Origin of the sequence: uncultured Roseovarius sp. (assembly GCF_947259555.1) — a bacterium.
In the GTDB taxonomy this organism is placed as follows: domain Bacteria; phylum Pseudomonadota; class Alphaproteobacteria; order Rhodobacterales; family Rhodobacteraceae; genus Roseovarius.
On record NZ_CAMYMD010000063.1, the window covers coordinates 1 to 42,696 of the forward strand.

The window sequence follows — 42,696 nt, forward strand, 5'->3', positions numbered from 1 at the left end:
CGACGCCGACCGCCACCGGGTTTGCCCTGCGCGGCCCCGCCGCCAAAGCCACCGCCGCCGCCACCGCGACGACGCGGGCCGCCACGGCCCTGCGGTTTTTTCTCCTTGGGATCGGGCAGCACTTCCCACGGACGGCCCGAGGCCACCGGGATGGTGGTGCCCAGCACCTTCTGGATATCCTTCAGCTCGCCCATCTCGTCCGGCGCGCAAAAGGCAATCGCCGCCCCGTCCTTGCCCGCCCGCGCGGTGCGCCCGATGCGGTGGACATAGTTGTCGGGCACGTTCGGCAACTCGAAATTGTAGACGTGCTTCACATCGGGAATATCAAGGCCGCGCGCCGCCACATCGGTGGCCACCAGCACCTTGACCTGACCGTCGCGGAACGCCTTCAAGGCCCGTTCGCGCTGGCCCTGGCTCTTGTTGCCATGGATCGCGGCGACCGAGAATCCGGCCTGTTCCAGCCGCTTGGCCAGCTTGTCAGAGCCATGCTTGGTGCGGCCGAAAACCAGCGCCAGCTCGCCCTTGTGCTTGCCCAGAAGCTCGATCAGCAGATCGGGTTTCGACGCCTTGGCGATGAAATGCACCTCTTGGGTGACCTTGTCGGCGGCCTTGCCCGGGGGGCTGACCTGCACCCGCTTGGGGTGGGTCAGATAGCTGCCTGCAATCTCTTCCATCTGCTTGGGCATGGTCGCCGAAAACAGCATCGTCTGACGCTCGGACGCAAGCAGCCCGGCGATCCGGCGCAGCGCATGGATAAAGCCCAGATCGAGCATCTGATCGGCCTCGTCGAGCACCAGAAAGTGCGCCGTATCAAGCCGCACGGCACGCCGGTCGATCAGGTCGAGCAACCGGCCCGGCGTCGCCACCAGAATATCCGTGCCCTGATCCAGCCGCTTGATCTGCGGATTGATCGAGGCCCCGCCGACCACGAGGTTGATCTTGATCGGGCTGTCCTTGACCAGCGGCAAGAGTGCGTCGCGGATCTGCCCGGCCAATTCGCGGGTGGGGGCCAGGATCAGGCTGCGGATCGTCTTGGGCGCGGGTTTGCCCGGCGCCTCCATCAGCGCGGTAATGAGCGGCAGGCCAAAGGCCATGGTCTTGCCGGTGCCGGTCTGCGCGAGGCCCAGCACATCATGGCCGTTCATCGCATACGGGATGGCATGGGTCTGGATCGGGGTGGGTTCGGTGATGCCGGTCGCGGCCAGCTTGCGGGTGAGCGATTGGGGCAGGCCCATTTCGTCAAAGAGGTTCAAATCGTATCCTTTCGGGGGCCAGGACATCTGCCCAAAGCCCGGTGCAGACGGCATAGATCGCCGCCCGGTCGTCGTGGTTGCACCTGACGGGCCAAGACAAAGGGCCGATTGCCCCCGCCTTCCGACAGGTGTTTGGCCCCACGCGTGATTTTGGGAACAGGTCCGCGACATTTCATAAGAATGGCCCGTTTCAGGGCCGTGCTGCTCACGCGGCAGGAAACGTCGGTTGCGATGGATATGGCGGTGTGGGCCGTGGAAGTCAAGCGCGCAGGCCGAAGCGGCGCGAATCGGCGACAGTTTTTGGCTCGGAGTTGCCTTTCGGGTGCCGTTCCCTGCGCGACAGGCGGTTCACCTCAAGGGCAGTTCGAGGCGAAGATCAGCCATGCATGCTCTCGCGCCGCTTTTATCCGTTGCCAAAGATCCGCCCGCCTGACGGCCTACCGCGCCCACAACCTTGGCTCTGCCATCTCCAGTGAATTCCCTGCCGGATCGCGGAAATAGATCGAGCGCGCGCCGGTTGGCCAGCGAAAATCCGCCTCGATTTCCACCCCGGCCGCGTCCAGCCGAGCGCACCAGTCGTCGAGTGCCGTGCCCGCCACCGCGAAGCAGAAATGCCCCGGCCCCTGTGCGCCGTGGGGCGGCACCGGCAGCTCCGGGTTGCCCGGCGGCTTGCATGTCTCGTCGGGGTTGAAGATCAAGAGCACGCCGTCGCCGACGCGAAAGAACACGTGCCGGTCCGCCACCCGCACGATCCGTTCGAGCCCCAGCACATCCTCGTAGAACCGCTCCGCCGCATCCAGATCATCGGCGTAGAGCGCGGCTTCGAGGATGGCGGCGGCCGGGGCGGCGTCGGGCAGGGCGTTGTCTATCATGGCCAGAGTTTACCGCAGCCGCGCCCCCGACGAAACCGGTCGGGGGCCGCCATGCTACTTTACCTTCCGCCAGGTTCCGCCGTCGCGGCAGATGAACATGACGCATCCGCTTACGCTCAGCCGGTCGCCCTCCAGCACCAGCTTGGAATTGTAGGTCTTGTCGCGATCCGGTGAATAGACCTTGCCCTCGTATTCGCCGTTCCCCACGGGCACGGTCTCGGAAATGATGTTGCGCCCGATATTGTCGCTCGCCATTTCCTGACCATTGGCGTCAAAGGATTTCACCAGCTCACCGCAGAGCGCATTGCCGCAGGGCTTGACCTCAATCAGCCCGGAATTTCCGTTGTCATCCTTGGCGGTCTGCCACGTTCCCAAAAGCGGCTCTGCCATCGCCATGCCGCTGCATAGGCTCAGCGCCGTAGTTATCGTCATAAGTTTACGCATCTTGTGTCCTCCCTGAGATATGCTGCGGAGCCTGAGCCATCCCGCTATGCCAAATCAAGTCTGACGTCGGGTCGCGTTGCATTTCGCGCGGGCGCATGCCAAAGGGCACGCGTCACAGCCTGCACGGAGTCCGGCCCATGATCCTTTACCCCGCCATCGACCTCAAGGACGGCCGTGCCGTGCGCCTGCTGCGCGGCGACATGGGGGCTGCCACCGTGTTCAACGACGACCCGGCGGCGCAGGCAATGGAATTCGTCGAGGCGGGCTGCGACTGGCTGCATCTGGTCGATCTCAACGGCGCCTTTGCCGGTGCGCCGGTCAATGCCGCCCCGGTCGAGGCCATCCTGAAACGCTGCAAGGTGCCCGCACAGCTGGGCGGCGGCATCCGCGACATGGCGACCATCGAGGCGTGGCTCTCCAAGGGGCTGGCGCGGGTGATCCTGGGCACCGTGGCGGTGGAGAACCCGGCGCTGGTGCGCGAGGCCGCGCGCGCCTTTCCCGGTCAGGTGGCGGTGGGCATCGACGCGCGCAATGGCCTCGTGGCGACCAAGGGCTGGGCCGAGGAGACGGATGTGGATGCCACGGACCTCGCGAAATCGTTTGAGGACGCAGGCGTGGCCGCGATCATCTATACCGACATCAACCGCGACGGCGCGATGCAGGGGCCGAATGTCGAGGCCACGGCGGCGCTCGCCCGCGCCGTCTCAATCCCCGTCATCGCCTCGGGCGGGGTGTCGTCGCTGGGCGACCTGATCGCGCTGCGCGATTGCGGCGCATCGCTGAACGGTGCGATTTCGGGCCGCGCGCTCTATGACGGCGCGCTTGACCTCAAGGCAGCGCTTGCCGCGCTGCGCGACTGACGCCCGCCAAGATCCCTGTGTCATGCCCCGGCCTGACCGGGGCATCTCTCGCCAGACATGGGTCTGCAACGAGATTGCCCGGTCAGGCCGGGCAATGGCGGCGTGTATCGTGGCCGCGCCTCACTGCCCCGCCGCTTTACCCGTCAGCTTGCCGAGCGCGCCACTCATCATCTTGAGGTACTCTGCATCGTCCGAAATCGAGAGATCGTCGAACATTTCCTTGGGGTCCTCATAGGCGAGCCACGTCTGGCCCGCGCCATCCTGATAGACCAGCACTTTCATCGGCAGGAACAGCCCCGCCACCGGGTCGTCCTGCATCGCCTGCGTGCCGATCTTGGGGTTGCCGAAGATCAGCACCTGCGTCGGGGCCAGATCCATATCCACCGAAGCCGCACCTGCGGCATGATCGACGCGGGCAAAGACATTGGCCCCGGCGCCCGTCACGGCCGCCTCAAGCCGGTCCATGGTGGTGGCCACATCGCCGGAGGACTTGACCTTGACGATATCGTCATTGCTGGCCAAGGCAGGCAAGCCGGCCAATGTGATCGCCGCTGCGGCAAGAAAACGCTTCATGGTAAACTCCCTCGATTCATAAACAGATAATGCCCGCATCCTCTGGCATCTTGGCCGGAATGCCCATAAACAACGCCGTGAAATTCCTGTAACAGCGACAATATGCTCAAGACCCGTATCATTCCCTGTCTCGATGTCGCCGATGGCCGCGTGGTCAAGGGCGTGAATTTCGTCGATCTGCGCGACGCGGGCGATCCGGTCGATGCCGCACGCGCCTATGATGCGGCGGGGGCGGATGAGCTGTGTTTTCTCGACATTCACGCCACGCACGAGAACAGGGGCACCATGTTCGACGTGGTGCGCCGCACCGCCGAGCAATGCTTTGTCCCGCTGACCGTGGGCGGCGGCGTGCGCACGCCAGAAGATGTGCGCGCGCTGCTGCTGGCAGGGGCGGACAAGGTCAGCTTCAACTCCGCCGCCGTGGCCGACCCGGATGTTGTGGCCCGCGCCGCCGACCGGTTCGGCAGCCAGTGCGTCGTGGTGGCGATCGACGCCAAGACCGTCAGCTCCGGTAAGTGGGAGATTTTCACCCATGGCGGGCGCAAGCCCACCGGCATCGACGCGGTGGAGTTCGCGCGGCTTGTGGCCGCGAAAGGCGCGGGCGAGATCCTGCTTACCTCGATGGACCGCGACGGCACCAAGGCGGGGTTCAACATCCCGCTCACCCGCGCCATCGCCGATGCGGTGGATGTTCCGGTGATCGCGAGCGGTGGCGTCGGCACACTCGACCACCTTGTCGAGGGTGTGACCGAGGGCCATGCCTCGGCGGTGCTTGCCGCCTCGATCTTTCATTTCGGCACCTACACCATTGCCGAGGCCAAGGCGCATATGGCCGCCGCGGGCATTCCGATGCGGGTGGCGGCATGACGCTAGACGATCTCGCCCGCATCATCGCCGCCCGCGCGAGCGCCGATCCCGACAGCAGCTGGACGGCAAAATTGCTCGCCAAGGGCCCCGAGAAATGCGCCGAGAAATTCGGCGAAGAGGCCGTCGAGGCAATCATCGAGGCAGTGAAGGGCGACCGCGCGCGCCTGACCTCCGAGGCGGCGGATGTGTTCTTTCACCTGCTGGTCATGCTGCAATCGCGCGGTGTCGCGCTAGATGACGTGATGGCCGAACTGGCGCGCCGACAGGGCACCTCAGGCCTCTCTGAAAAAGCCTCTCGTTCGAAAGACTAGGACATGATCCGCCATATCGTTTTTTTCTCTGCCGCCGATCCGGCTGATATCGAGCGCATCCGCGAGGGTCTGATGATGCTCGCTGAAATCCCCCATTCGAGCCATTTCGAAGTAGGGCGCAACCTGCAAAGCGATTCGATCTCGCAAGAGCGGGTCGATCTGGTGGTGTATGGCGAGTTTGCCGATGAAGACGCGCTTGCGGCCTACAAGGCGCATCCGATCTATACGGACTGCATAGCGCGCGTGAGACCCCTGCGCGAGTTACGCATTGCCGCGGATTTTGCCAGCGCCTGACCGATTGTCGGCAGGGCGCCTGGTGCTGCCGCTTTTGCTAAGATGGCTCGTTTTGCGCAGCGATAGCCGGAACCCGCGTTAACGCGGACGACAAGCTCTCAAAGTCTGGACAAAAGGCTTTAGCGGGCAATCACGATATCGGCACACAAACCGCCCAACCGGCTGCTCTCGGCCAAGCGCAGCGTTCCGCCATGCGCGCGCGCCACATCGAACACGATCGACAGGCCCAACCCCACGCCGGTACCGCGGTTCTGATTGCGTGCCGGCTCCAGCCGGGTGAAGGGACGCACCGCGTCCTCTCTGCTGTCCTCGGGAATGCCCGGACCGTCATCCTCGACCCGGATACGTAGCGATTTCTCGCTCAGCGTGACCGAAACCTCGGCGCGCGTGCCGTAACGCACAGCATTGTTGATCAGGTTCTCGACGGCCCGCCGGATATTGTCAGGCCGTAAAACGATCCGGCCTGCGCCCTCCGCTTCGACCAGGCTCACGGACACCTGCGCGCGCTGCGAATCCTCGACAATCCGGCGTACAAGCGAGATCGGGTCCACAAGCTCGGCATCCCCCTCCTGCGCGTCGCGCACAAAGGCCAGAAAGACATCGAGCAGGCGCTCCATGTCAGCCACGTCACGGCGCATCGGGTCCGCCTCTTCATCGTCTAGCATCGCGAGGCTCAGTCGCAGGCGCGTGAGTGGCGTGCGCAGATCGTGACTGACGCCCGACAGCATCAGTGTGCGCTGTTCGATCTGCCGCTCAATTCGCGCGCGCATATCGAGAAAAGCATTGCCCGCTGCGCGCACCTCGACGGCACCAGCCGGCTTGTAGGGCATGTGCCGCCCACGCCCAAACGCCTCGGCCGCCTGGGCCAGACGGGTGATCGGTCGCAATTGCTTGCGCAGATACAAATAGGAGATGATCGTCATCAATGCGCCAAAGACGACCATGTTGACAAGCAGTTGGTGCGGTTGGCGCGCCGAAACCCTGCGGCGGTCGAACACCATCTCTATCCACTCATCCTGCGTTTGAAAGAACAAGCGGACGAGGTTGTCATTCGAGAGATCGACCCGTGCAAGGTTCGGGAAGGTGGCCTTGAACTCGCGTGTCACGACAATACCGGAAAAATCGTACCAAAGCCGCGAATCCTCCTCCGGCACGGCCGCCGGTGAAACAGCCCTCTGGGCAATTTTCAGAATCGAGTCGACGCCGGCATCCGTGGCGGCCGGCCCGCCATCTCCCCGCATCGCGAGAATGGCGCGGACCTCGCGGCTAACCGTCTCGGTCATCTGTTGCGTGACGCCTTCGTAATGGCGTTGGATGAACACCACAGAAACCACCAGCAACAGCGTGATGACCGGCGTCAGCAGGATGAGCACCGCGCGGCCATAGAGGCTCCGGGGGATATAGGGTTTGAGCCAGCGAAACGACATGGTTAAACCTAACGTCGGGCAGGTCGGGAAGGAAGAGCCATGCAACTGGATCAGGGAGAAATGCCGCCCGTCGGCGTGGCCGAGGATATGGGCGATGGTCTGCGCCGTATTCTTGCCCCCAACCCGTCCCCCATGACATTCTGGGGGACCAACAGCTATATTCTCGGCGACCGGCAGTTGGCCGTCATCGACCCCGGCCCGGATGACGCCGCGCATCTCGAGGCCATCCTGCGTGCGGTCAAGCCGGGGCAGGGCATCAGCCACATCTTCGTCACCCATGCACATCTCGATCATTCGCCTCTTGCGGCCCGCCTGGCAGAACGGACAGGCGCACCAGTGCTGGCATTTGGCGATGCCTATGCCGGTCGCAGCCCGGTCATGGCCGCACTATCCGGGACGGGCCTGATCGGTGGTGGCGAAGGCGTGGATCACGACTTTGTCCCCGACCGTGCGTTGTCCGACGGCGAAACGATCGAGGGCGAGACTTGGCGTGTCACCGCCTATTGGACGCCCGGCCATTTTGGCAATCACATGTGTTTCGCGGTCGGGGACACGGTGCTCACAGGCGATCTTGTGATGGGATGGGCCAGCTCGCTGGTCTCGCCGCCCGATGGCGACCTGTCACAATTCATGACCTCCTGCGCGCGGTTGCAAACTCTCGGCGCGACACGCTTTCTGCCCGGCCATGGAGCGCCGATCACCACGCCGGCCGATCGCCTCGATTGGTTGATCTCCCATCGGCGGAAACGCGAACAGGCGATTCTGGACATACTTCGTCAAGGCCCGCAAACCGCCACGCAGATCGCAGACCGCCTCTACACCGACACACCTGCCTCTCTCCTGCCAGCAGCCAGCCGAAATGTTCTGGCCCATCTCATTGACCTGGAAGAAAAATCCCGTGCCACTCCACAAGGCCGCCTGTCGACGGATGCCGTGTTCACATTGAATTGCAGAAACGGACGCGAGCGATGATTTTTTTGTCACAAAGGCTCTGGACCTCACCAAATCCGATTGCTATACGGCCCAAGTGTTCCGGCGTAGCTCAGCGGTAGAGCAGTTGACTGTTAATCAATTGGTCGTAGGTTCGATCCCTACCGCCGGAGCCAAAAATCCACAAGAAAGTAGATACTTAGCTTTAACTCCACTAAGCGGCCATGGTGGATTTTGGCTTGGGATAAATATCTGGGGCAACAGCTCCCAGCGGGAAGTGTGTTGCCAAGGCGCAACGGAATCAGCCGGCCCCATTGCTCAGCCCCGTGCGGGCGGCGATACCGATAGGCGGAGTTCAGGCTTTCTTGCGTAGCGCGAAGGCGATCTGGCTGGCTGGCCTATGGCGCGGCGCTCAATGAAGGGCGGGCGCTGTTTCCAAGCAAAGCGCCAAAACGCCGATCACAGACAGGCATTGGCCGCGTTGACTAATCAGCGCGAGAAGGCCGGAGGGCCACCCAAACGTGGGCTCTGGGCGCGTTTGGTCGGGTAGCGTTTAAGGCAGTTTCAATTTATGAGGTTGCGCTGTGCAAGGAGGCTATTCTAAAAGTAGATTTAGTTACGGAGGGTTGAAAGATATGATTAAATTTATGGGGATAGCCGTCTTATCATTTGCCATGCTGGGCGCTTCGATAGCTTCAGCTCAAAACTTAACCGGCCCGCAGAAAAACGCCGTTAGGTCTGCAAAGAATTATCTGAGTTTTTCAGGATTTTCTCGAACTGGTCTTATCGCTCAGCTATCCTCTCCATACGGTGATGGCTATAATGTTGCCGACGCTACAGCAGCTGTAAATAGCCTGTCAGTTGAGTGGAATGCTCAGGCGGTCCGATCCGCAAAACAATATTTGGAAATGATGGGATTTTCGTGCAATGGGCTCATCGAACAGCTTTCATCGGATGCCGGTGACAAATACACGAGAAGTCAGGCTACCTATGGAGCGCGGTAAGCCGGTGCCTGTTGAACCTTGGCGAGACCGATCCGCGACAAGGCCAGCTGGCAATCAAGAGATTTAGTACCTTCAGAGTGCTTTAGCGCGTCAGCACTCGCTGAATGGATGAAAAGATGACCACTAAATCGATTATATTTGTTTGCGTAGGGATAGTGATGGCTGCGGTCATATTTGCGTATTTTTCTCTTACAGTATTTCTGATTCAGCCTATCGGCGCATTACCAGAGGGCGGAACTCTTGTAACAGCACGCGTCGGAAAAACCAGAGTCGTGGACAGCGCCGATGCTATCTGTGAACGAGAAATGGGAGGGGTCAGCCTGCTTTGCCGCAGTATGATGATGGGAAAATTTTTTGGATGAAACGAATGTCTACTTCCGTCTTTCGTACAGTGAGACTTTGTATTTATGGTCAACTGGCGGCAGAGAGTATGGAGGATAAGGAAAGATTAAATGGAAGTTCTTATAATAGCAGTACTAATTGGACTGATCCCTGCTGCCATCGCTCAGGGAAAAGGCAAGTCCTTCATGCTTTGGTGGATATACGGCGCAGCCTTATTCATTGTGGCTCTCCCGCATGCGCTTATTATTCGGGCTGATGATCGTGTAATTGAAAGCAAACAGCTTAGTTCTGGGATGAAGAAGTGCCCGAGTTGTGCGGAAATGATCAAGCAAGATGCAAAAGTTTGCAAGCATTGCAGAAGAGACGTTTGACTTGAGCGCAAATTGAAAACGGCCTACTTCTTGAGGGGCAGGCCGTCATTCCGTTCACGGTCATCGGCTTCCCAGCCTGTACCTCTTAACCATGCTACATGAAAATTCCGTTCTGCAAGTATCCTCGACTCGGGCGATTTGGTCAGTACTGCCGCGCCCCTTCGGCTTCCAGCCGGGCGCGCTTGCGCTGCATCTCTATCAGAAGCCGGTTGACCTGCGCCTGTGCGGCCTCGTGAGGCGTCTTGCCTTCGTCCAGCGTGAGGTCGGAAACCGCGCCGCTCAGCCGCCCTTCACCTCCGGTCCGAACACCGACCAGCCGGTGCGCGCCGTCAGCCGTTCCATCGCCTCGGTTCCCAGCTTGGAATTGCCGTAGTGATTGAGCCCCGGCGACCACACCGCTACCGATGCCACCCCCGGCACGATCGAGAGGATCCCTCCACCCACGCCGCTCTTGCCCGGCAGGCCCACGCGAAAGGCATAATCGCCCGACCCGTCATAGTGCCCGCAGGTCATCATCAGCGCGTTGATCCGCCGGATCCGGGCCTGTGACACGAGGCGCGGCACGCCTGGGCCACCGACCAGAAAACGCCCGGCATCGGCCAGTTGCGCGCAACTCATCTCTACCGCGCATTGGTGGAAATAGGTGCCGAGCGTCATCTCGGGCGAATTGCTCAGGTTGCCATGCGACCGCAGGTAATGCGCCAGCGCCAGATTGCGGTGGCCGGTCGCCGTCTCCGATGCGGCGACCCGGTCATTGATATGGATCGCCTCATCCCCCGCCGCCGCCCGGATGAACCGCAACAGCGCGCCAAGCGCCTCGCGCGGGCTCGCCCCTTCGAGCACGGCATCGGTGGTGACGATCGCGCCTGCGTTGATGAACGGGTTGCGCGGACGGCCCTTTTCCAACTCCAGGAGCAGCATCGAATCGAACGCCTGCCCCGACGGCTCGCGCCCGACGCGGTTCCAGAGCCGGTCGCCCAGCCGGCCAAGGGCCAGCGCCAGCATGAAGAGCTTGGATACCGACTGGATCGAAAAGGCCACGCCGGCATCGCCCGCTGTCAGGGTCGGCTGTCCGGGCCGGGCGACAGCGATGGCAAACTGATCCGGATCGATACAGGCCAGTTCGGGGATGTAATCGGCCACCTTGCCGCGCTCGGAGGCGTCGCGCGCCTCGGCCGCGATCCCGTCGAGGATGGCCTGCAACGGGTCGGCGGCCATTCAGGGGGTCCAGGTCAGGAAATTGGCGATCAGGCGCAGCCCGGTGGCCTGGCTCTTCTCTGGGTGGAATTGCGTGCCGACGAGGGTGTCGCGCCCGACAACGGCGGTGACCGGCGCGCCATAGTCGGCATGCGCCAGCAGATGCGCCGGATCCTCCACCCGGAAATGGTAGGAATGCACGAAATAGGCATGATCGCCGGTCTCGATCCCGTCGAAAATGGCGTGCGGCTGGTCGATCACCAGATCGTTCCAGCCCATATGCGGCACCTTCAATGCCGGATCGGCGGGCGCGATATGCTCGACCGTGCCGCCGATCCAGTCAAATCCGGGCGTCTCCTCGTATTCCATCCCGCGCGTCGCCAGCATCTGCATCCCAATGCAGATGCCCATGAACGGACGCCCGCCGCCGATCACCGCCGCCTCGATGGCCTCAAAGACGCCGCGATGATCGTAAAGCTCGGTGCGGCAGGCCGGAAACGCCCCGTCGCCGGGCAGCACGATGCGATCCGCGCGCCGGATCACCTCAGGGTCGGAGGTGACGACCACCTCACCGGCACCGGTCTCGCGCGCCATGCGCTGAAACGCCTTTTCCGCCGAGTGCAGGTTGCCGCTCTCGTAATCGACGATGACGGTGGTCATAATTTACAAGCTGCCCTTGGTCGACGGAATCGCATCCGACTTGCGCGGATCGCTTTCCAGCGCCTCGCGCAAGCTGCGCGCCACCGCCTTGAATGCCGCCTCGGCCATGTGGTGGCTGTTGAGGCCGTGCAGCGCATCGACATGCAGCGTGATGCCGCCATGGGTGCTGAACGCCTGAAAGAACTCGCGCACCAGTTCCGTATCGAACGTGCCGATCTTGGCCGTGGGCAGGTCCATGTTCCACACCAGATAGGGCCGCCCCGACAGATCGAGGGCGGCGCGCACCAGCGCGTCATCCATCGGCAACAGGCACGCGCCATAGCGGCGGATGCCGCGCTTGTCGCCAATGGCGTGGCTCAGCGCCTGCCCAAGCGCGATACCCACATCCTCGACCGTGTGGTGATCGTCGATATGCAGATCGCCCGTGCAGCGCACCGTCATGTCGATCAGCGAATGCCGCGCCAGTTGATCCAGCATGTGATCGAAAAAGCCGACACCGGTCTGGTTGTCATAGCTGCCGCTACCGTCGATGGCGATTTCGACGGTGATCTCGGTCTCTGCGGTCTTTCGCGTGATCGTGGCGTTGCGCATGGGGCCTCCGCTGATGCTTTGGCGCTCTATACTGCGGCTTGATCCACAGGCCAAGAGGGAAGGCCACGACCACCCCGGCGGATCGCCCCATATCTGTCTGGTCTGAGAGAGAAAATGGAGCGGGCGAAGAGATTCGAACTCTCGACCCTTACCTTGGCAAGGTAATGCTCTACCCCTGAGCTACGCCCGCGTCCTTGGGTGAGCCGTGATCTATAAACTCTGGCGCGCGGCTGCAAGAGGAAAATTGCAGATTGCTTGGAAAATTGTTGCCGGCTCCGGATTGCGGACGGGCGGGCCCTGTTGACGCAATTGTGTTTCCCGATTCTGCCTTTGGCCGCTAGGCTCTGGCTTTGTCGGGGCAGGTGTCAGGCCCGCCCCTTGAACTGGAGGAGTACCTATATGCCAGCCTATCTGATTGCGCAGGTCAAGATTACCGATGATTCCTGGGTGCCGGACTATGCGGCCAGAACCCACGATATCGCCGCCAAACATGGTGGCCGATACCTGTCTCGCAGCGCCAATATCGAGACGCTCGAGGGCGCAGCGCCGGATACCACGCTGATCGCGCTGATCGAGTTTCCGTCGGCGGATGCGGCGCGCGCCTTTGCCGAGGATGCCGAATATGCGCCGCTCGCACAGGCCCGGCAGGCCGGCAGCGAGGGGCATTTCTGGGTGATCGACGATACCGATGTGGCAGGCTCGATCCCGTATCTGCCGAAAGGGTAGGGCAGGGCGATGCTGGCCTGTCGCTGGCGTTGACGTTCAGCCCCAATGCGCGGAATCAAGGTGCCGCAGGCACCGCCGCGCAGCGCCCGACCGCCCCCCGGGCGGGCGCTTTTGCAACGTCATGCGCCCGCGCATTCGCTGCAGTATTTGGCTGCCATAAAGCGCGCCCCGTAAAGGTTGCAGCGCCCACCCACGGTCGGGCACCGCGCGGCTCATCTCGGAAACGTCAAGGTCTGCAACAGACCAACTCCCCCGCAGCCAGCCCATACTGTCCCCCGGCACCCTGGGGAGAGGAGGGCACCGGGAGAGAACGCACAGCCCCGTCTCAGAGGTTGCCGCGTGACATCTCACCCGCGATGTGGTCGGCCTGCCGGATGGCTAGCGCCACGATCGTCAGCGTCGGATTTTCCGCCGCCCCGGTGGTGAATTGCGAGCCGTCCGAGACAAAGAGGTTGGCAATATCATGGGTCTGGCCCCATTTGTTCACCACCCCGTCGCGCGGGTTTTCCGACATCCGGTTGGTCCCGAGGTTATGCGTCGACGGATAGGGCGGCGTCGGCAGCGTGCGCGTGGCCCCCACCGCATCGTAGATCGCGGCCCCCTGCGTGTAGGCGTGGTTGCGCATCGCGATATCGTTGGGGTGGTCGTCGAAATGCACATTCGCCACCGGCAGACCGTACTGGTCCTTGACCGCGTGGTTGAGAGTGACGCGGTTGGTCTCCTGCGGCATGTCCTCGCCCACGATCCACATGCCAGCCATGTTCTCGTAGGAATCGAGCGCGGTGGTGAATTCGCGCCCCCACCCGCCGGGATCGAGAAACGCCGCCATGAAGGGCAGGCCAAGCGCCAGCGTCTCCAACTCATAGCCGCCGACAAACCCGCGTGAGGGATCGTGCCGCGCCTCGTCCTGAATGATGCCCGCCATCGTGGTGCCGCGCCACATCTTCACCGGCTTGTCGAAAATGCCGTAGACCGATCCGGTCATGTGCCGCATGTAGTTGCGCCCGACCTGACCCGAGGAATTGGCAAGCCCGTCGGGGAACATCGTTGAGGCGGAATTGAGCAGTATGCGGGGCGACTCGAAACTGTTGCCCGCGACGCAGACCGCGCGCGCTTTCTGCATCTGCAGATTGCCGTCGGCGTCGAAGTATTCGACCCCCGTCACCGTGCCACTGTCATCGTGCAGGATGCGCGCCACATGCGCCTTTTCGCGCACTTCCAGATTGCCCGTCGCCTCACCGCGCGGAATATCGGTGTAGGCCGCCGACCATTTCGCGCCCCATTTGCAGCCCTGAAAGCAGAACCCGGTCTGCTGGCAGGCCATGCGCCCGTCGTTCTCCTCCGAATTGATCGCCATGCGGCCGGTATGGACCTCGGTGTAGCCCAGCTTTTTCGCCCCGGCCTCGAACACCTTGTAATTGTTGCAGCCGGGCAGACCGGGCATGTCGTTGGTGCGGGTCACGCCCAGCTTTTTCTCGGCCTTGTCGTACCACGGGGCCATTTCCGCGCCGTCGATGGGCCAGTCCAGAAGGTTGGCGCCCTGCACCGGGCCATAATTCGTCGCGGCCTTCCACTCATGGTCCTGAATGCGCAGCGAGGCGCCCGCCCAATGGGTCGTGGTGCCGCCCACGGCCTTGACGATCCAGGCGGGCAGCCCGGAAAAATCCCGTGCCACGCGCCAGTCGCCGCTTGTGGTGCGCGGGTCGAGCCAGGCCAGCTGCCCGAAACTTTCCCATTCGTCGTTGACGTAATCCTCGGGCAGGTAGCGCCCGCCCGCCTCCAGCGCCACCACGGACACGCCGCGTTGCGCCAACTCGTTCGACAGCACGCCGCCGCCCGCGCCGGTGCCGATGACGACGATCACAGAGTCGTCGCTCAGATCAAAAGGTGCAGCCATAGTTGGGTCCTCCTCAGTTGGCTATGGCTCAGAGCCAGGTGATGTCGTCGAAACCGCGATTGATGTAACCGCCCTTGGAATAGGACTCGCCCTCATAGCCAAACAGCGGCCAGACCGCCTTTTGGTTATAAAGGCCGGTCACCAGACCGCCGCGCACCTGCTGAAAGAACGCACTGTCCTCGATGCCGCGCAGGATATCGACGCGGTCGCGCTCCCACCCGACGCTCAGGTAATCGGCATGGCCCTTGCCGCGCGCGGCGGCGTTCAGCATCTCGATGCCCGCCTCGGTCGTGTCGACTGCATCGGGCACGTCATATCCCTTGACCGCAACGACGTAATATTCGTCGCTCAGGTGGTCATGTGGATAGATATCCCGCGCCATCTGCACCAGTGTTGCGAAGGTCTCCGGCTTGAGCGCGTTCATCTCGGTCGCCCAGGCCGCATCGCTGCCAGCCACGAAACTGCTGCCGACGACAAAGCTTGCGCCCGCCGCCATGGATCGCGCGAGCAAGTCGCGCCGTGAGAGCCCCTGTCGGGCTTTGGTCTCGGTCATTGGTTCTCCTCCCATGAAATGAAACGGGCGCGGCTCTCCCCGGCCGCGCCCGTGCTGTCATTTGAAGCGCCCGCCGCGTTGCAGGACCTCGATCTCGTAGCCGTCCGGATCGGCGACGAAAAAGAACGTGCCCACGAGTTTGCCGTCCGGCGCGAATTCGACGATTTTTCGGGGGTTGAGGCCCTCGGCGATGAATCGCGCATGCTCGGCCTCCAGATCCTCGACCAGAACGGCCAGATGGCCATAGCCGTCGCCCAGGTCATAGGGCTCGGTGCGGCCCTTGTTGACGGTCAGTTCCACCTCGAAGGGGCTTTCGGCGTTTGACATGTAGACGAGGGTGAATGTCTCGAAATCCAGCCGGTCGGCCACGTCGAGCCCGAATGCGCGTTTGTAGAAATCAACCGACCGCGCCTCGTCGAGAACGCGAATCATGCTGTGAATGGCTTTGGCCATCATGCCCTCCGGATCGTTGCAGTTGGTCCGGAAAGTTTACCAGCGCGGGCGCGGGGGCGGGTAGTAAGGGGTTACTACAGGGGGTTGGGGGGCTTTTGGCCTGGAGCGGACCTTTGCCGTTATGCCCCTGCGCGGAATCAAGGGCGAAGCCCGCCGCGCATCGCCGGGCCGCCCCCCGGCACGGCGATTTGGCTGCAACCTGCTCAGAGTTCGGATGTTTTTCGGGCTTGGCTGTTATAAAGCGCTACAAAGCTGATGCTGGATCGCCGTACCGCGGCCCGTCGATGCGCGGCTCACGTCAACGGCAGCTCCAGACCATTTCTGCCCTCCCCTCAATTCCGCATCGGCATCCCGTCCTCCCAGCGAAAGCCGATGCCGCCGCCTTTGTCACTCCGCCGCGATCTGACGTTCCTCCGCCTCCAGCGGGGTCTCGCGGTGCACAAGACAGGTGCAGCGCAACAGCGAGGTGAAGTTGGCCGGCTCGCCATGCAACTCCAGCACCTCGGCATGCAGTTTCGAGACGAAACCGGGCGTGCTCAGCCCCTCGCTCTCGGCGATTTCATCCAGAATGCCCCAGAATGATTTCTCCAGCCGGATGCTCGTGCTCTGGCCATTCAGGCGCATCCGGCGGGTTTCCAGCGTGTAACGGTCCGGGTCCTGCCCGGCAAAGAGTTGGCACATGTCTTGGTCCTCCCTCGTCCGGCGGGCGGCCCCCCGCGCGCCGGACCTCAGTACCTGATAGCATCATGGCCGATTTTTTCCACGCGGGGAAGCCTGCCGCGCGCTCAGCCGCGGTGCCGCCGCGTCTGGCAGACCGGACCGAGCATGATCGCCCCTTCCGGTTCAGGCCAGCGCGTGGCCAATGCAGGCCAGCGCCGAGATGGCGATCATGGCGAAGGTGAGGATCATGCCCGCGCGGCGCAACAGCATGATCTGCGGCGTGCGCCCCAGTCCGATGGCGTGTATCACCCGCCCCGCGAGCAGCATGAGCCCCAGCAGGTGCACCACCCAGAGCGGTGCGCCCTGCAATTCCGCAAGCGTCAGCAGGATCAGCGCCATCGGCGCATATTCGGCAAAGTTGCCGTGGACGCGGATGCGCTTGCCAAGCATCTTGTCGTCGCCATCGCCAAGCGTCACCCGGGCGGTGAAGCGTGTGGTGATAACGCGAATGCTGAGGATCACGAACAACAGGCCCAGAAGGCCCGCATAGAGCGGAGTGACGGTAAGCGACATGTAGGGGACCTTTTCTCAGGTGTAGGTTTGCGCCCCGGTGGGGGGCAGGGTGAAATCCTCGCTGTGCACGACCACACCTTCATCAGTCAGCAGCAAGAGGCCATAGGCACCGGGCTCGTCAATCGACAGGTTCGGGTCCTGGAACCCGAGCGCCATCGGCATCTGGTGGCAGGGGCTCTTGAGAATGCAGACGGGAATGCCAAGAGCCGCGCCTTGGATGCTGCGGTGGATATGGCCCGAGACGATCTGCACCACGTTGCCCGCGCGCTTGAGCCGCGCGGTCAGCTCGGCGCGATTCTTCAGCCCGATCCAGTCCATCCCCTTGAAGCCGGTCTCAATGGGCGGATGATGGGTGAAGACAATGACCCGTCGGTCGCCCGCCTCTGCAAGTCTGTCCTCCAGCCAATCGAGCCTTGCGTCACAGAGCCGACCGGAATGGGTGTCCGCAGTCTCCTCATTCAGCGTATCGAGACAGATCAGGCGATAAACGCCGATATCTGTATGATGCTGGATATGGCCCGTCTCCATCCTTTCGGCCTCGGGAAAGGCGGCAAGAAACGGCGCGCGGCGGTCGTGATTGCCAAGCATCAGCGAGACGGGCAGGGGGCAGGTATCGAGAGCGGCGCGCAGGCGGGCATATTCTTGCGGCGCCGCATTATGGGTCAGATCGCCACACAGCACGACCCGTTCCGCATCAGGGTGATTGTCGAGCGCATGGGCCATGCCCTGCATGAACCGTGCGCAGGGGTCGATCCCGATGATCGTCTCGCCCTCGGGGACGATGTGGATGTCGGTGAGGACGATTACTTTCTGCATGGGGTTGCCTGCGACAGGGGACACCTGTTATGCAGCATGGCCGAATTCAAGCCGATGCAAAAGCCCTTATGGTGACCTTTACGCATCCGTCATCCTCTGGCCCGGCCAGAGGATCTCTTCGGGCGGCACGCCCCCCGGGGCCGGCCCGCGGGGGGCAAAGGGGTCATTCCAATTCCACCAGCAGATCCTTGGCGTCGATCTGACTGCCGGGCTGGACGTGTACGGCCTTGACCGTGGCGTCGCGCTCGGCATGCAGTCCGGTTTCCATTTTCATCGCTTCGATGGTCAATAGCAGATCGCCGGTCTTGATCTTCTGCCCGGGTTTGACCGCGACCGTGGCCACGGCGCCGGGCATCGGCGCGCCGATGTGGTTGGCATTGCCCAATTCGGCCTTGGGACGGGCCGCGACCTTGTCCTTGATCCGGCGGTCGGCCACCCGGACGGTGCGCGGCTGACCGTTCAACTCGAAAAACACCCGCGCCTCGCCGTCCTCCTGCGTCTCGCTGACAGCGACCAACCGGATTTCCAGCGTCTTGCCGGGGTCGATCTCGGCAGTGATCTCCTCGCCGGTGTCCATCCCGTAAAAGAAAGTGCGCGTCGGCAGGGTGCGCACCGGGCCATGGACCGCGTGCCGCTCCATGTAATCGGCGAACACCTTTGGGTACATCAGGCTGCCCATCAGGTCCTCGTTGTCGATGCCCTTGCCGAACCGCTCGACCAGCTCGGCGCCGCGCGCATCCAGATCCTCGGGCGGCAACAGCGTGCCGGGGCGCACGGTGATCGGTTTTTCTCCCTTGAGGACCTTCTTGACGATCGGCTTGGGAAACCCGCCGGGCGCCTGCCCGACATAGCCTTTCATCAACGTCACCACGCTCTCGGGAAAGCTGACCTCGGTCTCGGGGTTCAGCACATCCTCGCAGGTCAGCCCCTGACTGACCATCATCAGGGCCAGATCGCCGACGGTCTTGGCAATCGGCGTCACCTTGATCACGTCGCCGAACATCTGGTTCACATCGGCATAGGTGCGCGCGATGTCATGCCAGCGGTCCTCCATCCCCATCGAGCGCGCCTGCGCCTTGAGGTTGGTGAACTGACCGCCGGGCATCTCGTGCAGATAGACTTCCGAGGTGGGCGACTGCATGCCGCTCTCGAAGGCACCGTAGTGGTTGCGTACCGATTCCCAATAGTTCGAGATCTGCCGGATCGCCCCGATATCAAGCCCGGTGTCGCGCGGCGTATGGCGCAGCGCCTCGACGATGGTGCCAAGCGTCGCCTGCGAGGTGTTGCCCGAGAGCGCGTCCATCGCGCAATCGACCGCATCGACCCCGGCCTCGGAGGCGGCAAGGATCGAGGCCCCCGCGATACCGGCCGTGTCGTGGGTGTGGAAATGGATGGGCAGGCCGACCTCTTCCTTCAGCGCCTTGAACAATACGCTCGCGGTGGCCGGCTTCATCAGACCGCCCATATCCTTGATGCACAGGATATGCGTGCCCGCCGCCTTCAGTTCCTTGGCCATGTCGAGATAGTATTTCAGATCGTATTTCGAGCGCGCCGGATCGAGGATGTCGCCGGTATAGCAGATCGCCGCCTCGAGGATCTTGCCGGACTCGAGCACCGCATCCATCGAGACGCGCATGTTCTCGGCCCAGTTCAGCGGATCGAAGACGCGGAACAGATCGACCCCGCTCTCAGCCGCCTGTTTGACAAACGCCGAGACCACGTTGTCGGGGTAATTGGTATAGCCCACCCCGTTCGAGCCACGCAGCAGCATTTGCGTCAGCAGGTTGGGCATTGCCGCACGAATGTCGCGCAGCCGCTGCCACGGGCATTCATCGAGAAACCGGTAGGCCACGTCAAAGGTCGCGCCGCCCCAGCATTCCATCGAGAAGAGGCCGGGCAGGTCATGCGCGTAATTGGGGGCAATGCCGATCATGTCGATCGACCGCATCCGCGTCGCCAACAGCGATTGATGGCTGTCGCGCATGGTGGTGTCGGTGATCAGCAGCGGCTTTTGCGCCGCCATCCAGTCGGCCACGGCCTGCGCGCCGTCCCGATCGAGGATCTGCTTGGCACCGTCCTTGATGTCCGCGTTGATCGGTCGGGGCGCACGCGGCAGCTTGAGGTCGGCAGACGGAGCGGTGCGCCCCTCAACCTCGGGATGCCCGTTCACGGTAATATCGGCGATATAGTTCAGGACCCGCGTGCCCCGGTCCCGGCGCTTCTCGAATTTGAACAGCTCCGGCGTCGTGTCGATGAACTTGGTCGTGTAGGTGTTATCGAGGAACGTCGGATGCTTGAGCAGGTTCTCGACAAAGGCGATGTTGGTGCTCACGCCGCGAATGCGGAACTCGCGCAGCGCGCGGTCCATCCGGGCAATCGCCTGTTCGGGCGTCGGGGCCCACGCGGTGACCTTGGTGAGCAGGCTGTCATAATAGCGCGTGATCACGCCCCCCGCATAGGCGGTGCCGCCATCGAGACGAATACCCATGCCGGTGGCCGAGCGATAGGCGGTGATGCGGCCATAATCGGGGATGAAATTATTGAGCGGGTCCTCGGTGGTGATCCGGGTCTGGAGCGCGTGACCATTGAGCGTGATATCGTATTGCGTGGCCTTGCCGGTGGCCTCCACCAGGCTCTTGCCCTCGGCGATCTTGATCTGCGCCTGCACGATGTCGATGCCGGTGACCTCTTCGGTCACGGTGTGCTCGACCTGGACGCGCGGATTGACCTCGATGAAGTAGAACTTGCCGCTGTCCATATCCATCAGGAATTCGACCGTGCCGGCGCACTCGTAATTCACATGTTTGCAGATCTTGTAGCCAAGCTGGCAGATTTCCTCGCGCTGCGTTTCCGACAGATACGGGGCCGGGGCACGCTCGACCACCTTTTGGTTGCGGCGCTGCACCGAGCAGTCGCGCTCAAAGAGGTGGTACAAATTGCCGTGCTTGTCGCCGAGGATCTGCACCTCGACATGGCGGGCGCGCAGGATCATCTTTTCGAGATAACCCTCGCCATTGCCAAACGCGGCCTCGGCCTCGCGCCGGCCTTCGCGCACCTTGTCCTCCAGCTCGTCCTCATTCTCGATGGGCCGCATGCCGCGCCCGCCACCGCCCCACGACGCCTTGAGCATCAGCGGATATCCGATCTCGCCGGCGTCCTTGCGGATCGCCGTCATGTCGTCGCCCAGCACTTCGGTCGCGGGGATGACCGGCACGCCCGCCTCGACAGCCACGCGCCGTGCGCTCGCCTTGTCGCCAAGCGCGCGCATGGTCTCGGCCTTGGGGCCGATAAAGGTAATGCCCGCCGCGTCGCAGGCATCGACGAATTCGGGGTTTTCGGACAGCAGGCCGTAGCCGGGGTGGATCGCATCCGCGCCCGACAGCTTGGCGACGCGAATGATCTCGTCTATCGACAGATAGGCCTGAACCGGGCCAAGTCCCTCGCCGATGCGATACGCCTCATCCGCCTTGAACCTGTGCAGCCCGAGCTTGTCCTCCTCGGCAAAGACGGCGACCGTGCGCTTGCCCATCTCATTGGCGGCGCGCATGATGCGAATGGCGATCTCGCCCCGATTGGCGATGAGAATTTTATTGAAGTCGGCCATGCCTGTCCCCCGGCTAATCTGGTTAGCCGCAACGGCGCAATCCATGCCGCGTTGCAGCGCTGGTAACTTGTAGGATTTGTGAAAGGTTTGTGCAATCCGGCATTCCGCGGATTCGCCGGGTGGGGGAATTTCCTGTCCCAAAGGGTGGGCGGCCCCACCCGGCAGGGGGTGGGTCGCGGCCTCATTTCTTGGATTTGCCGGATTTCTTCTTTGTCTTCGGCTTGTCCTTGGCCGCCTTGCCGGATTTTTTCTTGGCCGTGCCGTCCGTCTTGCTCTTTGTCTTCTCGGCCTGTTTCGCGGCAGCCTTCTTGTCAGAGCCTTTCTTTTTACCTGGCTCTTTCTTCTCGGCTTTCTTCTTGGCCTTCTTTTTGTCTGCGGTCTCGGCGGGCTTGGCCCCGGGGTCCACGGTCTTTGCGGGGGCTTTGGTGACCGGCGTCACTGCACCACCCTGTGCACCAAGCGCCGCAGCGGCATCGATGAACCCTTGCGCGCGGCCCGGTGAGATGCCGCGCACCTGCATCAGCGCCAATGGCTCGGCTTTGGCAAGCCGCTCGGGGCTGGTGATGCCGTGCGTGGCGAGTGCCTTGGCAAGGGCGGGCCCGATCCCGCGAATATCTGTCAATGAGGACAAGGGTACTATTCCTGTTGCTAAGAGGGAGGGGGCGGCTGGCCCGATCCGGGCCAACCGTCACGGCACCGCTGGTTCAGGCCGCTTTCTTGAGCGCCTTGCGCGCCGATTTCAGCTTGGATTTCTGGCGCTCAACCTTGGTTTCGCGCAGTTTCACTTCTTTTTTGAGGTCTTTGATTTTCGCTTTTTTGGCCATGACTTCGGCTCCTTTTCGGTGATGTCCTGTGCCGCACCGCTCTCGTCGGGGGCACCTTGATGCGACAGGGTAAAGTCTCGGATGAACCGCCGGATCTCGCGCGCCGCACTCGTATCGAGCGTCTCGCATAGATCGACAAAGGCATCGCGATCCGCCTTGTTGATGCGGATGATCAGCTGGCTGTCCTTGCGATCCTGCTTCTTGCGTCGGTCGTCTGGCATCCGTTGCTCTCCATGTCGATCGGCATCATGTCAGAATGCATATACTTTGTATATACATTGTAATACATTTTTCATAGGACTTTGAATTAAATCAGAAAAACATGCGCTCAGCGTGACTTGATCAACCGGCTCGGGGCCTCCGACACCCGGTGCAACCCCAGCTGCCCCATATTCGCCTTCAGGTCTTCGCGCAGGATATCGGCCAGATGCGCCGGGCCCCGGGCCCCGAGCGCCCCAAGCGCCATATGCCACGCCCGCCCCATCATCACGAAATCCGCCCCGAGCGCCACGGCCCGCAGGATATCGAGCCCCCCCTCGATGCCGCCATCCATGATCACCGGCAGCGTGGTCGCCGCGCGCACCTCCGGCAGCGCCTCGATCGTGGCGGGGGCGGCGTCAAACTGTCGTCCCGCGTGGTTCGACACCCAGATCGCATCGACCCCCTCTTGCTCCAGCGCCGCCGCGTCCTCGCCGCGCAGCACGCCCTTGACCACAAGCGGTCCGTCCCAGGCGTCGCGCAGCCAGCGCAGATAGTCCCGGTCAGGCGAGGTGCGCAGCAGATACCCCGCATGCTTGTTCGACGGCAGCCCCTTGGTCTGCCCGGCATACTCGTCGATCAGCCGCATGCGCGGCATGCCCAGCCGTGCCATGCCGCTCGCCCAGGCCGGGCAGCGCGCCACCTGCGCCATCAATCGGGGCGTCAGGCGCGGCGGTTGCGTCAGGCCCGACCGCACCTGCCGTTCACGCCGCGACCCCACCGGCACATCCACCGTCAACACCAGCACCCCGAACCCGGCGTTGCGCGCGCGCGCCAGCATGTCGCGGCGTATCTCAGGGTCGCGCGGCGGATACATCTGAAACCAGCCGCGCCCCTCCAGATGTGGCCCCACATCCTCGGGCGTCTGCGCCGCCACGGTCGACAGCGTATAGGGCACCCCCTTCGCCGTCGCCGCCCGCGCCAGATGCCGCTCCGCATCGGGCCAGATCAGCCCCGACATCCCCACCGGCGCGATCCCGACCGGCAGGGCATAGTCCTCACCCAGCAGGCGCGTGCCGAGGTCCGGCGTGATCTCGCCATGCAGGATCGACGGGCTCAGCCGCACCTGATCCAGCATCGCCCGGTTGCGCGCCTTGGTGGCCTCCACCCCAGTGCCGCTGTCGAGATACTCCCACACGAAACGCGGAATTCGGGCGCGCGCACGGGCGCGCAGGTCACTCAGGGCGGGGTATTGTGCATGCAGGTCCATGGCCCGCATTTGCACGGGTTTTCAGGGGCTTGTCCAGTGGGCCTCCGCGCGCGGAACAATCCCCGAACATCTCTTTATCTCCGACACGCCCCGCGCTATTGTCGCCCGCATGAGCACATTCGACGAATCCGACGCCTTCGAAGGCGCCAGCCTCGCCGCCCGCGCCATGGCCGCGCGGCCCGCGCCCTATCTCGATGACCTGAACCCCGAGCAACGCCGCGCCGCCGAAACGCTCGACGGCCCGGTGCTGATGCTGGCAGGGGCGGGCACCGGCAAGACCAAGGCGCTCACGACACGCATCGTGCATCTGCTCAATACCGGTCGCGCGCACCCCAATGAGATCCTCGCCGTGACCTTCACCAACAAGGCCGCCCGCGAGATGAAGGAGCGCGTCGGCCGCCTGATGGGCGAGCGGGTCGAGGGCATGCCGTGGCTCGGCACCTTTCACTCGATCTGCGTCAAGCTGCTGCGCCGTCACGCCGAACTTGTTGATCTCAAATCGAATTTCACCATCCTCGACACCGATGACCAGCTGCGCCTGCTCAAACAATTGGTGCAGGCCGCGGCCATAGACGACAAACGCTGGCCCGCCCGGATGCTCGCCGGGATCATCGACCAGTGGAAGAACCGCGCCTGGACGCCCGACAACCTGCCCGCCGCCGAGGCCAGTGCCTATGACGGCAAGGGCCCCGCGCTCTACCGCCAGTATCAGACCCGGCTCAGGGAATTGAACGCCGTCGATTTCGGCGACCTGCTGCTGCATGTGGTGACGATCTTTCAGAAACACGATGACGTGCTGGCGCAATATCAGCGCTGGTTCAAATACATCCTCGTGGACGAATATCAGGACACCAACGTCGCACAATATCTCTGGCTGCGCCTGCTCGCGGGCGGACATCGCAACATCTGCTGCGTCGGCGATGACGATCAGTCGATCTATGGCTGGCGCGGCGCTGAGGTGGGCAATATCCTGCGGTTTGAAAAGGATTTTCCCGGCGCCGCCGTGATCCGGCTGGAACAGAATTACCGCTCCACCCCGCATATCCTCGCCGCCGCGTCAGGTGTCATCGCGGGCAACCGCGACCGGCTGGGCAAGGAACTGTGGACGCAGAACGAAGAGGATGGCTACAAAGTTAGACTAATTGGTTATTGGGATGGCGATGAGGAAGCACGGTGTGTTGCGGAAAAGATTGAGTCACTAATTGACGGTAGCGCACAAGAGGCGATCCATCGAACAAACCCACGTTCAAAAACAATTCTGCAAGAGTTCGAACGACTCTCAAAAAAAGGTGTACTTGGCGAAGTCCGTACAACAGACCAACTTTACGAGCGCTTCAGGTCGCAGAATAGCCCGCTAGTCGAGTACAAGACGCGAAGACTAATGTGGGACCTATCGGAAAGGAAAAATCGAAATGAGCCACTTGATCCAGCATTTCGCAAATACAGTCATGAAGAAATAGCCATCCTCGTGCGCGCCTCGCACCAGATGCGCGCCTTCGAGGACCGGTTCCTCACCATCGGCCTGCCCTACCGCGTCATCGGCGGCCCGCGCTTTTACGAGCGGATGGAGATCCGCGACGCGATGGCCTATTTCCGCCTCGTCACCTCGCCTTCTGATGATCTGGCCTTCGAGCGGATCGTCAACACCCCCAAGCGCGGCCTCGGCGACAAGGCGCAGCAGACCATCCAGCGCATCGCCCGCGACAATGGCGTCTCGCTGGTCGATGGTGCGGCGCTGGCGGTCGAGCAGGGCGCGATCAAGGGCAAGGGCGCGGCGGCCCTGCGCGACCTTGTCGTGGGCCTCGCCCGCTGGGGCCGGATGACCGGCGACAACGATCTCACCCATATGGAGCTGGCCGAGATCATCCTCGATGAGAGCGGCTACACCACCATGTGGCAGAACGACAAGACGCCCGAGGCCCCGGGCCGCCTCGAAAACCTCAAGGAACTCGTCAAGGCGCTGGAAGGCTTCGAAAACCTGCAGGGCTTTCTCGAACATGTCAGCCTGATCATGGACAACGAAAGCGAGGAGTCTGAAGAAAAGGTCACCCTGATGACCCTTCACGCCGCCAAGGGGCTGGAGTTTCCCGCCATATTCCTGCCGGGATGGGAGGACGGGCTATTTCCCTCGCAACGCTCGATGGATGAGTCGGGCACGCGCGGGCTGGAGGAGGAACGGCGCCTCGCCTATGTCGGCATCACCCGCGCCGAAGAGGTCTGCACCATCTCCTTCGCCGGCAACCGCCGTGTCTATGGCCAGTGGCAATCGCAACTGCCCTCGCGCTTCATCGACGAGCTGCCCGAGGCGCATGTCGAGGTGCTGACCCCGCCGGGCCTCTACGGCGGCAATTACGGCGCGGCTGCAGGCGGGATTGAGACCCGCGCCGCCGAGGCCAATGTCTACAATTCTCCCGGCTGGCGGCGCCTGCAATCGCGCAGCGGCGAGCGACCGATGAGCCAGCCGCGCGAATCCAGATCACCGGTGATCGACGCGCAGGCGGTGAGCGCCCATATTGTGGGCGAGCGCGTCTTTCACCAGAAATTCGGCTACGGTGCCATTCTGGGCATCGAGGGCGACAAGCTCGAGATCGAGTTTGAAAAGGCAGGTGTCAAAAAGGTCGTCGCACGCTTTATCAGCGGCACGGATGACGTGCCGTTCTGACAGGCCAAAACGGCGGGATTGGGGGTTTTTTTGCCAAGAAGAAACTGTGGCGCGTTTCTTCTTGGTTCAAATACCCGCCTTGTCGGACACGGGGCCTGGCGTGTCAGGCGAGGTGATCGACCACGTGCAAATGCTGCGCAAGCCGGTCCACCTCTCCCAGATACCGCGCAAGCAGCTTAGGGTCATGCGGGGCCGGGGTGACACCTGCCGGAATCTCGCGGTTCAGCACCGATTCGACGGCGAGCGACACCGGAATCGACACCAGCCGCGCCATCGCCGTGCCGCGCGCGTCGCCCCAGGCGTCCATCACATAGGTCTTGTGCCAGACCGGTTCCCCGGCCTGTTCTGCCTTGAGATCGACGCAAAGGACAACACGGTCCGCTTCACCCTCGTCATACGCATGCTCTTGCCAGAACTGATCCGACATCTCCTTGAGACGCGCGTCACCCGCGTCACCCTCCAGCGTCTCGATCTCGGCGAAGATGTCCTTCCACGCCTCCGACCAGCCACCCAGCCGCAGTGTGCCGCGCACGAAATCCTTGATCCGCCAGTCGGGATCGAACCGGTAATCGGCGATGAAGGGGATCGAATCACGGTTGGGGTAGACCTCGAAGGTCTCAGGGCTTGGCAGCGGCGCGTCGTAGCTTGAGAGCGCATCCCAGGGCCGCGCCACATTGAGTTCCGAGAAATCCCGGATCGAGCGTGACGGCGAGCGCAGCGCCTTGAGCACGCCAAGGGGCGACCAGCTGAATTTGTAGCGGAACGGATTAGGCACTTTCGGTACGCCGCCGCAATAGGAGGTGAACGACAGGTCATTGCCCGCATCGCACGCCTCCGACGCGCGATACTCGGCCACCAGGTGATGCGCCATCAGGTGGTCGATGCCGGGGTCAAGGCCGATCTCGTTGACGAAGCTTAGCCCCTTGTCGCGTGCGGCCTCATCAAGCGCCCGCATCTCGGGCGCGATGTAGGAGGACGACACGAAATGTGCATCCTTGGACAGGCACAGCTCCGCCAGCGGCACATGCCAGTCACCGGGCAGCATCGAGACGACGACATCGCCGGGCTGTAGCGCCTCGGCGAGCGCGTCCTTGTCAAAGGCGTTGATCCGGTCGGTCAGGTCGCCCACGGCCGCCTCTGCCTTGTCGGTCGAGCGGTTCCAGACGGCCACGTCATGGCCCGCCTCGATCAGCCGCCGCAGACCGGGAATGGCCGACAGGCCGGTGCCGCACCAATGGATTGTCATGTCTCAGACCTCCTTCATATGTTTCTTGTAAGTATCCTCGGCCCGCGCCCAGACCCCGTGATCGAGCGCGTCGAGCGTCAGCAGGGATGGCAGTAATTGCCCTGCGTAATCCTTTGAGGATTCCACCGGCAGGAGCGAGGGCAGGTTGTCGATGGCCATCACGTCGAGCGGCGGCGCATCATGGACGCGCACCGCAGGCGAGGCCCATGAGGTGGCCGTGTCGTAGACCGGCACCGGGTTGTAATCGCTGTCGGGGTCGCAGGCCACGTCGCCGATCACGGTCAGGCGGCGGGGCTGATCGAGCGCGGATTTCGGCACGAACACCGGCGTGCCGGGGCGTGCGAAGATGCAGTTGAGGAAAATGTCGTGACCGAGGATTTCGGGGAACGGCCCGCCACCCGCAGTCTCGGCCATGTCCCAACGGGTGACGGTCACGCCCATGGCCTCGCACAGATCCGCCGCCCCGGTGCCGACACGGCCAAGCGCGCCAATGACGATGGCCGTGGGGCGGTCCTTGCCCGCAGTATCAAGCTGCGTGCCGAGCATTGTCAGCAGCGCATCGCGCCCCGGATAGGTCTCGACCGGCGGGCAGGTGCCGCCGCCCTGTTGCGCCGCCCATGTCATCAGCGACACCGCCGCCCCCGCATAGCCCGCCCAATAGCCGAAGGCGGCGACGCGGCGGCCATCCTCGTCCACCAGATATTCCAGATCATAGAGCGTCCCACCGCCCTCCTTGAACCGCGCGAGCAGGCGCTTGCCCGCATGCTGCCCCTTGAAGGCATGACCGAACATGATGTGGCGATGCGGCAGGGCCGTGTCGTCCTCGGGCAGTTCCTTGAGGCCAAAGACGATCGCACCCGACGGGGCAGAGGGCCAGGAATTCTCCGCCGCGATCTCGCAGCCCGCCGCAGCATAGCCGTCAATCGGGATGGCGCGGTTGTGGCTGTCCTCCACCGTCACGCGGATGCCTTTGGCGATCAGCTGCGCGGCCCCCGCAGGCGTCAGCCCCACGCGTTCCTCGTTGGGCCGCTGTTCGGCCCGGACCCAGAGATGTGTCATGCGGGTGCCCTCAGATCATGTTGTCGGCGATGACCTGCGCCACCGATGCGCGGCCGCGCATCGCCTCGATGAAGGCAGTGATCTTGGGGTAATCCGCCACGGTCACACCGTCCCCCTCCAGCCAGTTGCAGGCGACAAAGAGATAGGGATCGGCCAGCGAAAATGTCTCGCCCAGCACATACGGCCCTTGCAGCATGTGGTTTTCGACATGGGTTGCGCTTTCGGTCATGGTCTGCACCGACTTCGCCTTCATGTCATCAAACGAGCTTTGCTGATCGGCCCACCTGTGGCTGCGCATCTTGTGGGCGTGGTTCACATGCATGGTCGAGGCGAGATAGCACATCGCCTCGCGCATCTTCGCGGCCTCATAGGGGTCCGAAGGGCGCAGCCCGGCGGCGGGCGCGATATCGGCGATGTAATCAAGGATCGCGCCGGTTTCGGTCAGGATGCCCTGATCGGTAACAAGCGCGGGTACGCGACCCTTGGGGTTGATCGCCTGATACTCCGGCCCGGTCTGCTCTCCGGCGCGGAAATCAAGGCGAACGGGGTCGAAATCAAGCCCTGCCTCGTGCAATGCGATGGCGGTGGCAATGGCGATGGTGCCCTTGGCGTAATAGAGTTTCATGGCGCGTTTCCTGTTGTTCAGATGAAGGTACGGGCATGCGCCCGATCGGGTGTGTCGAGATGCGGCGTGGCGTTGAACGTGCCCAGCATCAGCATGTCGTGGACATGTTCCAGCCGGTGTAATGAGCTGTTCATCACCTGCAGCATGACCTTGGACATGCCGGGAATATCCAGCCCGAGCGTGTGCCGCATCACCATGCCGATCACACCCCCCGAGGTGACGATCAGAATACGCCCGGGATGATGGCAGATATCGTCGATCAATCCGGTGATCCGGGTGGTGAAATGCTCGAACGTCTCGGGCACATCCACAAGGTCGCCGCGCGCCCAATGCTCGATCACCTGCGGCAGGTAGCGGGCGAATTCGGTGGCGTCCGAAGGCGCGGGGATGCCGTGCTGCGCCTCGATGGCCTGCGCAAGCGCGAAATAGCTCAGCTCGTCAAGCCGCGCATCCTGTTCGGTGATCGCGTATCCCATGGCCCGCGCGGTGCCGGTCTGACGATGCAGCGTGCCGGTGATCACATGGTCGAAATGCGGATTGGTGCCGCGCAGATGCGCGCCCAGCCATTCCGCCTGCTGCACGCCCAGAGGCGACAGCCGGTCATACCCCGCCTCGTCGGTGGCATGGCTGTTGGCTTGCCCGTGTCGCACCAGAATGAGTTCCGCCAAAGTCTTGCCTCCCGCATTTCCCGCGCGACGTTAGCGCCGCGCGTCAGCGGGTTAAAGGTGGAGGGGGAAAATAATCGCAGATCCCGGAGCTCGAAGGTCGTGTCAGCAGAGTGCGGCACTCAGCATCTTGGCGCAAAGTATTGGTGAGGTGTCGGGATTGACCTTACCCCAAAGCCTGCTGCATGGTCTAACGGCGCAAGCAGGGAGGCGACGCATGTCCAACGTGGTAAAACTTACGCTTGATGGCAAAGAGGTCGAGGCCGAGGCCGGTCAGACGATCTGGGAAGTGGCGCATGGACGCGGATTGGTGATCCCGCATCTGTGTCACAAGCCGAGCCCCGGGTATCGCCCCGATGGCAATTGCCGTGCCTGCATGGTCGAGGTCGAAGGCGAGCGCACGCTTGTGGCCTCCTGCATCCGCGAGGCGAAAGACGGCATGGTCGTCACCACCAATTCGAACCGCGCGGAAAGCGCGCGCAAGATGGTGGTCGAGATGCTTCTGGCCGATCAGCCCGAGCGTGACACCTCGCACGACGCCTCCAGCCACCTGTGGGACATGGCCGATGCCAATGGCGTGACCCATAGCCGGTTTCCCAAGCTCGATAGCGACCGTGTTCCGCTGCTCGATGACAGCCACGTCGCGATGCGCGTCAATCTCGATGCCTGCATTCAGTGCAACCTGTGCGTCCGCGCCTGCCGCGAGGTTCAGGTCAATGACGTGATCGGCATGGCCGGGCGGGGCCACGATGCCTACCCGGTGTTTGATTTCGACGACCCGATGGGCGAGAGCACCTGCGTGGCCTGCGGCGAATGCGTGCAGGCGTGCCCCACCGGCGCGCTGATGCCCGCCTCGGTGATGGACGACGCGCAGCAGGGCGACAGCGCCGATTATGACGAAGAGGTCCAGAGCATCTGCCCGTTCTGCGGTGTCGGCTGTCAGGTGTCGCTCAAGGTCAAGGAGGGCAAGGTCAAGTATGTCGAGGGGATCAACGGCCCCGCCAACGAAGGCCGGCTTTGCGTCAAGGGGCGCTTTGGCTACGACTATATCCACCATCCGCACCGCCTGACCAAGCCGCTCATCCGCCGCGAGGATGCGCCCGAGAAGGGCCTCAATGTCGATCCCGGCAACTGGCACGAATTCTTCCGCGAGGCAGAGTGGGACGAGGCGCTCGACCTGACAGCGGGCGAGTTGAAGCGGCTCAAGGACGCCCATGGCGGCGCGACCGTCGCGGGCTTTGGCAGCGCCAAATGCACCAATGAAGAGGCGTATCTCTTTCAGAAATTCATCCGTCAGGGCTTTGGCCATAACAACGTGGATCACTGCACGCGGCTCTGCCATGCCTCCTCCGTGGCGGCGCTGATCGAGAATGTCGGCTCGGGGGCTGTGACGGCCACCTTCAACGAGATCGAGAATGCCGATGTGGCGATCATCATCGGCGCCAACCCGATCGAGAATCACCCTGTCGCCGCGACCTATTTCAAGCAGTTCACCAAGCGCGGCGGCAAGCTCATCGTGATGGACCCGCGCGGCGTGGGCATGCGCCGGTTTGCGACCCACATGTTGCAGTTCAAGCCCGGCGCGGATGTCTCGATGCTCAACGCGATCTGCCATGTGATCGTCGAGGAAGGGCTCTACGACCAGCAATATATCGAGGCCTTCACCGAAAACTGGGAGGCCGAAAAAGAGCATCTGGCGCAGTTCCCGCCCGAGAAGATGGAGGCGATCTGCGGCATTCCCGCCGAGACACTGCGCGCCGTGGCGCGCGAGTTCGCCACGGCGAAATCGGGCATGATCTTCTGGGGCATGGGGATTTCCCAGCATATCCACGGCACCGACAATTCGCGCTGCCTGATCTCTCTGGCGCTGATGTGCGGCCATGTCGGCCGCCCCGGCACCGGGCTGCATCCGCTGCGCGGCCAGAACAACGTGCAAGGAGCGTCGGATGCGGGTCTCGTGCCGATGTTCCTGCCGGATTATCAGACCGTGACAGATGACGGCGTGCGCAATGCTTTCACCGAGGTCTGGAAGTCCGACGATTTCTCGAACCAGAAGGGCCTCACCGTGACCGAGATCATGGATGCGGTGCACGAGGACAAGATCAAGGGCATGTATATCCTCGGCGAAAACCCGGCCATGTCCGACCCGGATGTGGAGCACGCCCGCGACGCGCTTGCCAAGCTGGAACATCTGGTGGTGCAGGACATCTTCATCACCGAGACAGCGAACTATGCCGATGTGATCCTGCCTGCCTCGGCCTTTTACGAGAAATCCGGCACCGTCACCAATACCAACCGTCAGGTGCAGATCGGGCGGCGCGCGGTCAGCCCTCCGGGCGAGGCGCGCGAGGATTGGGAAATCACGATGCAGCTGGCCAATCGGATGGGGCTGCAATGGCGCTATGACAGCCCGGCGGACGTGTTTGCCGAGATGAAGGTCAACATGCGGTCGCTCGACAATATCTCGTGGGACCGGCTGGAGCGTGAGAACGCCGTGACCTACCCGTGCAAGACGCCCGACGGGCCGGGCGAGGCGGTGGTCTTTGGCGACGGTTTCCCGCGTCCCGAAGGCCGGGCCAAGTTCACGCCCGCCTCGATCATCCCGCCTGACGACGTGCCGGATGCGAATTACCCCATGATCCTGACGACGGGGCGGCAGTTGGAGCATTGGCATACCGGCTCCATGACCCGCCGCGCGAGCGTACTCGACGCGGTCGAGCCAGAGGCCAACTGCTCGATGCACCCCGCAACCCTGCGCAAGCTTGGGGTTGAGCCGGGGGGCATGGTGCGCCTGACGACGAAACGTGGCTCGATCAGCATCATGGCGCGGGCTGACCGGGCGGTGTCGCCTGACATGGTGTTCCTGCCCTTCGCCTATGTCGAGGCGGCAGCGAACATCCTGACCAATCCGGCGATTGATCCCTATGGCAAGATCCCCGAGTTCAAGTTCTCGGCGGTCAAGGTCGAGGCGGCGACAGTCGCGGCGGAGTGACCGCGCCATTGCGCGCCCCGTGCCGAGTGGCGGGGCGCGTGCGCAGCATTGGCGGAATAGGCAATTGGCCTCTTGGGTATGCGGGCCTATAGTCAGGGGCTGACATGGCACGCAAACCCGACACTCCCCTGCGCCGTGGCTGGACCACGGGCGCCTGCGCCACCGCAGCGACGCGCGCGGCGCTCAGCCTTTTGTGGGGCGAGGGGCAAGTGGCCCGCGTGCGGATACGCCTGCCGCGCGGTGAGGAACCGGAATTTGATATCGCGCATCACGCAAGCGGCGATGGCTGGGCCGAGGCGGGCGTGATCAAGGATGCCGGCGATGATCCGGACGTGACCCACGGTGCAATGATCGTGGCACGGGTTGCGCGGGCTGGTTCGGGGGTCACTTTTCGCGCGGGCGACGGGGTGGGGCGCGTCACCATGCCGGGCCTGCCAATTCCTCCGGGCGAACCTGCGATAAATCCCGTTCCGCGTCAGATGATGGAACTGACCGTGCGCGACATGGCCGAGCGCCTGTCGGAACACCCCGATATCGAGATCACCCTGTCGGTGCCGGGCGGCGCGGCGCTTGCCCAGAAAACATGGAATTCGCGGCTTGGCATCAAGGGCGGTCTGTCGATCCTTGGCACCACCGGCATCGTGCGTCCGTTTTCCTGCGCGGCGTGGATCGCCTCCATTCACCGGGGCATCGACGTGGCCCGAGAGGCGCACCTGCCGCATGTGGCCGGATGCACCGGCGCCACGAGCGAACACGTGGTGCAGCGGCTCTACGGCTTGCCCGATCACGCAATGCTGGATATGGGCGATTTTGCGGGCGGGTTGCTCAAGTACCTTGCCAAGCATCCGCTGCCGCATATCACCATAGGCGGCGGCATCGGCAAGATGGTCAAGCTGGCTCAGGGCGCGCGCGATCTGCACTCGGGGCGCAGTCAGGTAGATTTCGATGCCCTCGCTGAGGTGCTGGCGCTGCCCGACCTGAAATACATGAACACTGCATTGCAAGCGCATGAATTTGCAGGAAATACCATGGCCGACTGGGTGGCCAGAGAGGCCCGTCTCAAGGTCCTGGACATGCTGCCGGACAGCGTGGTTGTGGACACTGTCGTGATCGACCGCGCGGGCACCGTTCTGGCGCGAGCGGGGGCGGAATGACGCTCTTGTTGCTCGCAGGCACGCACGAGGCGCAACAGATCGCCGAACGGCTGGCCGATGCGGGACACGCCGCCATCGCGTCACTCGCCGGCGCTACCCAAAGCCCGCGCCCCATGCGCGTCCCAAGCCGGGTGGGCGGGTTTGGCGGGGATACGGGATTTGCCCGGTTTCTGGATGAGGCGGGCATCACGGCGGTTCTCGATGCCACCCATCCTTTTGCCGCGCGCATGTCAGACCGTGCGGCCCGCCTGAGCGTGGCGCAGGGGGTGCCCTATTGCCAGATCCTGCGCCCCGGCTGGCGCCCGGGGCCATCGGACCGGTGGACGATGATCGCGCGTGCAGAAGAGGCGGCGGCGCATATCCCCACGGGCGCGACCGTCTTTCTTGCAACCGGGCGGCAGGGGCTCATGGGGTTTTCCAACCTCCGGGGGCGACGGCTGATCTGTCGGGTGATTGATCCGCCCGATGCGCCATTTCCGCTCGACAACGGCGAATTTCTGGTCGGTCGGCCGCCGTTTTCGGCAGACGCCGAATACGCGCTTTTCAAACGATTGAATATCGACTGGCTGGTGGTCAAGAATGCCGGTGGGCGGGCGTCGGAGGCCAAGCTCGACGCGGCACGCGGGCTTGGCCTGCCGGTTGCCATGATCGAGCGGCCGCCCCAACCGGATGCGATGCGGGTGACGACGGTCTCAGAGGCGATGGAATGGGTGCGTAGCTTATGACGGGACGGATCATCGAAGAGGAAAGCGATGTCGCCGAGGGCGCGGCGCATCTCGCGGAAATCTGTCCAAGGATGCGCGCGGCGTACAGGCTGACCGGGCCGTTGCCGCTGCGCCGCAATCCCGACGGGTTTTCCCGCCTGCTGAGTGCGATCGTCAGCCAACAGGTCAGCGTGGCCTCGGCCAACGCAATCTGGGGCCGGCTTGAGACGGCGGGCTTTACCCGGCCCGAGGCGGTTCTGAGGGTCAGTGACGAAGAATTGCGCGCCGTTGGTCTGAGCCGTCAGAAGGCACGCTATGCGCGCGCCTTGGCCGAGGCCGATATCGACTATGCCGCGCTCCGGTCGGCGCCGGACGCCGAGGTTGTCGAGACCCTCACGCAAGTGTCCGGTATCGGTGTCTGGACGGCTGAAATCTATGCGATGTTCAGCCTTGGCCGCGCGGATGTCTTTGCTCCGGGCGATCTCGCCTTGCAAGAGGCGACGCGGCTGCTCTACGAGCTTGAGGACCGGCCCAAGGAGCGCGCTTTGCGGCAGATGGCCGAGGCGTGGTCGCCGTGGCGGTCGGTTGCGGCCCGGCTCTTGTGGGCCTATTACCGGGTGGCCAAGGACAGGGAAGGGATCAGATGACACGGGTATTGAAGGCAGGCCGCAAGGAGCCGCAATCGGGCGAGACACGCTCGGCCGTGGTGTTCCTGCACGGGTACGGGGCAAATGGCGCGGATTTGCTGGGCTTGGCCGATCCGCTGGCCGAACATCTGCCCGATACGCTCTTTGTGGCGCCCGACGCGCCCGAGACCATTCCTGGCATGCCGATGGGGCTGCAATGGTTCCCGATTCCCTGGATCGACAATTCCAGCGAAGAAGAGGCCGAGCGCGGCCTTATGGCCGCGTCGCAAGACCTCAACGCCTTTCTGGACGCCCTGATGGTGGATGAAGATCTCTTGCCCGAGCAGGTGGTGCTCTTCGGCTTTTCGCAAGGCACGATGATGGCGCTGCACGTGGCGCCGCGCCGCGAAGATGAGGTGGCGGGCGTCGTGGCGTTTTCCGGGCGCCTGCTGTCGCCCGACCTGCTGGCGGACGAAACACAGAGCCGTCCGCCGGTCCTTCTGGTGCATGGCGACGCGGATGACGTGGTGCCGGTCGCGTCGCTGCCCGAGGCGGCCGAGGCCTTGCAAGGCGCAGGTTGGCAGGATGTCTATGCCCATGTGATGAAGGGCACCGGGCACGGAATAGCTCCCGACGGGCTGTCGGTGGCGCTCGCGTTCATGCGCGACAAGCTCGGCCTCTGACGGGTTTCGCCAAATTGCCCTCGGCCTGCCATAATGCAACCGTGCACGTTCGCTAGCAAACGGCCATGAACGAGATAGCTGACACGCAAACCTTGCCCCGTCGCGCGCTGTGGCTCGGTGCGATCTTTACCGCCGAGATGGGGGCGTTGGTGCTTGGCTATCAGGTGCTCAGCGATCTTGAATGTCGCGCTACGGGCATAGAGGCGGCCTGCCGGGGCTTGCGTTGGCTCGTCTTGTGGCTGGTCTGCGCCACGTCACTTCTGGGCGTCTACCTCTGGGCGCGCCCTGCGGCGCGGGCGGAATTTGCGGGCGCGACAGCCCGCGCGCCGGGGGCGCCGCAATGGGCCATGCTGCATGCGGCAGGGGTGCTGGTGATGCTCGCCCCGCTGATTCTGATCGCGCCCGACCGGTTCAATGAGCTGTTTCGCTCGATTTTTCCGGGCATTGGGTTGGGGGCCGCGCTTGCGGCTGCGGGCGGGGTGCTCTGGCTGATGCGCGCAGAGGCTTGGGGCCGGTGGCTGCGGGGCCGTGGCGCATCGCTCGCCGCAATCTCAGGCTTTGCGGCGGCGCTGCCGGGGCTCGTTGTCCTGGCTGGCCCCTTATGGACGGTGCAGGCCGTGACAGACGTGACCTTTATCGCGGTGTTCCTGCTGCTGCGTCTCTTCGAGGGCGATGTCGTGGTCGACCCGTCGACCTATGTGATCGGCACGCCGGAGTTCCGCGTGATGGTGGCCGATAGCTGCTCGGGCATCGAGGGGCTGGTTCTGATCACTGCATTTCTCGCGCTTTATGCCGTGCTGTTTCGCGACGAGTTGCGGCTCAGGCGGTTCTGGCTGGTGATCTGGCCGCTGGCTCTCTTGACGAGCTGGGTGTTCAACGCGCTGCGGATCACTGCGCTTATCCTGATTGGCGTGCATGTTTCCCCGGATCTGGCGGTGAACGGATTTCACAGTTTTGCCGGGTGGTTGATGTTCACGGCCTTGTCGATCGGGGTTCTGGCATTGGTCAACCTCAGCGGCTACGCGGTGCAGGACACCGCAACGCGCCGGGATCATAGCCCGCCACCTCTGGCCGGGGACGATGTAGCCGGGCGCATTGTCCCCTTCATCGTTTTCGCGCTTTCGGGGATGATCGTGCAGACGTTCTGGGCAGATCCCGCGCTTGGCTACCCGTTGCAGGTCGCAATGATGGCGGCCGCGCTCTGGTGGGCGCGGGCGGCCGTCCTGCGCTATCTGGCATGGCCCTCGGCCATGTCCGTGCTGGCCGGGGCGGCTGTCGGTGTGCTGTGGGTTCTGAGCGCGCCTGCGTCCGCGCCTCCCTCAGAGGCGCTTCTGGCGCTCGGGGGCGGCAGCTTTGTGATTTGGGCCGTCCTGCGTATCCTGGGCACCGTCGCTCTGGTGCCGGTTATCGAGGAAATGCTCTTTCGGGGATATGTGCAGGCGCGGCTGGATCAGGGCACGCCTCTGAGCCGGGTCGCGGCTGTGGTCGTCTCCGCGGGCCTCTTCGCCGTCATTCATGGGCGTTGGATCGAGGCCGGGCTCGCGGGTCTTGTATTTTCACTGCTCTACATGCGAAATGGGCGGCTGGCTGATGCCATTGCCGCCCATGCTGTCGCCAATGCGGTGATCGCAGCCGTCGCCCTTTGGAGGGGAGATTGGGCGCTGATCTGATCCAGCCGGATCAGGAGCGCGCGCGACGGCGTTTGATTTCCCATGCAAGGGCAAGAGCGGCCAGTACAACGGCGATTGCCAAGGTCCCGCTCGCTGCGTCCATTTCGGGAACGGATGATGCTGATGTCGTATCTCCATCCGACGAAGACCCACCGCTCCAACCACCACTCCAAAACCAATTCCACATCGCTAAATCTCCCGAAGCTCATGCCTAACTCAACTCACGGCCTACCTTATGCCCGATTTTCGACATATTTCAAGTTTGACAACCATGAATGGCCAATCTGGAAACGAAACAATCGAATGGATTTCCTTTGTTTCCATGCCGAGGTCCGTCATGCCGTGTTTTTGGGCGCAATACGGTGTGCGGGGCTCAATATTGCCGATCCGCAATGCGAATCACTCGGCCGCACGCAAGGGCGGCCCGTCGCGGCGCGCTTCCAGCATGCGCTTGAGGTCATCCAGACGGGGGGGGACTGTCTCTGTTTCCTCGACATAGCCTGCGGATGGCGCGCTCTCGTCCGGCCAGACGATTTCGACATGCTGCATCCGGCGCGCGGCGCGGGCCAGCGCCCAATCGCGCGCGGCCCGGCTTGAGCGTCCCAGCGAGAGCCGGGCCATCAGCCTTGCCGCCCATATCACATAGGTGCCCGCCCAGACCCTCAGCGCCAGCATCGCAGGCGTAAAGACCAGCGTCAGAACAGTGGCAATACCCAGGCCGAACACCACCGCCGTCGCAAGCTGTTTCCACCAAAGAGCGGTCGGGCTGTCGAATGCATAGCCGCCATTGACGAAATCCAGGCTCAGGCCGAACATCATCGGGGCCAAGCCCGCCATCGTGGTGATGGTCGTCAAGAGCACGGGCCGGATCCGGTCCTGCGCGGTGCGGGTGATCGCGTCAATACGCGGCATGTAGCGGGCATAATCCTGATAGGTGTCGATCAGGACGATATTGTTGTTCACCACGATCCCCGCCAGCGCCACGATGCCGGTGCCGGTCATGATGATGGAAAACGGCTGGTTCATCACCAGCATCCCGATCAGCACGCCGGTGGTCGAGAGCACCACGGCAAGCAGCACCAGGACCGCGTTGTAGACGCTGTTGAACTGCGCCAGCAAGATGATGAACATGAGACCGAGCGCGCCGGCAAAGGCCTTTTGCAGGAACGCGCCCGATTCCTCCTGATCTTCCGCGTCGCCGGTCCATTCATAGGAGATGCCCGCTGGCACGACACCGCTTTCGAGCCATTCGCTGATGCGCTCGATCCGCTCATTGGCGGTGATCGGCACGGTCGTCTCAGTGCCATCCTGCTGAGCGACCGTGCGCGTGAGCCCATCCTCTACCGCCGCCTTGACGTCGAAAAACCGGGTCTGGTCTATACGGTCGATCTGCGCCAGTTGCTTGACCGGTGCGCGGGTGATGAAATTGCTGAGCGGGACCAGCCCGTTTTCCGTACGCACCTTGAGGCTGTCGAGGGTCGAGAGCACCCGGTCTTCTTCGGGCAGCCGCACGCGGATCTCGATTTCCTCGTCGCTGCTGTCCACACGCATGGTATCGAGCAGGATGCCGCGCGTCACCAATTGCACCATCGCCCCCACGGTCGCCACATCCGCACCAAACCGGCCCGCCTTCTCGACATCGACGTCGATCTGCCAATCAATGCCGGGCAGGGGCAACGTGTCCTCGATCTGGCGCAGGCCCCGGGTCTCGTCAAAGCGCGCCCGCGCCTTCGCGGTGAACGCTTGCAGCGCCTCCCAGTCGTCGCCCTTGATGCGCAGATGGACCGGCTTGGCCGAGGCCGGGCCGCGCGCCTGCGCGATGATCTCGATCTTGATGCCGGGCAACTGCTCCAGCTGTGCCGTCAGATCCGCGATCACCGTGTCGCCGTCATAGGCCGGGGCGACTACGTCGCGCCTGACCGCAAAATCCAGGACGGGGATCGTGAACCATGTTTCCTTGGCCTGTGGGCGGTCGTCCCAGGGGATTGTCTCCAGCTGAACCTGGCCGATGGTGTCGCGTGGCGGCTGTGCTCCGCCGGTATTGTTGTCGAGCCCGCCATCCCCCGCAAAGGCAAAGGCCGTCTCGACGCCGGGATGCGCGCGAACGATGTCCTCGACGTTTTTGACCAACCGGTCCTTCTGGTCAATCGACAGGTTGCCACGGCCGCGCACATAGACGATGGCCTGTTCCGGCTCGCTTTCGACAAAGAACTCGGTGCCATTGTTGTTGCTCATGTAGAACATCAGCACCGAGCCGACGAAAACGAAAATCGCGCCAAACGCCACAAGCGGCATCACCGGATTGCCGGTGATCGCGTGGATGAGCCAGCCAAAGGCGGAGCGGCGATAGCCGCCACGCACCTTTTCGCGCCGCGCAGGCAAAACCGCCCGCGAGATGGCGCGCAACAGATTGCCAAACCGGCGCGGGATCGCCAGCAGGCCGAGCAGCGTCATCACCACGCTGGCGACGCCGGCCCCGATCAGCGCAACCACCCCCAGAAGCAGGCCGAACACCGTCGCCAGCACGGGCACGACCGAGCCGAGGATGTCGGCCTCGTCCATGCCGGCGAATTGTGCGGTGACCTCATCAAAGAGCAGCGGTGCCGCCTGACCGGCGAGATAGACGGCGCCGAGCGCCAGTGGAAAAAGCAGAAGATGCCAGAGCCAGAACCCGCCCGCGATCTGGTCCATCCGGTCGTTGAACCAGCGCTCCAGCCGCCCGGTCACGCCGCCCAGAACCGGCAGGTAGACCAGCGCCACCAAGAGCGAGGCCGACAGCACGAAAATCAGCGTAACCGGCAGCATGCCCATGAATTCGCCGGGTATGCCCGGCCAGAACAGCATCGGCAAAAAGGCGCAGAGCGTGGTGGCGGTAGAGCTGACGACGGGCCAGAACATCCGTTTGGCGGCGCCTACATAGGCATGCATCGGGCCTTCGCCCTCGGCGATGCGCTTGTCGGCGTACTCGACCACGACAATGGCCCCGTCAACCAGCATGCCCACGGCGAGAATGAGCCCGAACATCACGATATTCGACACCGCCACACCCATCACAGCCAGAAGCGCGAAACACAGAAGGAACGAGGTCGGGATCGCAAAGCCCACCAGCAGCGATGGGCGAATGCCGAGCGCGGCAAGCGTGACGATCATAACCAGCGCGATAGCGGTGAGAACCGAGCCTTCAAGCTGGCTGACCATCGAGGCCACGGTGCGCGACTGGTCGTTCGAGGTGCCGACATTGACCGCGACCTGCAATTCCTCGGGCCAGCCGGCCTCGGCCTCGGTCACGACCTCGCGCACCAGATCGGCGGTGTCGATGATGTTGAAGCCCTTGCGCTTGACCACCTGAAGCGCGACCGTGGCCTCGCCGTTGAACCGCGCGGTGCCGAGCCGGTCCTCGAAGGTGAGATTGATCCTCGCCAGATCGCCGAGCGTCACGATCCGGTCGCCATTGGTCTTGATCGGCAGGGCGTAGATGTCGCGGGTTTCCTCAAAGGACGACGGGATCTTGACCGCGAATGTGCCCTGCGAGGTGTCGACCTCGCCCGCCGCGATCAGCTGATTGTTGTTTTGCACCACGTTGATCAGCTCAAGCGCGGTGACGTTGTACGCCTCTAGCCGAAGCGGGTCGATCACCACCTCGACCATCTCGTCGCGGTTGCCCGCAATGCCGGCCTCAAGCACGGGTTCGAGCCCTTCGAGCGTGTCCTGCAAATCGTTGGCCAGTCGCGACATGGTGCGCTCGGGCACGGGCCCGGATAGGTTTACGATGATGATCGGAAATTCGCTGAAATTTACCTCGTTGAGGGTGTAGTTTTCGGCACCTTCAGGAAATTCGCCCTCGGCGGTGTCCATTGCGTCGCGCACATCGGCCAGGGTTTTTGTCTTGTTCCAGCCAAATTCGAATTCGAGCGCCACGCCGCCATAATTCTCGGCGGCGGTTCCCGTCATTTTCTTGAGCCCGTCCAGATCACTCAGTTCGGTCTCCATCGGCTTGACCAGCAATTTCTCGCTGTCTTCGGCGGAGATGCCGGGAAACGGGACCGAAATGAACAGAGCGGGCACCTCGATATCGGGCTCGCCCTCCTTGGGCAGGCCGATGTAGGACAGGGTGCCGGCAAGGATCGAGAGCACGATAAAGGCCAGGACCATCCGCGCGCGGGCTGCGGCCCAATCGACGATGCCGGTCATTGGCTCAACTCCTGATAGACAGGTTCGACCGATACGCCATCGGTCACGAATTCCTGACCGATAATGATCACATCCGCCTCGTCGGGCAAGCCGGTCAGCCAGACGCCGGACGGTGTGTCGCGCAACAGGGTGACCGGCACGAATTTCGCCTTGTCCTCGGCGTCCACGATACGCAGGCCCAATGTGCCGTCATCATTGAGGGTCAGTGCGGATTGCGGCAAGAGATGTGCGTTCTTGCCCTCGGCGCCGATGGTGATCTCGGCGGTTTCGCCGTCGCGCAGGCCCAACTCGGGGTTCGGCACCTTGATCTCCACGCGGAAGGTGCGTGTGGTGTCGTCGGCGGCCCGCGAGATAAAGGTGACCTGGCCTTCGACACTGCGCCCCGATGCCATACGCGCCTGTGCGGGTGCGCCCATTTGGACGCGCTCCACCTGCAACTCCGAGACGAAACCCACAAGCGTGATCGGATCGAGTTGCAGCACCGTTGCACACAGAGCGCCGGGTTGCAGCAGGCTGCCGAGTTCGGCGGTGTCGGTCTCCAGCACGCCGGAAAACGGGGCAGAAATAGTCAGACGCTCTATCTCGTTCTCGGCAGCGGCGACGGCGGCGCGCGCGGATTCGATTCCGGCCTTCGCCGCCTCAAGTCCCGACGTGGCCGATTGCACCGCAGCCTGCGCAGAGCTGACAGCCGCGCGGGTAGACGCCACACGGGTTTGCGAGGCAAAGCCGTTCTCAACGAGGTTCTGCGCGGCGTTGTAGTTGATGCGCGCCTCTTCGAGTTGCGCGCGCGCCTCTTCGGCGCGGGCCTCGGCCTCGGGCACGCGCGCGTGCGCCTCGGTCAGCCGCGCG

The 42,696-nt window shown here is 63.3% G+C and carries 41 protein-coding genes and 2 tRNA genes; 17 read left to right on the forward strand and 26 right to left on the reverse strand.

Features of this window, described 5'->3' with window-relative positions:
* The 3 genes from Q0X85_RS10460 to Q0X85_RS10470 form a co-directional block, all read right to left on the reverse strand.
* Positions 1 to 1,235, reverse strand: a 1,235-nt coding sequence (locus Q0X85_RS10460) for a DEAD/DEAH box helicase (RefSeq protein ID WP_297771918.1), incomplete at its 3' end; no start/stop codon positions are given.
* Positions 1,236 to 1,690: 455 nt separating this feature from the next.
* Positions 1,691 to 2,125 carry a VOC family protein gene (locus tag Q0X85_RS10465; protein WP_297771845.1) on the reverse strand — a complete coding sequence of 145 codons (435 nt, stop codon included), beginning with the start codon at positions 2,123 to 2,125 and terminating at the stop codon, positions 1,691 to 1,693.
* A 54-nt stretch (positions 2,126 to 2,179) separates the two neighbouring features.
* Positions 2,180 to 2,569: a DUF2147 domain-containing protein gene (locus Q0X85_RS10470; RefSeq protein ID WP_297771847.1), complete on the reverse strand. Its 390-nt coding sequence runs from the start codon at positions 2,567 to 2,569 to the stop codon at positions 2,180 to 2,182.
* A gap of 137 nt (positions 2,570 to 2,706) precedes the next feature.
* Between Q0X85_RS10470 and hisA the strand changes: the two genes are divergently transcribed.
* On the forward strand, positions 2,707 to 3,429 hold the full coding sequence (hisA, locus tag Q0X85_RS10475) for a 1-(5-phosphoribosyl)-5-[(5-phosphoribosylamino)methylideneamino]imidazole-4-carboxamide isomerase (protein ID WP_297771849.1): 723 nt from the start codon (positions 2,707 to 2,709) through the stop codon (positions 3,427 to 3,429).
* A gap of 120 nt (positions 3,430 to 3,549) precedes the next feature.
* Here hisA and Q0X85_RS10480 read toward each other — a convergent pair whose 3' ends face one another.
* Complete coding sequence (locus Q0X85_RS10480; RefSeq protein ID WP_297771850.1) at positions 3,550 to 4,002, reverse strand: DUF302 domain-containing protein; 453 nt, start codon at positions 4,000 to 4,002, stop codon at positions 3,550 to 3,552.
* 102 nt (positions 4,003 to 4,104) lie between these two features.
* Here Q0X85_RS10480 and hisF point away from each other — a divergent pair, with 102 nt between their 5' ends.
* From hisF to Q0X85_RS10495, 3 genes are read left to right on the forward strand one after another with little or no spacing between them, the layout of a single operon-like run.
* Positions 4,105 to 4,869 (forward strand): imidazole glycerol phosphate synthase subunit HisF, encoded by a 765-nt coding sequence (gene hisF, locus Q0X85_RS10485; RefSeq protein ID WP_297771851.1) that lies wholly within the window; start codon positions 4,105 to 4,107, stop codon positions 4,867 to 4,869.
* The gene (locus Q0X85_RS10490; protein WP_297771853.1) at positions 4,866 to 5,180 is read left to right on the forward strand and encodes a phosphoribosyl-ATP diphosphatase; all 315 of its coding nucleotides are present in this window, start codon (positions 4,866 to 4,868) and stop codon (positions 5,178 to 5,180) included. The genes hisF and Q0X85_RS10490 overlap by 4 nt, the downstream gene beginning before the upstream one ends.
* Before the next feature lie 3 nt (positions 5,181 to 5,183).
* Positions 5,184 to 5,474, forward strand: coding sequence for a Dabb family protein (locus Q0X85_RS10495; protein ID WP_297771855.1), 291 nt, complete (start codon positions 5,184 to 5,186; stop codon positions 5,472 to 5,474).
* Between the two features lie 119 nt (positions 5,475 to 5,593).
* Here the strand turns inward: Q0X85_RS10495 and Q0X85_RS10500 are convergent, their stop codons facing one another.
* The gene (locus Q0X85_RS10500; RefSeq protein WP_297771856.1) at positions 5,594 to 6,901 is read right to left on the reverse strand and encodes an ATP-binding protein; all 1,308 of its coding nucleotides are present in this window, start codon (positions 6,899 to 6,901) and stop codon (positions 5,594 to 5,596) included.
* Positions 6,902 to 6,940: 39 nt separating this feature from the next.
* Here Q0X85_RS10500 and Q0X85_RS10505 point away from each other — a divergent pair, with 39 nt between their 5' ends.
* The 5 genes from Q0X85_RS10505 to Q0X85_RS10525 all read left to right on the forward strand — a co-directional run bounded on the left by Q0X85_RS10505 (position 6,941) and on the right by Q0X85_RS10525 (position 9,548).
* The gene (locus Q0X85_RS10505; RefSeq protein WP_297771858.1) at positions 6,941 to 7,873 is read left to right on the forward strand and encodes an MBL fold metallo-hydrolase; all 933 of its coding nucleotides are present in this window, start codon (positions 6,941 to 6,943) and stop codon (positions 7,871 to 7,873) included.
* 59 nt (positions 7,874 to 7,932) lie between these two features.
* A tRNA-Asn gene (locus Q0X85_RS10510) sits at positions 7,933 to 8,007 on the forward strand.
* Between the two features lie 459 nt (positions 8,008 to 8,466).
* Positions 8,467 to 8,835, forward strand: coding sequence for an Ltp family lipoprotein (locus Q0X85_RS10515; protein ID WP_297771920.1), 369 nt, complete (start codon positions 8,467 to 8,469; stop codon positions 8,833 to 8,835).
* Between the two features lie 116 nt (positions 8,836 to 8,951).
* The gene (locus tag Q0X85_RS10520; protein WP_297771860.1) at positions 8,952 to 9,197 is read left to right on the forward strand and encodes a hypothetical protein; all 246 of its coding nucleotides are present in this window, start codon (positions 8,952 to 8,954) and stop codon (positions 9,195 to 9,197) included.
* Positions 9,198 to 9,287: 90 nt separating this feature from the next.
* Entirely contained in the window at positions 9,288 to 9,548 is a 261-nt protein-coding gene (locus Q0X85_RS10525) for a hypothetical protein (RefSeq protein ID WP_297771862.1), read from the forward strand.
* Between the two features lie 279 nt (positions 9,549 to 9,827).
* On the opposite strand, the gene Q0X85_RS10530 is transcribed toward Q0X85_RS10525, so the two are convergent.
* The 4 genes from Q0X85_RS10530 to Q0X85_RS10545 all read right to left on the reverse strand — a co-directional run bounded on the left by Q0X85_RS10530 (position 9,828) and on the right by Q0X85_RS10545 (position 12,186).
* A complete protein-coding gene (locus tag Q0X85_RS10530) occupies positions 9,828 to 10,766 on the reverse strand; it encodes a glutaminase (protein WP_297771864.1) in 939 nt (312 codons plus the stop codon).
* Positions 10,767 to 11,405, reverse strand: a complete 639-nt coding sequence (hisH, locus tag Q0X85_RS10535; protein ID WP_297771866.1) for an imidazole glycerol phosphate synthase subunit HisH — start codon at positions 11,403 to 11,405, stop codon at positions 10,767 to 10,769. It lies immediately after the preceding gene.
* A gap of 3 nt (positions 11,406 to 11,408) precedes the next feature.
* On the reverse strand, positions 11,409 to 11,996 hold the full coding sequence (gene hisB / locus Q0X85_RS10540) for an imidazoleglycerol-phosphate dehydratase HisB (protein ID WP_297771868.1): 588 nt from the start codon (positions 11,994 to 11,996) through the stop codon (positions 11,409 to 11,411).
* Positions 11,997 to 12,111: 115 nt separating this feature from the next.
* Positions 12,112 to 12,186 (reverse strand) — tRNA-Gly (locus tag Q0X85_RS10545).
* A gap of 209 nt (positions 12,187 to 12,395) precedes the next feature.
* Here Q0X85_RS10545 and Q0X85_RS10550 point away from each other — a divergent pair.
* Positions 12,396 to 12,722, forward strand: a complete 327-nt coding sequence (locus Q0X85_RS10550) for a DUF1330 domain-containing protein (protein WP_297771871.1) — start codon at positions 12,396 to 12,398, stop codon at positions 12,720 to 12,722.
* A gap of 325 nt (positions 12,723 to 13,047) precedes the next feature.
* Here the strand turns inward: Q0X85_RS10550 and Q0X85_RS10555 are convergent, their stop codons facing one another.
* The 10 genes from Q0X85_RS10555 to Q0X85_RS10600 all read right to left on the reverse strand — a co-directional run bounded on the left by Q0X85_RS10555 (position 13,048) and on the right by Q0X85_RS10600 (position 23,579).
* Positions 13,048 to 14,619, reverse strand: coding sequence for a GMC family oxidoreductase (locus Q0X85_RS10555; protein ID WP_297771873.1), 1,572 nt, complete (start codon positions 14,617 to 14,619; stop codon positions 13,048 to 13,050).
* A gap of 28 nt (positions 14,620 to 14,647) precedes the next feature.
* Entirely contained in the window at positions 14,648 to 15,172 is a 525-nt protein-coding gene (locus Q0X85_RS10560; RefSeq protein WP_297771875.1) for a Twin-arginine translocation pathway signal, read from the reverse strand.
* A 57-nt stretch (positions 15,173 to 15,229) separates the two neighbouring features.
* Positions 15,230 to 15,625, reverse strand: coding sequence for a VOC family protein (locus tag Q0X85_RS10565; RefSeq protein WP_297771877.1), 396 nt, complete (start codon positions 15,623 to 15,625; stop codon positions 15,230 to 15,232).
* Between the two features lie 387 nt (positions 15,626 to 16,012).
* Positions 16,013 to 16,306, reverse strand: coding sequence for a ribbon-helix-helix domain-containing protein (locus Q0X85_RS10570; protein WP_297771879.1), 294 nt, complete (start codon positions 16,304 to 16,306; stop codon positions 16,013 to 16,015).
* Positions 16,307 to 16,468: 162 nt separating this feature from the next.
* Positions 16,469 to 16,858 (reverse strand): MAPEG family protein, encoded by a 390-nt coding sequence (locus tag Q0X85_RS10575; protein ID WP_297771881.1) that lies wholly within the window; start codon positions 16,856 to 16,858, stop codon positions 16,469 to 16,471.
* 15 nt (positions 16,859 to 16,873) lie between these two features.
* Positions 16,874 to 17,674, reverse strand: coding sequence for a phosphodiesterase (locus Q0X85_RS10580; RefSeq protein ID WP_297771883.1), 801 nt, complete (start codon positions 17,672 to 17,674; stop codon positions 16,874 to 16,876).
* 163 nt (positions 17,675 to 17,837) lie between these two features.
* A complete protein-coding gene (gene pyc, locus Q0X85_RS10585; RefSeq protein WP_297771885.1) occupies positions 17,838 to 21,278 on the reverse strand; it encodes a pyruvate carboxylase in 3,441 nt (1,146 codons plus the stop codon).
* A gap of 181 nt (positions 21,279 to 21,459) precedes the next feature.
* Positions 21,460 to 21,909 carry a helix-hairpin-helix domain-containing protein gene (locus Q0X85_RS10590; protein WP_297771887.1) on the reverse strand — a complete coding sequence of 150 codons (450 nt, stop codon included), beginning with the start codon at positions 21,907 to 21,909 and terminating at the stop codon, positions 21,460 to 21,462.
* A 150-nt stretch (positions 21,910 to 22,059) separates the two neighbouring features.
* Positions 22,060 to 22,323: a hypothetical protein gene (locus Q0X85_RS10595; RefSeq protein ID WP_297771889.1), complete on the reverse strand. Its 264-nt coding sequence runs from the start codon at positions 22,321 to 22,323 to the stop codon at positions 22,060 to 22,062.
* A 107-nt stretch (positions 22,324 to 22,430) separates the two neighbouring features.
* The gene (locus Q0X85_RS10600) at positions 22,431 to 23,579 is read right to left on the reverse strand and encodes an alpha-hydroxy acid oxidase (RefSeq protein WP_297771891.1); all 1,149 of its coding nucleotides are present in this window, start codon (positions 23,577 to 23,579) and stop codon (positions 22,431 to 22,433) included.
* Positions 23,580 to 23,679: 100 nt separating this feature from the next.
* Between Q0X85_RS10600 and Q0X85_RS10605 the strand changes: the two genes are divergently transcribed.
* Positions 23,680 to 26,232 carry a UvrD-helicase domain-containing protein gene (locus tag Q0X85_RS10605; protein WP_297771892.1) on the forward strand — a complete coding sequence of 851 codons (2,553 nt, stop codon included), beginning with the start codon at positions 23,680 to 23,682 and terminating at the stop codon, positions 26,230 to 26,232.
* 103 nt (positions 26,233 to 26,335) lie between these two features.
* On the opposite strand, the gene Q0X85_RS10610 is transcribed toward Q0X85_RS10605, so the two are convergent.
* The 4 genes from Q0X85_RS10610 to Q0X85_RS10625 are packed head-to-tail and all read right to left on the reverse strand — an operon-like array spanning position 26,336 to position 29,830.
* Complete coding sequence (locus Q0X85_RS10610; RefSeq protein WP_297771894.1) at positions 26,336 to 27,478, reverse strand: saccharopine dehydrogenase family protein; 1,143 nt, start codon at positions 27,476 to 27,478, stop codon at positions 26,336 to 26,338.
* 3 nt (positions 27,479 to 27,481) lie between these two features.
* Positions 27,482 to 28,537, reverse strand: coding sequence for a saccharopine dehydrogenase (locus tag Q0X85_RS10615; protein ID WP_297771896.1), 1,056 nt, complete (start codon positions 28,535 to 28,537; stop codon positions 27,482 to 27,484).
* Positions 28,538 to 28,547: 10 nt separating this feature from the next.
* Positions 28,548 to 29,162: a glutathione S-transferase family protein gene (locus Q0X85_RS10620; protein ID WP_297771898.1), complete on the reverse strand. Its 615-nt coding sequence runs from the start codon at positions 29,160 to 29,162 to the stop codon at positions 28,548 to 28,550.
* Positions 29,163 to 29,179: 17 nt separating this feature from the next.
* Positions 29,180 to 29,830, reverse strand: a complete 651-nt coding sequence (locus Q0X85_RS10625; protein WP_297771900.1) for a histidine phosphatase family protein — start codon at positions 29,828 to 29,830, stop codon at positions 29,180 to 29,182.
* Between the two features lie 214 nt (positions 29,831 to 30,044).
* On the opposite strand from Q0X85_RS10625, the gene fdhF reads away from it, so the two are divergent.
* From fdhF to xrtE, 6 genes are all read left to right on the forward strand, one after another.
* Complete coding sequence (gene fdhF, locus Q0X85_RS10630) at positions 30,045 to 32,819, forward strand: formate dehydrogenase subunit alpha (RefSeq protein ID WP_297771902.1); 2,775 nt, start codon at positions 30,045 to 30,047, stop codon at positions 32,817 to 32,819.
* Between the two features lie 104 nt (positions 32,820 to 32,923).
* On the forward strand, positions 32,924 to 33,973 hold the full coding sequence (locus Q0X85_RS10635; RefSeq protein ID WP_297771903.1) for a cobalt-precorrin-5B (C(1))-methyltransferase: 1,050 nt from the start codon (positions 32,924 to 32,926) through the stop codon (positions 33,971 to 33,973).
* Complete coding sequence (locus Q0X85_RS10640) at positions 33,970 to 34,698, forward strand: cobalt-precorrin-6A reductase (RefSeq protein ID WP_297771905.1); 729 nt, start codon at positions 33,970 to 33,972, stop codon at positions 34,696 to 34,698. The genes Q0X85_RS10635 and Q0X85_RS10640 overlap by 4 nt, the downstream gene beginning before the upstream one ends.
* Positions 34,695 to 35,324, forward strand: coding sequence for a DNA-3-methyladenine glycosylase (locus Q0X85_RS10645; RefSeq protein WP_297771907.1), 630 nt, complete (start codon positions 34,695 to 34,697; stop codon positions 35,322 to 35,324). Before Q0X85_RS10640 ends, Q0X85_RS10645 begins: the two co-directional genes overlap by 4 nt.
* Complete coding sequence (locus Q0X85_RS10650; RefSeq protein ID WP_297771909.1) at positions 35,321 to 35,986, forward strand: alpha/beta fold hydrolase; 666 nt, start codon at positions 35,321 to 35,323, stop codon at positions 35,984 to 35,986. Before Q0X85_RS10645 ends, Q0X85_RS10650 begins: the two co-directional genes overlap by 4 nt.
* A gap of 65 nt (positions 35,987 to 36,051) precedes the next feature.
* On the forward strand, positions 36,052 to 37,656 hold the full coding sequence (gene xrtE, locus Q0X85_RS10655) for an exosortase E/protease, VPEID-CTERM system (RefSeq protein WP_297771911.1): 1,605 nt from the start codon (positions 36,052 to 36,054) through the stop codon (positions 37,654 to 37,656).
* A 10-nt stretch (positions 37,657 to 37,666) separates the two neighbouring features.
* On the opposite strand, the gene Q0X85_RS19815 is transcribed toward xrtE, so the two are convergent.
* From Q0X85_RS19815 to Q0X85_RS10670, 3 genes are all read right to left on the reverse strand, one after another.
* Positions 37,667 to 37,843 carry a VPEID-CTERM sorting domain-containing protein gene (locus Q0X85_RS19815; RefSeq protein ID WP_366129803.1) on the reverse strand — a complete coding sequence of 59 codons (177 nt, stop codon included), beginning with the start codon at positions 37,841 to 37,843 and terminating at the stop codon, positions 37,667 to 37,669.
* A 212-nt stretch (positions 37,844 to 38,055) separates the two neighbouring features.
* Positions 38,056 to 41,847, reverse strand: coding sequence for an efflux RND transporter permease subunit (locus Q0X85_RS10665; protein WP_297771915.1), 3,792 nt, complete (start codon positions 41,845 to 41,847; stop codon positions 38,056 to 38,058).
* Positions 41,844 to 42,696 (reverse strand): efflux RND transporter periplasmic adaptor subunit (locus tag Q0X85_RS10670; RefSeq protein ID WP_297771917.1); only part of this gene is annotated, 853 nt, incomplete at its 5' end. The genes Q0X85_RS10665 and Q0X85_RS10670, both read right to left, overlap by 4 nt.

What these genes read in the sequence shown, in the direction of transcription:
- Q0X85_RS10465 (WP_297771845.1), bottom strand. Translation starts at nt 2,125, where the DNA reads ATGATAGACAACGCCCTGCCCGACGCCGCCCCGGCCGCCGCCATCCTC.
- Q0X85_RS10470 (WP_297771847.1), bottom strand. Translation starts at nt 2,569, where the DNA reads ATGCGTAAACTTATGACGATAACTACGGCGCTGAGCCTATGCAGCGGC.
- hisA (WP_297771849.1), top strand. Translation starts at nt 2,707, where the DNA reads ATGATCCTTTACCCCGCCATCGACCTCAAGGACGGCCGTGCCGTGCGC.
- Q0X85_RS10480 (WP_297771850.1), bottom strand. Translation starts at nt 4,002, where the DNA reads ATGAAGCGTTTTCTTGCCGCAGCGGCGATCACATTGGCCGGCTTGCCT.
- hisF (WP_297771851.1), top strand. Translation starts at nt 4,105, where the DNA reads ATGCTCAAGACCCGTATCATTCCCTGTCTCGATGTCGCCGATGGCCGC.
- Q0X85_RS10490 (WP_297771853.1), top strand. Translation starts at nt 4,866, where the DNA reads ATGACGCTAGACGATCTCGCCCGCATCATCGCCGCCCGCGCGAGCGCC.
- Q0X85_RS10495 (WP_297771855.1), top strand. Translation starts at nt 5,184, where the DNA reads ATGATCCGCCATATCGTTTTTTTCTCTGCCGCCGATCCGGCTGATATC.
- Q0X85_RS10500 (WP_297771856.1), bottom strand. Translation starts at nt 6,901, where the DNA reads ATGTCGTTTCGCTGGCTCAAACCCTATATCCCCCGGAGCCTCTATGGC.
- Q0X85_RS10505 (WP_297771858.1), top strand. Translation starts at nt 6,941, where the DNA reads ATGCAACTGGATCAGGGAGAAATGCCGCCCGTCGGCGTGGCCGAGGAT.
- Q0X85_RS10515 (WP_297771920.1), top strand. Translation starts at nt 8,467, where the DNA reads ATGATTAAATTTATGGGGATAGCCGTCTTATCATTTGCCATGCTGGGC.
- Q0X85_RS10520 (WP_297771860.1), top strand. Translation starts at nt 8,952, where the DNA reads ATGACCACTAAATCGATTATATTTGTTTGCGTAGGGATAGTGATGGCT.
- Q0X85_RS10525 (WP_297771862.1), top strand. Translation starts at nt 9,288, where the DNA reads ATGGAAGTTCTTATAATAGCAGTACTAATTGGACTGATCCCTGCTGCC.
- Q0X85_RS10530 (WP_297771864.1), bottom strand. Translation starts at nt 10,766, where the DNA reads ATGGCCGCCGACCCGTTGCAGGCCATCCTCGACGGGATCGCGGCCGAG.
- hisH (WP_297771866.1), bottom strand. Translation starts at nt 11,405, where the DNA reads ATGACCACCGTCATCGTCGATTACGAGAGCGGCAACCTGCACTCGGCG.
- hisB (WP_297771868.1), bottom strand. Translation starts at nt 11,996, where the DNA reads ATGCGCAACGCCACGATCACGCGAAAGACCGCAGAGACCGAGATCACC.
- Q0X85_RS10550 (WP_297771871.1), top strand. Translation starts at nt 12,396, where the DNA reads ATGCCAGCCTATCTGATTGCGCAGGTCAAGATTACCGATGATTCCTGG.
- Q0X85_RS10555 (WP_297771873.1), bottom strand. Translation starts at nt 14,619, where the DNA reads ATGGCTGCACCTTTTGATCTGAGCGACGACTCTGTGATCGTCGTCATC.
- Q0X85_RS10560 (WP_297771875.1), bottom strand. Translation starts at nt 15,172, where the DNA reads ATGACCGAGACCAAAGCCCGACAGGGGCTCTCACGGCGCGACTTGCTC.
- Q0X85_RS10565 (WP_297771877.1), bottom strand. Translation starts at nt 15,625, where the DNA reads ATGGCCAAAGCCATTCACAGCATGATTCGCGTTCTCGACGAGGCGCGG.
- Q0X85_RS10570 (WP_297771879.1), bottom strand. Translation starts at nt 16,306, where the DNA reads ATGTGCCAACTCTTTGCCGGGCAGGACCCGGACCGTTACACGCTGGAA.
- Q0X85_RS10575 (WP_297771881.1), bottom strand. Translation starts at nt 16,858, where the DNA reads ATGTCGCTTACCGTCACTCCGCTCTATGCGGGCCTTCTGGGCCTGTTG.
- Q0X85_RS10580 (WP_297771883.1), bottom strand. Translation starts at nt 17,674, where the DNA reads ATGCAGAAAGTAATCGTCCTCACCGACATCCACATCGTCCCCGAGGGC.
- pyc (WP_297771885.1), bottom strand. Translation starts at nt 21,278, where the DNA reads ATGGCCGACTTCAATAAAATTCTCATCGCCAATCGGGGCGAGATCGCC.
- Q0X85_RS10595 (WP_297771889.1), bottom strand. Translation starts at nt 22,323, where the DNA reads ATGCCAGACGACCGACGCAAGAAGCAGGATCGCAAGGACAGCCAGCTG.
- Q0X85_RS10600 (WP_297771891.1), bottom strand. Translation starts at nt 23,579, where the DNA reads ATGCGGGCCATGGACCTGCATGCACAATACCCCGCCCTGAGTGACCTG.
- Q0X85_RS10605 (WP_297771892.1), top strand. Translation starts at nt 23,680, where the DNA reads ATGAGCACATTCGACGAATCCGACGCCTTCGAAGGCGCCAGCCTCGCC.
- Q0X85_RS10610 (WP_297771894.1), bottom strand. Translation starts at nt 27,478, where the DNA reads ATGACAATCCATTGGTGCGGCACCGGCCTGTCGGCCATTCCCGGTCTG.
- Q0X85_RS10615 (WP_297771896.1), bottom strand. Translation starts at nt 28,537, where the DNA reads ATGACACATCTCTGGGTCCGGGCCGAACAGCGGCCCAACGAGGAACGC.
- Q0X85_RS10620 (WP_297771898.1), bottom strand. Translation starts at nt 29,162, where the DNA reads ATGAAACTCTATTACGCCAAGGGCACCATCGCCATTGCCACCGCCATC.
- fdhF (WP_297771902.1), top strand. Translation starts at nt 30,045, where the DNA reads ATGTCCAACGTGGTAAAACTTACGCTTGATGGCAAAGAGGTCGAGGCC.
- Q0X85_RS10635 (WP_297771903.1), top strand. Translation starts at nt 32,924, where the DNA reads ATGGCACGCAAACCCGACACTCCCCTGCGCCGTGGCTGGACCACGGGC.
- Q0X85_RS10640 (WP_297771905.1), top strand. Translation starts at nt 33,970, where the DNA reads ATGACGCTCTTGTTGCTCGCAGGCACGCACGAGGCGCAACAGATCGCC.
- Q0X85_RS10645 (WP_297771907.1), top strand. Translation starts at nt 34,695, where the DNA reads ATGACGGGACGGATCATCGAAGAGGAAAGCGATGTCGCCGAGGGCGCG.
- Q0X85_RS10650 (WP_297771909.1), top strand. Translation starts at nt 35,321, where the DNA reads ATGACACGGGTATTGAAGGCAGGCCGCAAGGAGCCGCAATCGGGCGAG.
- xrtE (WP_297771911.1), top strand. Translation starts at nt 36,052, where the DNA reads ATGAACGAGATAGCTGACACGCAAACCTTGCCCCGTCGCGCGCTGTGG.
- Q0X85_RS19815 (WP_366129803.1), bottom strand. Translation starts at nt 37,843, where the DNA reads ATGTGGAATTGGTTTTGGAGTGGTGGTTGGAGCGGTGGGTCTTCGTCG.
- Q0X85_RS10665 (WP_297771915.1), bottom strand. Translation starts at nt 41,847, where the DNA reads ATGACCGGCATCGTCGATTGGGCCGCAGCCCGCGCGCGGATGGTCCTG.